At 60.9% G+C, this 57,671-nt stretch carries 49 protein-coding genes and 2 tRNA genes (2 of these 51 cut by a window edge); 42 read left to right on the forward strand and 9 right to left on the reverse strand.

Annotation, left to right across the window (positions count from 1 at the left end; genetic code table 11):
* Positions 1-1,836 carry the 5' portion of an asparagine synthase (glutamine-hydrolyzing) gene (gene asnB, locus DLM86_RS22210; protein WP_110842262.1) on the reverse strand. Its footprint begins 3 nt before the window's first position, so 1,836 of the gene's 1,839 nt are visible here — the first part of the coding sequence; its start codon is at positions 1,834-1,836; its stop codon lies off the left edge, out of view.
* A 236-nt stretch (positions 1,837-2,072) separates the two neighbouring features.
* Positions 2,073-2,246, reverse strand: a complete 174-nt coding sequence (locus DLM86_RS32390) for a hypothetical protein (protein WP_170143724.1) — start codon at positions 2,244-2,246, stop codon at positions 2,073-2,075.
* A gap of 186 nt (positions 2,247-2,432) precedes the next feature.
* On the opposite strand from DLM86_RS32390, the gene DLM86_RS22215 reads away from it, so the two are divergent.
* The 5 genes from DLM86_RS22215 to DLM86_RS22230 all read left to right on the forward strand — a co-directional run bounded on the left by DLM86_RS22215 (position 2,433) and on the right by DLM86_RS22230 (position 7,121).
* Positions 2,433-5,591: an efflux RND transporter permease subunit gene (locus tag DLM86_RS22215; RefSeq protein WP_110842263.1), complete on the forward strand. Its 3,159-nt coding sequence runs from the start codon at positions 2,433-2,435 to the stop codon at positions 5,589-5,591.
* A gap of 151 nt (positions 5,592-5,742) precedes the next feature.
* Entirely contained in the window at positions 5,743-5,904 is a 162-nt protein-coding gene (locus tag DLM86_RS32170; RefSeq protein ID WP_158289616.1) for a hypothetical protein, read from the forward strand.
* Between the two features lie 223 nt (positions 5,905-6,127).
* Positions 6,128-6,592, forward strand: coding sequence for a GreA/GreB family elongation factor (locus DLM86_RS22220; RefSeq protein ID WP_110842264.1), 465 nt, complete (start codon positions 6,128-6,130; stop codon positions 6,590-6,592).
* Between the two features lie 7 nt (positions 6,593-6,599).
* The gene (locus tag DLM86_RS22225) at positions 6,600-6,821 is read left to right on the forward strand and encodes a sporulation protein Cse60 (RefSeq protein WP_245954820.1); all 222 of its coding nucleotides are present in this window, start codon (positions 6,600-6,602) and stop codon (positions 6,819-6,821) included.
* A gap of 226 nt (positions 6,822-7,047) precedes the next feature.
* A tRNA-Arg gene (locus DLM86_RS22230) sits at positions 7,048-7,121 on the forward strand.
* Positions 7,122-7,317: 196 nt separating this feature from the next.
* Here DLM86_RS22230 and DLM86_RS22235 read toward each other — a convergent pair.
* Positions 7,318-7,388, reverse strand: a tRNA-Gly gene (locus DLM86_RS22235).
* Between the two features lie 257 nt (positions 7,389-7,645).
* On the opposite strand from DLM86_RS22235, the gene DLM86_RS22240 reads away from it, so the two are divergent.
* The 5 genes from DLM86_RS22240 to ispG all read left to right on the forward strand — a co-directional run bounded on the left by DLM86_RS22240 (position 7,646) and on the right by ispG (position 13,265).
* A complete protein-coding gene (locus DLM86_RS22240) occupies positions 7,646-8,545 on the forward strand; it encodes a hypothetical protein (protein WP_146250271.1) in 900 nt (299 codons plus the stop codon).
* 145 nt (positions 8,546-8,690) lie between these two features.
* Entirely contained in the window at positions 8,691-9,986 is a 1,296-nt protein-coding gene (tig, locus tag DLM86_RS22245) for a trigger factor (protein WP_110842267.1), read from the forward strand.
* A gap of 202 nt (positions 9,987-10,188) precedes the next feature.
* Complete coding sequence (gene clpP / locus DLM86_RS22250; protein ID WP_110842268.1) at positions 10,189-10,779, forward strand: ATP-dependent Clp endopeptidase proteolytic subunit ClpP; 591 nt, start codon at positions 10,189-10,191, stop codon at positions 10,777-10,779.
* Between the two features lie 11 nt (positions 10,780-10,790).
* The gene (clpX, locus tag DLM86_RS22255; RefSeq protein ID WP_110842269.1) at positions 10,791-12,062 is read left to right on the forward strand and encodes an ATP-dependent protease ATP-binding subunit ClpX; all 1,272 of its coding nucleotides are present in this window, start codon (positions 10,791-10,793) and stop codon (positions 12,060-12,062) included.
* A 105-nt stretch (positions 12,063-12,167) separates the two neighbouring features.
* A complete protein-coding gene (gene ispG / locus DLM86_RS22260; RefSeq protein WP_110842270.1) occupies positions 12,168-13,265 on the forward strand; it encodes a flavodoxin-dependent (E)-4-hydroxy-3-methylbut-2-enyl-diphosphate synthase in 1,098 nt (365 codons plus the stop codon).
* Positions 13,266-13,276: 11 nt separating this feature from the next.
* On the opposite strand, the gene DLM86_RS22265 is transcribed toward ispG, so the two are convergent.
* Entirely contained in the window at positions 13,277-13,999 is a 723-nt protein-coding gene (locus DLM86_RS22265) for an N-acetylmuramoyl-L-alanine amidase family protein (RefSeq protein ID WP_110842271.1), read from the reverse strand.
* A gap of 155 nt (positions 14,000-14,154) precedes the next feature.
* Between DLM86_RS22265 and lonB the strand changes: the two genes are divergently transcribed.
* From lonB to hemB, 13 genes are all read left to right on the forward strand, one after another.
* A complete protein-coding gene (gene lonB, locus DLM86_RS22270; protein WP_110842272.1) occupies positions 14,155-15,858 on the forward strand; it encodes an ATP-dependent protease LonB in 1,704 nt (567 codons plus the stop codon).
* 176 nt (positions 15,859-16,034) lie between these two features.
* Positions 16,035-18,371, forward strand: a complete 2,337-nt coding sequence (gene lon, locus DLM86_RS22275) for an endopeptidase La (protein ID WP_110842273.1) — start codon at positions 16,035-16,037, stop codon at positions 18,369-18,371.
* Between the two features lie 18 nt (positions 18,372-18,389).
* A complete protein-coding gene (yihA, locus tag DLM86_RS22280) occupies positions 18,390-19,025 on the forward strand; it encodes a ribosome biogenesis GTP-binding protein YihA/YsxC (protein ID WP_110842274.1) in 636 nt (211 codons plus the stop codon).
* A 264-nt stretch (positions 19,026-19,289) separates the two neighbouring features.
* On the forward strand, positions 19,290-19,877 hold the full coding sequence (locus DLM86_RS22285) for a non-ribosomal peptide synthetase module (RefSeq protein WP_110842275.1): 588 nt from the start codon (positions 19,290-19,292) through the stop codon (positions 19,875-19,877).
* A 113-nt stretch (positions 19,878-19,990) separates the two neighbouring features.
* On the forward strand, positions 19,991-20,527 hold the full coding sequence (locus DLM86_RS22290) for a zinc ribbon domain-containing protein (RefSeq protein WP_110842276.1): 537 nt from the start codon (positions 19,991-19,993) through the stop codon (positions 20,525-20,527).
* Between the two features lie 325 nt (positions 20,528-20,852).
* The gene (gene speD, locus DLM86_RS22295; RefSeq protein ID WP_110842277.1) at positions 20,853-21,254 is read left to right on the forward strand and encodes an adenosylmethionine decarboxylase; all 402 of its coding nucleotides are present in this window, start codon (positions 20,853-20,855) and stop codon (positions 21,252-21,254) included.
* Positions 21,255-21,358: 104 nt separating this feature from the next.
* Complete coding sequence (locus DLM86_RS22300) at positions 21,359-21,895, forward strand: hypothetical protein (protein WP_110842278.1); 537 nt, start codon at positions 21,359-21,361, stop codon at positions 21,893-21,895.
* A gap of 160 nt (positions 21,896-22,055) precedes the next feature.
* Entirely contained in the window at positions 22,056-23,456 is a 1,401-nt protein-coding gene (hemA, locus tag DLM86_RS22305) for a glutamyl-tRNA reductase (protein ID WP_110842279.1), read from the forward strand.
* Positions 23,457-23,471: 15 nt separating this feature from the next.
* Positions 23,472-24,302: a cytochrome C assembly family protein gene (locus DLM86_RS22310; RefSeq protein WP_110842280.1), complete on the forward strand. Its 831-nt coding sequence runs from the start codon at positions 23,472-23,474 to the stop codon at positions 24,300-24,302.
* 6 nt (positions 24,303-24,308) lie between these two features.
* Positions 24,309-25,028 (forward strand): precorrin-2 dehydrogenase/sirohydrochlorin ferrochelatase family protein, encoded by a 720-nt coding sequence (locus DLM86_RS22315; protein WP_110842281.1) that lies wholly within the window; start codon positions 24,309-24,311, stop codon positions 25,026-25,028.
* Between the two features lie 5 nt (positions 25,029-25,033).
* Positions 25,034-25,972 (forward strand): hydroxymethylbilane synthase, encoded by a 939-nt coding sequence (gene hemC, locus DLM86_RS22320; RefSeq protein WP_110842351.1) that lies wholly within the window; start codon positions 25,034-25,036, stop codon positions 25,970-25,972.
* A gap of 7 nt (positions 25,973-25,979) precedes the next feature.
* Positions 25,980-27,521 carry a uroporphyrinogen-III C-methyltransferase gene (gene cobA, locus DLM86_RS22325; protein WP_110842282.1) on the forward strand — a complete coding sequence of 514 codons (1,542 nt, stop codon included), beginning with the start codon at positions 25,980-25,982 and terminating at the stop codon, positions 27,519-27,521.
* 77 nt (positions 27,522-27,598) lie between these two features.
* Positions 27,599-28,594, forward strand: coding sequence for a porphobilinogen synthase (hemB, locus tag DLM86_RS22330; RefSeq protein WP_110842283.1), 996 nt, complete (start codon positions 27,599-27,601; stop codon positions 28,592-28,594).
* 107 nt (positions 28,595-28,701) lie between these two features.
* Here the strand turns inward: hemB and DLM86_RS32175 are convergent, their stop codons facing one another.
* Complete coding sequence (locus DLM86_RS32175) at positions 28,702-28,863, reverse strand: hypothetical protein (RefSeq protein ID WP_158289617.1); 162 nt, start codon at positions 28,861-28,863, stop codon at positions 28,702-28,704.
* Between the two features lie 239 nt (positions 28,864-29,102).
* On the opposite strand from DLM86_RS32175, the gene hemE reads away from it, so the two are divergent.
* Entirely contained in the window at positions 29,103-30,170 is a 1,068-nt protein-coding gene (gene hemE / locus DLM86_RS22335; protein WP_110842284.1) for a uroporphyrinogen decarboxylase, read from the forward strand.
* 1 nt (position 30,171) lies between these two features.
* Positions 30,172-31,110 carry a ferrochelatase gene (gene hemH, locus DLM86_RS22340; protein ID WP_110842285.1) on the forward strand — a complete coding sequence of 313 codons (939 nt, stop codon included), beginning with the start codon at positions 30,172-30,174 and terminating at the stop codon, positions 31,108-31,110.
* A 154-nt stretch (positions 31,111-31,264) separates the two neighbouring features.
* Here the strand turns inward: hemH and DLM86_RS22345 are convergent, their stop codons facing one another.
* On the reverse strand, positions 31,265-31,933 hold the full coding sequence (locus DLM86_RS22345) for a Crp/Fnr family transcriptional regulator (RefSeq protein WP_110842286.1): 669 nt from the start codon (positions 31,931-31,933) through the stop codon (positions 31,265-31,267).
* Between the two features lie 118 nt (positions 31,934-32,051).
* On the opposite strand from DLM86_RS22345, the gene hemL reads away from it, so the two are divergent.
* A complete protein-coding gene (hemL, locus tag DLM86_RS22350) occupies positions 32,052-33,362 on the forward strand; it encodes a glutamate-1-semialdehyde 2,1-aminomutase (protein ID WP_110842287.1) in 1,311 nt (436 codons plus the stop codon).
* A 103-nt stretch (positions 33,363-33,465) separates the two neighbouring features.
* On the opposite strand, the gene DLM86_RS22355 is transcribed toward hemL, so the two are convergent.
* Positions 33,466-35,238 (reverse strand): phosphodiester glycosidase family protein, encoded by a 1,773-nt coding sequence (locus DLM86_RS22355; protein WP_245954822.1) that lies wholly within the window; start codon positions 35,236-35,238, stop codon positions 33,466-33,468.
* A gap of 134 nt (positions 35,239-35,372) precedes the next feature.
* On the opposite strand from DLM86_RS22355, the gene DLM86_RS33035 reads away from it, so the two are divergent.
* Together DLM86_RS33035 and DLM86_RS22360 are read left to right on the forward strand one after the other, a co-directional pair.
* Positions 35,373-35,504, forward strand: coding sequence for a hypothetical protein (locus DLM86_RS33035; protein ID WP_281272180.1), 132 nt, complete (start codon positions 35,373-35,375; stop codon positions 35,502-35,504).
* Positions 35,505-35,846: 342 nt separating this feature from the next.
* Complete coding sequence (locus DLM86_RS22360) at positions 35,847-37,031, forward strand: LysM peptidoglycan-binding domain-containing protein (RefSeq protein WP_110842289.1); 1,185 nt, start codon at positions 35,847-35,849, stop codon at positions 37,029-37,031.
* 73 nt (positions 37,032-37,104) lie between these two features.
* Here DLM86_RS22360 and DLM86_RS32395 read toward each other — a convergent pair whose 3' ends face one another.
* Positions 37,105-37,269 (reverse strand): hypothetical protein, encoded by a 165-nt coding sequence (locus DLM86_RS32395; RefSeq protein ID WP_170143725.1) that lies wholly within the window; start codon positions 37,267-37,269, stop codon positions 37,105-37,107.
* Between the two features lie 594 nt (positions 37,270-37,863).
* Here DLM86_RS32395 and DLM86_RS22365 point away from each other — a divergent pair.
* The 5 genes from DLM86_RS22365 (at position 37,864) to DLM86_RS32180 (ending at position 45,362) form a co-directional block, all read left to right on the forward strand.
* Positions 37,864-40,539, forward strand: a complete 2,676-nt coding sequence (locus tag DLM86_RS22365; RefSeq protein WP_211326570.1) for a valine--tRNA ligase — start codon at positions 37,864-37,866, stop codon at positions 40,537-40,539.
* Positions 40,540-40,698: 159 nt separating this feature from the next.
* Positions 40,699-42,072, forward strand: a complete 1,374-nt coding sequence (locus DLM86_RS22370) for a bifunctional folylpolyglutamate synthase/dihydrofolate synthase (RefSeq protein WP_110842290.1) — start codon at positions 40,699-40,701, stop codon at positions 42,070-42,072.
* 8 nt (positions 42,073-42,080) lie between these two features.
* Complete coding sequence (gene murC, locus DLM86_RS22375; protein WP_110842291.1) at positions 42,081-43,478, forward strand: UDP-N-acetylmuramate--L-alanine ligase; 1,398 nt, start codon at positions 42,081-42,083, stop codon at positions 43,476-43,478.
* A 144-nt stretch (positions 43,479-43,622) separates the two neighbouring features.
* The gene (locus DLM86_RS22380) at positions 43,623-45,023 is read left to right on the forward strand and encodes an SPOR domain-containing protein (protein ID WP_110842292.1); all 1,401 of its coding nucleotides are present in this window, start codon (positions 43,623-43,625) and stop codon (positions 45,021-45,023) included.
* A gap of 174 nt (positions 45,024-45,197) precedes the next feature.
* Positions 45,198-45,362, forward strand: a complete 165-nt coding sequence (locus DLM86_RS32180; protein WP_158289618.1) for a hypothetical protein — start codon at positions 45,198-45,200, stop codon at positions 45,360-45,362.
* Between the two features lie 246 nt (positions 45,363-45,608).
* On the opposite strand, the gene DLM86_RS22390 is transcribed toward DLM86_RS32180, so the two are convergent.
* Positions 45,609-47,108 (reverse strand): N-acetylmuramoyl-L-alanine amidase, encoded by a 1,500-nt coding sequence (locus DLM86_RS22390; protein WP_211326571.1) that lies wholly within the window; start codon positions 47,106-47,108, stop codon positions 45,609-45,611.
* Positions 47,109-47,301: 193 nt separating this feature from the next.
* On the opposite strand from DLM86_RS22390, the gene DLM86_RS22395 reads away from it, so the two are divergent.
* The 9 genes from DLM86_RS22395 to DLM86_RS22435 all read left to right on the forward strand — a co-directional run.
* Entirely contained in the window at positions 47,302-47,544 is a 243-nt protein-coding gene (locus DLM86_RS22395) for a DUF4321 domain-containing protein (protein WP_110842293.1), read from the forward strand.
* Positions 47,545-47,589: 45 nt separating this feature from the next.
* Positions 47,590-48,180, forward strand: coding sequence for a Maf family protein (locus tag DLM86_RS22400; protein ID WP_110842294.1), 591 nt, complete (start codon positions 47,590-47,592; stop codon positions 48,178-48,180).
* A gap of 652 nt (positions 48,181-48,832) precedes the next feature.
* Entirely contained in the window at positions 48,833-49,609 is a 777-nt protein-coding gene (locus DLM86_RS22405) for an MgtC/SapB family protein (RefSeq protein ID WP_110842295.1), read from the forward strand.
* 321 nt (positions 49,610-49,930) lie between these two features.
* The gene (locus DLM86_RS22410; protein ID WP_110842296.1) at positions 49,931-50,794 is read left to right on the forward strand and encodes an ABC transporter permease; all 864 of its coding nucleotides are present in this window, start codon (positions 49,931-49,933) and stop codon (positions 50,792-50,794) included.
* 12 nt (positions 50,795-50,806) lie between these two features.
* Positions 50,807-51,700, forward strand: a complete 894-nt coding sequence (locus DLM86_RS22415) for a carbohydrate ABC transporter permease (RefSeq protein ID WP_110842297.1) — start codon at positions 50,807-50,809, stop codon at positions 51,698-51,700.
* 115 nt (positions 51,701-51,815) lie between these two features.
* Positions 51,816-53,492 (forward strand): extracellular solute-binding protein, encoded by a 1,677-nt coding sequence (locus DLM86_RS22420; protein WP_110842298.1) that lies wholly within the window; start codon positions 51,816-51,818, stop codon positions 53,490-53,492.
* 91 nt (positions 53,493-53,583) lie between these two features.
* The gene (locus DLM86_RS22425) at positions 53,584-54,393 is read left to right on the forward strand and encodes a response regulator transcription factor (protein WP_110842299.1); all 810 of its coding nucleotides are present in this window, start codon (positions 53,584-53,586) and stop codon (positions 54,391-54,393) included.
* Positions 54,390-56,207: a sensor histidine kinase gene (locus DLM86_RS22430; RefSeq protein ID WP_110842300.1), complete on the forward strand. Its 1,818-nt coding sequence runs from the start codon at positions 54,390-54,392 to the stop codon at positions 56,205-56,207. The genes DLM86_RS22425 and DLM86_RS22430 overlap by 4 nt, the downstream gene beginning before the upstream one ends.
* Before the next feature lie 117 nt (positions 56,208-56,324).
* Positions 56,325-57,671: the 5' portion of a sensor domain-containing diguanylate cyclase gene (locus DLM86_RS22435; protein ID WP_110842301.1), read on the forward strand. 243 nt of this gene lie beyond the right edge of the window; the window shows 1,347 of its 1,590 coding nt (coding positions 1-1,347); the start codon lies at positions 56,325-56,327; its stop codon lies beyond the right edge, outside the window.

A 57,671-nucleotide genomic window follows, 5' to 3' on the forward strand; every position in this document is an offset into this window, starting at 1 on the left:
CCGGATCGAGACGTTGTATTCCCGCAGCCACGCGTCGATTTGACCGATGTAGGCGAACAGCTGCGGACCGGACATAAGCTGCCCGAACCAGGGCAAATCCATCGTGGCCGATTCCGGCGCGGCCAGCTTGCGGAGATGGTCGACGTCGAGAAATGGCAGCACCGGCGAGGACGGGTCGTTCAAAATGTCCTGCACCCATGCGCGCGTCGCCGCCAAATAGTTCGGATTGTGCGTTTTCGGATACGGGCTTTTTTTGCGGGTGAGGACGTCGTCCGGCAAAATGCCCTTCAACGCTTTGCGCAAAATGCCTTTCTCGCGGTCGCCGGCCGTCTTGATTTCCCACGGCACGTTGAAGACGTAGTCGACGAGACGATGATCGCAATACGGCACGCGCACCTCCAGCCCGACGCCCATGCTCATCCGGTCTTTGCGGTCGAGCAGCGTCGGCATGAAGCGGGTGATGTTCAGGTACGACATTTCCCGCATGCGGCGGGCCGTACCCGTTTCTCCCGCCAAGTAGGGCACCTCGTCGAGCGCTTGCCGGTACCGTTCGTCCAGATAGTCGCGGGGACGAAGCCAATCGGCCGTTTCCTTCGACAGCAGGTCGACTCGGATGCCCGCCGACAGCGACCACGGGAACGTGTTCGCGTTCAGCGATTCGTCGCGGTGAAACCACGGGTAGCCGCCGAATATTTCGTCGGCCGCTTCCCCGGAGATGGCGACCGTCGCGCCTTTTTTGATTTCGCGGCAAAACAAATACAACGAGCCGTCCACGTCGGCCATGCCCGGCAAATCACGCGCGCGCATCGCGGCGATCAGCGAGTCGAACAGCTCCGGCGTATCGAACGTCACGTTGTGGTGCACCGTACCGAGATGACCGACCATCCGTTCGATCCACGGTGCGTCCGCATTCGGCTGGAACACGTTGGCTTTGAAATGCTTGTCGTTATCGACGTAGTCGACGGAGTAGGTGTTGACGACGCCTTGGCCGGTCCGGTTGTAATACTGGACGGCGATCGCCGTCAGCGCGCTCGAATCGAGGCCGCCCGACAGCAGCGTGCATACCGGCACGTCGGACAGAAGCTGGCGCTCCACCGTATCGATCAGCAGCTCGCGGATCCGCTCCGCCGTCGTCTCGACGTCGTCCTCGTGCGGGCGGCTCTCGAGCGCCCAATACGGCCGGGCGGATGCGCCGTTCCGGTCGACGACCATGTAATGGCCGGGCTTCAGCTCCGCCATATGCTTATAAATGCCGTGGCCGGGCGTCCGAGCCGGGCCGATGACGAATAGTTCCGCGAGCCCTTCGCGGTCGACTTCCGCCGGGAAGTCGGGGTGGGCCAATATCGCCTTCGGCTCCGACCCGAACAGAAACATGCCGTCCTTCTGCGCATAGAACAGCGGCTTGACCCCTACGCGGTCCCTCGCCAAGAACAGCTCCTCGCCGTTCCAGATCGCGAACGCGAAAATGCCGTTCAGCCGGTCCAGACACGACCGCCCCCATTCGATGAACGAAACGAGCAGCACTTCCGTATCGCAATTCGTCGTGAACGAGTAGCCCCGCTGCACGAGCTCCCGCTTCAGCTCGGGCGCGTTGTACAGCTCCCCGTTGTACACGATCGTATAATCGGTATCGCCCCGCGTCCGGGTCATCGGCTGAGCACCGTTCGCCGGATCCATGACGCTGAGTCTGCGGTGTCCGAGCGCGCAATGCCGGGAAAGCCAAGTGCCGGACGCATCTGGGCCGCGGGGAGCCATTGTTTCCGTCATGTCGACTAGCACGGACGGAAGTTGGGTCAAGTCCTTACGCCAGTCGATCCATCCCGTTATTCCGCACATCCCAAATCATCCTCTCACCAGTTAGGTCTCGTTGTCGAATTCGACACGGCAGGGAACTGTCCGTACATCCGAAGCTCCCGATTTCAAAAGAAAAACGTCTTGCGACGTCTGATCAAGGAGATAGGTTCGAAACGATACTAAAGGGTATGCGCGTGGGGAAGGAATCATGTCTGTCCGCCGGCAAACAAAAAGACCGCCCGAGGGGCGGTCCCGGTACCGGGGTACCAAGCTTCGGTTCAGACCGAGTCCGCGCTTTGAATGGCGTGCTCCCAGCTGGGGAAGTAGAACAGGGCGTTCTGCATCAGCTGCGGGTTCGTCTGCTTCACTTTTTTCTTGTTCAACGATTCGCCGCTCGTTTTCAGCCGCCGAATGTGCGACACGACGTCGGCGACGCTCATGCTGGCTTCCACGGGGTTCACCTCTTTTCAAAGGATTCCAATTCGATAGTCGTATCGTTCCCATAATTTGGTCAAAATATTCTTTCAATTCCGACTATTCGGCGGGAGGTTGCGGCTTGGCCGGTCGAGCCGTCATAAAACGGCGCATTTCATTGAATAATAGAATCGGCTTCCATAAATAAGTCGAGGAGGAATATCGTGAGAAACGCGATTCGCTTTTCGCTCAACAACAAATTCGCGATATGGATTTTGACGGCCATCGTGACCGCGGCCGGCCTGTATGCGGGCATGACGATGAAGAAGGAGACGATCCCGAACATCAACGTCCCGATTTTGACCGTCTCGGCCGTCTATCCCGGAGCGGCCCCGCAGGAGGTGGCCGACAAGCTGAGCCTGCCGCTCGAGCAGCGCATCCGCCGACTCGACGGCGTCGGCTCCGTCACCTCCACCTCGATGGAAAACGTCGCTTCCCTCGTCGTCGAATACGGCTACGGGCAATCGATGGACGACGCGGAAAACGAATTGCGTCAAGCGCTTTCTTCCTTTGTCAAGCCGGAGGGCGTGCAGGACATCGCCGTATCCCGGATTCGTCTGAACGATTTCCCCGTCGTCTCGCTTAGTCTCTCCGGCCGCGAGCAAACGTTGGAGGAGCTGACGAAGCTCGTCGAGGAGGAGCTGAAGCCGGAGCTCGAAGGCATTCCGGGGATCGGCACCGTCGGCGTCTCCGGTCAGTTCGTCCGGGAAGTGCAGCTCGATTTCGACCGGGACAAGCTGAAGGCGCTCGGCATTACCGAGGACACGGTGAAAGGATTCGTGCAAGCGTCGGCGATTCAAGTGCCTCTCGGTCTGTTCGAAATGGAAAACGCGGAGAAGACGATCGTCGTCGACGGCAACGTCGCGACGCTGGACGATTTGAAAAACGTCGCCATCCCGATCGCGCCGTCCCCCGGGGGCGCAGGCGGAACCGGTACCGGCGCCGCAGGGACGGCCGTTCCGGGCGCAGTCGCGTCTCCCGCCGGCGGAGCCGTCCCGCCGCCGGGCATCCCGACCGTCAAGCTGTCCGACCTTGCGGACGTCCGGCTCGTCGGGAAGGCGGAATCGATTTCGCGCACGAACGGCAGCGAGTCGATCGGAATCCAGGTGACCAAGTCGGCCGACGCGAACACGGTGGACGTCGTCCGGGCGGTAAAGGACGTCACCGCACGGTTCGCGAACGATCATCCGGGGCTGCAATCGCTCGTCATGCTGGACCAGGGTCAGCCGATCGAGGAATCGGTCTCCACGATGCTCGACAAAGCGCTGTTCGGCGCCCTATTCGCGGTTATCGTCATTCTGCTGTTCCTGCGCAATATCCGTACGACGCTCATCTCCGTCGTCTCGATTCCGCTGTCGCTGCTGATCGCGCTGCTTGTCCTGCGGCAGCTCGACATCACGCTCAACATCATGACGCTCGGCGCCATGACCGTCGCCATCGGCCGCGTCGTGGACGATTCGATCGTCGTCATCGAGAACAATTACCGGCGCATGGGATTGTCCGGCGAGAAGCTTTCCGGCAAGGCGCTCGTGCTGGAGGCGACCCGGGAAATGTTTCTGCCGATCTTGTCGTCCACGCTCGTCACGATCGCCGTCTTCCTGCCGCTCGGCGCCGTCAGCGGGCCGATCGGTCAGCTGTTCATGCCGTTCGCGCTGACGATCGTGTTCGCGCTGCTCGCCTCGCTGCTCGTCGCCGTGACGGTCGTCCCGGCGATGGCGCATTCCTTGTTCCGGAACGGGCTGAAGAGCAAGCGCGGTCATGGGCGCGAGGACAAGCCGGGGGCGATGGCGGGCTTGTACCGGCGCATGCTGCAGTGGTCGCTCAATCATAAAGGGCTCACATCGGTGACGGCGCTCGCGCTGCTCGCCGGCAGTCTGACGCTGGCCGGCGTCGTAGGCGTCAGCTTCCTGCCGGAGGAGGAGCAGAAGTACGCGATGATCACGTACAATCCGGGGCCGGGGCGGCGGCTGGCCGACGCGGAGGCGACGGCGCTCGAAGCGGAGAAGCTCATACTGAACCGTCCGGGCGTCACGAACTTGCAATATTCGGTCGGCGGGCCGAATCCGATGAGCGTCGGGCCGGGCAAATCGGCGTTGTTTTACGTCCAGTACGACAACGGGACGAAATCGTTCAAGGCGGAGAAGGAAGCGCTTGTCGCGGCGCTGCAAACGCTGGATCCCTCGGGCGGCTGGGGGGAGATGGATTTCGGCGGAGGCGGCTTCGGCGGCAACAAGCTTGGCCTGACCGTGTTCGGCGAATCGCCGGCGGACATCGGGCCGGCGGTCGAGCGGATCCGAAGCGAGCTGCAGGCGATGGGGCCCTTCGACAAAGTCGAGTCGAGCTTGTCCAAGACGTACGAGCAATACACGATCGTAGCCGACACGCAAAAGCTGGGCAAGCTCGGCCTGACCGCCGGCCAGCTCGCGATGAGGCTGGCACCGCCGCGCGATCGTCCGTCGTGGGCCGAGGTCAAGGTCGAAGATAAGACGTACAACGTTTACGCGAACCCGGCCCGCGACGAAATCGGCAGTCTGGCCGACATCGAGAACGCCAGGCTCGCTTCTCCGCTCGGCTTCGAAGTGCCGGTCAAGGATGTCGCGACGGTGCGCAAAGGCACGTCGCCGAATACGATTACGCACAAAAACGGCAGGCTCTACGTCGACGTAACGGCGAATATTGCCGTGAAGGACGTCGGCAAAGCGTCGGCGGACGCGCAAAAGGCCGTTGCGGCGCTCGATCTGCCGCCTGGCGTCAAGGTCGAATTCGGCGGCGTGACGGAGCAGATCGCGGATACGTTCCGCCAGCTGGGGTTGGCGATGGCCGCGGCGATCGCGATCGTGTACTTGCTGCTGGTCGTCACGTTCGGGGGCGCCTTGACGCCGTTCGCGATCTTGTTCTCGCTGCCGTTTACGGTGATCGGCGGACTGGTCGCCCTCTATCTCGCGAAGGAGACGATCAGCGCTTCGGCATTGATGGGCGCGCTCATGCTGATCGGCATCGTCGTGACGAACGCGATCGTGCTTCTCGATCGCGTCCTGCACAAGGAGCGCGAAGGGTGGAGCGTGCGCGAATCGCTGCTCGAGGCGGGGGCGACCCGGCTGCGCCCGATCTTGATGACCGCGCTCGCGACCGTCGGCGCGCTGCTGCCGCTGGCGCTCGGCTTCGAGAGCGGAAGCGGGGCTCTTATCTCGAAAGGACTCGGCGTCACCGTCATCGGCGGCCTGATCAGCTCGACGCTGCTGACGCTCGTCATCGTTCCGATCGTGTACGAGTCGTTGGCCAAGTTCCGCCGCAAGCCGCTGCACGACACGGATTCGGTATAACGCCCGCCTCCGGTAGGCGCCGCCGCTTCGCCCCGCCCCGCCCCGGTTTCCTCGTTGCGAGGGGCCGGGGTTTTTGCGCGACCCGTCCGGGAACATTTTTCGCAACGTTTCGTACCCTTCGTCGTACAACAGTGCAGGGAGGGATCGACGCATGTTTACGATGGAGGAAAAGGAATATATGCTGAGGCTGCTGGCGAAGGAAAAACGGCGAAGCTGGTTCGGACTGAGAAAAACGCCCGCCATCCACGGCAAGCTGAAGGAAAAGCTGGAGCAGATGGTTCGCAACGAGCAGGTGAACCGCAAGCATCTGTAGTCGCGCTTGCCGGCAAGCGTCCTCCGGAGCTCCGTCCGGGACGGGCGGGACGAAAAAGCGGCCGATTTCGCGATGCTTGCGATTGGATAAAGAGGAAACATCTGATACAATACGGGGAAGGCCTCCAATACGGGGGCCTCTATTTTCATGGGAGGGATTCGCATGGAGACGATTTGGATGCAGGCCGCCAGGGAGAAGCTCGGTTTGGGAGGGGAGAACTACAATGAGCCATAGTTTGCCGCTGCACGGGGCCAAGACGCAGCTGCTCCGCCAGCTCGTTTATTTCGACGAAGAGAAGACGGCCTTTTTGGATCATTATTTTCCCCTTTACGGCAAAGAACGGAGCGGCGTAGACCGGCTGTTGTCCGGCTACGTTTCCGCGTTGGAGACCATCGTGTCCGATTTCAACGAGGAGCGGCTCCATTCGGTCGTGCTGATCGGCAGCCGGGTGAGCATCCGGTACGCCGACGACGATACGGAGGAGAGCTATACGATCGTCTTCCCTGACCGGGCGGAGCCGGGCAACAACAGCATTTCGTTTTTGTCTCCGGTCGGCATGCAGCTGTTGACGAGAAAAACGGACGAAACGTGCCGGCTGGCCGTCCCGTTCGGGGAAATCGACGTGAAGATCGAATCGATCCGGTACGTGAACGGCGGATTTCGCGAAGACGGGCGCGCGTTCGGATAAATCCGGCATGCAAATCGTAACGGGGAGAGGAGGAACGGGCATGATCCAGGTGAAGGAATTCGTCGACACGGACAATTCGTATGCGGAGCATAAGGCGAACCAGTTTTTGGCGGGCTTGAAGGAAGAACAGGTCGTCAACATCTGCTACGGCTCGGTCGTCAAGTCGACGCCGTCGCGGACGGAGAGCCAGCGGAGCACGATTTTGATCGTGTACCGCACGAACGGATAAGAGGGCTGACTTGAAGGCCCGAGGAGAAGCGCACGCCGCCCTACGCTTCGACGGGCGGCGCGCTCCGCTCCGTAAGGCGCGCTGCAAGCGAGGCCACCGCCAGCCGGCATGAAATTGGCGGGAAAATTCGGACAAATCGCGCGGATATCGAATCCAAAAAAGGATGGAGCAAATCGTTGCATTTTCCGTTTCGCCGATGTTATAATGGTCAGCGTATCGCAAAAATGTCCCAGTAGCTCAGCAGGATAGAGCAACGGCCTTCTAAGCCGTCGGTCGGGGGTTCGAATCCCTCCTGGGACGTCAACCAAGCGCAAGCGGGAGCTTGCGCTTTCGTGCGTCTTGAGGGGGAGAACCCCGGGTAGGGGGAGTTCCTCGTGACGCTTGTACGCAACCAGCTTATGTGCAGCGCGTCCGGTTCATGACGCCGGCGGGCGGAAGGGCGAAAAAAAGAAGAAGCCTTGCTCGGCAAGGCTTCTTCGCGTACAGTAATGTAGGAAGCGGGTGATGGGAATCGAACCCACGCCACCAGCTTGGGAAGCTGGAGTTCTACCATTGAACTACACCCGCGTAACGGAAAAGGCAAATCTAAATATACCATACGTCCGGTTCGATGACAAGACATTTCCCGAACGAAGCGTCTCTGCCGGGCCGTTAATCGCGGAACGATTTGCGTATGCTATCGGCATGGGAATCTTTCCGCCCGATGCCGAAAACGGTCCGAAAAAGATCCACTCCGATGTAAAATTCTGTTACAATGAATGGACGTGTAACCTGTCGAAAAGGTGGTGGTCTCCATCGCATCGTCCAATCAGGATAACGTCATCTTGTTCCCGAAGACGATCGAGTATTACCAGAACGAGCTGACCCGGATGCTGGAGGGAGAGCGGTACGGCGAGGCCGTCCGGATGCTGCGGTTTTTGCTGCAATGCCGTCACGACGATCCGCAATATAAAGAAGAATGGCAGTCGCTGCTCGGCTGGCTGACCGTCACGTTTCCCGAGGAGGTGGAGGCGGCGCTCGGCGAAAATCGCCAGGACTCCGACGAAAACGGCGACGAGGAGACGGAGTCGGACATGCTCCGCCGGCACGTCCGCGCCAAGGCGGCCGGGGACTCGAAATTCACCGATAAGCTGCTCGACATGCTCGCGCCGCACGCCCCGATCGAGAAGCAGATGATGGCGCTCGAGCAGATCGCCCATTTGGACAAGCGGACGGTCGGCGAACGGCTCAAACGGTGGCTGACCGAAAGCCGGCTGCACCCGCTCGTCCAGTTTCGCGCGCTGCAGGTGCTCCGGTCGATTCAGGAGTCGGGCGAGATCGAAATCCGCAAGCTGGGCCAGACGATGAGGCTCGCCATCGCGGAAACGCCGCTTGCGTACGAGGATTACCCCGAGCGGATCCGAAGCGTGCTCGATCGGGTGCGCGAGGTCGCCGAATCGAACCAGCCGGGGATGATCGGCTTCGCCGACGAGACGTGGCGCGATTTTCTCGCTTTCGTCTACGGCACGTCCGTATACGAGGAGCTGCTGGCGGTCGACGAGACCGGCCGCGACGTCTGGGCCGCGGCGCTGCACCATACGGTGCAGGAGACGGCGTTCGGCAGCGCGGACGAAGAGGAGCTGGCCGAATGGTACGGGCTGACCGGCGCGCCGGGGAAGGCTTATCACAAGGCGCTGCAGGTGATCAAGCTGTTCGCGACCGTCTCCAATCCGGGCGACTCTTGACGGACTCGCAGCTTTAAACTTGAAATAGGGTCGCCTTATGTTATAATATAGTGGTTAAATGGCCATTTGAGAGCGTGCGATGCAAGACGACGAAAGCTTCGGGCGCGCGCGGGACCGGTAAATATTTTGGAGGGGAAAGCATAAAATGAAAGCAACTTGGGAAAAAATAGAGAAGAACAAAGTCGTTCTTAACGTGGAAGTCGAAGCGGAGCAAGTCGCTTCCGCCCTGGATCGGGCGTTCAAGAAAGTCGCCGCGAAGGCGAACATTCCGGGATTCCGCAAAGGCAAAGTGCCTCGGCAAATTTTCGAAGCGCGCTTCGGCGTCGAAAGCTTGTATCAAGACGCGTTGGATATTCTTCTCCCCGAGTCGTACGTGAAAGCGGTCGAGCAATCCGACATCGAGCCGGTCGACCGTCCGGACGTCGAAATCGAGCAATTCGGCAAAGGACAAGCCCTGATCTTCAAGGCGACCGTCATCGTCAAGCCGGAAGTGCAGCTCGGCGAGTATAAAGGTCTCGAAATTCCGAAGAAGGACGCGACCGTAACCGAGGAAGAAATCGCCGAGGAGCTGAAGCGTCTGCAGCAGCGCCACGCCGAGCTCGTCGTTCTGGAGGAAGGAACGGCCGAGCAGGGCGACGTAGCGGTTATCGACTTCGAAGGGTTCGTCGACGGCGTCGCTTTCGAAGGCGGTAAGTCGGAGAAATATTCGCTTGAGCTCGGCTCCGGCAGCTTCATCCCGGGCTTCGAGGATCAAATCGTCGGCATGTCCAAAGGCGAAGCGAAGGACATCGAAGTCACGTTCCCGGAAGAGTACCATTCCGAAGAGCTGAAAGGCAAGCCGGCCGTATTCAAGGTCGTCCTGCAGGACATCAAGCGCAAAAACTTGCCGGAGCTTGACGACGAGTTCGCGAAGGACGTCAGCGAGTTCGATACGCTCGAGGAGTTCAAGCAGGACATCGCGAAGCGCCTGCAAGAGCGCAAGGAAAAGTCGAACGAGCAGGAGCGCGAGAAAGCGGCGGTCGAGAAAGCGGCGGCCAACGCGGAAGTGGACATTCCGGACGCGATGGTGACCACGGAAGTGGATCAGATGTACCGCGAGTTCGCGAACCGTCTCCAAATGCAAGGCATGGACATCGAGATGTACTTGAAGTTCTCCGGTCAGGACGAAGCGACCGTTCGCCAGCAAATGCGCACGGACGCCGAAAGACGGGTTCGCAACAACCTCGTCGTCGAAGCGATCGCGAAAGCGGAGAACATCTCGGCCTCGGAAGAAGAAATCAACGCGGAGCTTGAGCGTCTTGCGGGCCAATACCAAAGAACGACCGACGAAATTCGGCAAATATTGGGCGCGAACGGCAATCTCGATACGCTGCAGCACGATTTGACCGTGAAAAAGACGATCGATTTCCTCGTCGAACACAGCAAAGAAGCTGCCGAGTAATCGGAAAACCGGTTCGTTCATACGAGAAGGCACGTTTGCACCTAAGCGTGCCTTTCGTTTACCCTTTGAGCCGGGCGCATCGTTCGGGAGGCGCCTACATAAATTGGGAAATGGCGGATCCATTCGTTCCCAAGTCCAAAAATGACATTGCTCCGCAAACGTGGTAAAATGAATTGAGCTTACAAAGAAATGAGGTAACGATATGGGCCTGATACCTATGGTGGTCGAGCAGGAAGCGCGCGGCGAGCGTTCGTACGACATCTATTCGCGTCTGCTGAAGGACCGCATTATTTTCTTGGGCAGCGCGATCGACGACGACGTCGCGAACCTGATTATCGCGCAGCTTCTGTTTCTGGCCGCCCAAGATTCCGAGAAAGACATCAGCCTGTATATCAATTCGCCCGGGGGCTCGGTTACGGCAGGCTTGGGCATTTACGATACGATCCAATACATCAAGCCTGACGTTTCCACGATTTGCGTCGGCATGGCCGCGAGCATGGGCTCGCTGCTGTTGACCGCCGGCGCGAAGGGCAAGCGTTTCGCCCTCCCGAACAGCGAAGTGATGATTCACCAGCCGCTGGGCGGCGTCCGGGGACAGGCGGCGGATATTAAAATCCATGCCGACTGGATCTTGAAGACGAAGCACAAGCTGAACGAGATTTACGTGCACCACACCGGCCAGCCGTACGACAAAATCGAACGCGATACCGACCGGGATAATTTCATGAGCGCCGAACAGGCCGTGGAATATGGGCTGATTGATAAAGTGATCACTCATATCAACCAACAATAGGAGGTGATCCTATGTTCAAGTTCAACGACGAAAAAGGACAGCTGAAATGCTCGTTCTGCGGCAAATCCCAAGACCAGGTGCGCAAGCTCGTAGCCGGTCCGGGCGTTTACATTTGCGACGAATGCATCGAGCTTTGCACCGAAATCGTTGAAGAAGAGCTGGGCAGCGAAGAAGAGCTGGAGCTGAAAGACGTTCCGAAGCCGAAGGACATCCGCACCATTCTCGATCAGTACGTCATCGGCCAGGAGCAAGCCAAAAAGTCGCTTTCCGTAGCGGTGTACAACCACTACAAACGGATCAACTCCCAAAGCAAGCTGGAAGACGTCGAGCTGCAAAAGAGCAACATCGTCCTGATCGGTCCGACCGGCAGCGGCAAAACGTTGCTTGCGCAAACGCTCGCCAAAATATTGAACGTGCCGTTCGCCATCGCGGACGCCACCTCGCTCACGGAAGCCGGCTACGTCGGCGAAGACGTGGAGAATATTTTGCTGAAGCTGATCCAGGCGGCCGACTACGACGTCGAGAAAGCCGAAAAAGGGATCATCTACATCGACGAAATCGACAAAGTGGCGCGCAAGTCCGAAAATCCTTCGATCACCCGCGACGTATCGGGCGAAGGGGTTCAGCAGGCGCTCCTCAAAATATTGGAAGGTACGGTTGCGTCCGTTCCTCCGCAAGGCGGCCGGAAGCACCCGCACCAAGAATTCATCCAGATCGATACGACGAACATCCTGTTCATTTGCGGCGGGGCGTTCGACGGCATCGAGCAAATCATCAAGCGCCGGATCGGCAAAAAGGTGATCGGCTTCAGCACCGAAGGCCACAAAACCGATCTGAAGCCGGGCGAATATTTGTCGCTCGTCCTGCCGGAAGATTTGCTCAAATTCGGTCTCATTCCGGAGTTCGTCGGCCGTCTGCCGGTCATCTCCACGCTCGAGCCGCTCGACGAGCCGGCGCTCGTGCGCATCTTGACCGAGCCGAAAAACGCGCTCGTGAAGCAGTACCAAAAGCTGCTGGAGATGGATAACGTCTCGCTCGAGTTTACGCCGGAAGCGCTCGACGCCATCGCGAAAGAAGCGATCAAGCGCAACACGGGAGCCCGCGGATTGCGCGCCATCATCGAAGGGATCATGCTCGACGTCATGTTCGAGGTCCCGTCCCGCGACGACGTCATCAACTGCGTCGTTACGAAGGAAGTCGTGATGGACAAAATTACGCCGGAGCTGAAAACGAAGGACGGCAAGTCCGTCCCGGCCAAGAGCAAAAAAGAAGAAAGCGCGTAACGCGCCCGAATCTATATATTGCCGATCCGTCCTCCAATCCGCCCGCAGCCCTTATCCGGCCCGGACCGGAGCGGAGGACGTTTGGCATCCATGGGAGAGTCGGTCATGTTCCATCGTACCCAAACGAGACCCGTCCGCGTCGGCAACTTGACGATCGGCGGCAGCAACGAAGTGATCATGCAGAGCATGTGTACGACGAAGACGGCGGATGTCAAGGCGACGGTAGCCGAAATTCTCCGGCTGGAGGAAGCCGGCTGCCAAATCGTGCGCGTCACCGTCAACAACAAGGAAGCGGCGGAAGCGATCAAGGAGATCAAAAAACAGATTCATATTCCGCTCGTGGCGGACATCCACTTCGACCATCGATTGGCGTTGGCGGCGATCGCCAACGGCATCGACAAGGTGCGGATCAATCCGGGCAACATCGGCCGGCGGGAAAAGGTGGAGGAAGTCGTCAAAGCGTGCAAGGAAAGGGGCATTCCGATCCGGATCGGGGTTAACGCCGGTTCGCTGGAGAAGCACCTGCTGGACAAGTACGGCTACCCGACGCCCGAGGCGATGGTGGAGAGCGCCTTGTTCCATATCGGCATTCTCGAGGAGCTCGATTTCCACGACATCATCGTATCGCTGAAGGCGTCCGACGTGCCGATGGCGATCGCCGCTTATACGCAGGCGGCCGCGAAGTTCAATTACCCGCTCCATCTCGGCATCACCGAGGCGGGGACGCTGTTCTCGGGAACGGTGAAGAGCGCGGCCGGCCTCGGCACGCTGCTTCATCTCGGCATCGGCTCGACGATCCGCATCAGCCTGAGCGCGGATCCGGTCGAGGAAATCAAGGTCGCCCGCGAGCTGCTGAAGACGTTCGGGCTCATTACGAACGCGGCGACGCTCGTCTCGTGTCCGACGTGCGGCCGTCTCGACATCGACCTGTTCTCGGTGGCGAACGAAGTGGAGCAGTACATCGAGAAGCTGAAGGTGCCGATCAAAGTATCGGTGCTCGGCTGTGCCGTCAACGGCCCCGGGGAAGCGCGGGAGGCCGATATCGGCATCGCCGGCGCCCGCGGCGAAGGGATGCTGTTCCGCTATGGGGAAATGATCCGTAAGGTGCCGGAAGCCGAGCTTGTCAGCGAGCTGAAAAAAGAAATCGACCACATCGTGGCCGAGTTCGAACGGACCGGATCGATTCCGGGCCGGCGCCATTAAGAGCCGGCCAATCAAGGATAGACGTGAAAGACGTGCAAATAGTCGAAAATGGCGGAGGCGAGAGCCTCCGTTATTTGCGTTTGCCCGTCGCGTCCGGTCAGCATCGCCCGGTCGGCCGGATTGCTGATATACCCCATCTCCACGATCACCGCCGGCGTCGGCGACCGCTTCAGCAAATAAAACGTTTTGCCTGCATAAGGCAAGCTGGAGGTGCCGTACAGCGCATTGAGCCGATCGGCGAACAGATGCGCCGCGATATAGCTGGGCTGGTTGAATTGGTACAGCACGCCGGGACCGCGCTGGGACGGCTTGGCCGCCCAATTGATATGGAGACTGACCGTCAGCTTCGGCTTAAGCGCCTCGATCAGCAGCTTCCGCTGCGCCAGGTCGCGAAGATGACGCGAGCGCGTACCGAGCCATTCGTTGTCGTCGCTCGGAGCGTAGTCCTTCGCCCGGTTAAGGGCGGTACGAATTCCCGCCTCCCGCAGACGGTCGTACAGTCGGAGGCCCATCGCCAAATTGATGTCTTTTTCCAACAGGTCGCCGTAAGACGTGCCGCCGTCGACGCCGCCGTGACCGACATCGATCAGCACGTCCACGCCGGAGATCGCCGAAGGCGGCTGCGGCGGCAGGCGAGGCTCCGCCGCTCCGACCGTTCCGACTCCCATCATCAACACACTCAACACGCACAAAACCGACACGATCCCGCGAATGCCCCATATCGAATTTCGCATCTTGACGATCCCTCGTTCCGTTTGTATTGCCGATAATCCATAGCGTGGCTCAAACATTTTCTTCCCATTCGCCGATTAACGGGTTACGAGCAGGGGAATACTACCAGTAGAAAGGCGGAAAACGTAAAAGGGTTTCGCGAAGGAGGAACGTTTCGATGAGCTTAAGCATCATCCTCATGATCATTCAGGTGTTTTTCGCCATCGTGATCGGGTTATATTTCTGGAATTTGCTGCGCAACCAGCAGACGAACCGGACCGCGGTGGACCGCGAATCGCGCAAGGAAATGGACAAGCTGCGCAAGCTGCGCTCCGTGTCGCTGACGAAGCCGCTCGCGGAGAAGACGCGGCCGACGACGATGGGCGACATTATCGGGCAGAAGGAAGGGCTGCGCGCGCTGAAGGCGGCCTTGTGCGGCCAAAACCCGCAGCACGTCATCATCTACGGTCCGCCCGGCGTCGGAAAGACGGCGGCCGCCCGCGTCGTGCTCGAGGAGGCGAAGAAAAATTCGGCTTCCCCGTTCCGGTTCGACGCCAAATTCGTCGAGATGGACGCCACGACGGCGCGGTTCGACGAGCGGGGCATCGCCGATCCGCTGATCGGCTCCGTGCACGATCCGATCTACCAGGGCGCCGGCGCGATGGGCGTGGCGGGCATTCCGCAGCCGAAGGCGGGAGCCGTGACGAAGGCCCACGGCGGCATGCTGTTTATCGACGAGATCGGTGAATTGCATCCGATCCAAATGAATAAATTATTAAAAGTGCTCGAGGACCGGAAGGTGTTTCTGGAGAGCGCGTATTACAACTCCGAGGATACGAACATTCCGGGGTACATTCACGATATTTTCCAAAACGGGCTGCCTGCCGACTTTCGCCTGGTCGGGGCGACGACGCGGACGCCGCAGGAAATTCCTCCCGCGATCCGTTCGCGTTGCATGGAAATTTTTTTCCGTCCGCTCCTTCCCGACGAAATCGGCCAGATCGCACGCAACGCGGCCTATAAAATCGGGCTGAAGGATACGCCCGCCGCGATCGAGGTCGTGCAAAAATACGCGACGAACGGACGCGAGGCGGTCAACATCATCCAGCTTGCCGCAGGCATCGCCATGACCGAGCAGCGGAGCGAGCTGACGGCCGCCGACGTCGAATGGGTCGTCAACAGCAGCCAGCTGACGCCGCGCCCGGAGAAGAAAGTGCCGGCCGAGCCGCAGATCGGCTTCGTGAACGGACTGGCCGTATACGGACCGAACATGGGCACGCTGCTCGAAATCGAAGTGACGGCGATTCCGGCCTCCGTCCCGCAAGGCGGATCGTTCACGATTACCGGCGTCGTCGACGAGGAGGAGATGGGCGGCGGTTCGAAGACGCTTCGCCGCAAAAGCATGGCGCGCGGCTCGATCGAAAACGTGCTGACCGTTCTCCGCCGGCTCGGGATGAGCCCGTACGATTACGATCTGCATATCAACTTCCCGGGCGGCATTCCGATCGACGGGCCTTCGGCGGGCGTCTCGATGGCGACCGCGATCGCTTCCGCCATTCGCCGCATTCCGATCGACAATAAGATCGCGATGACCGGCGAGGTGAGCATTCACGGCAAGGTGAAGCCGGTCGGCGGCGTCGTGGCGAAGGTCGAGGCGGCGTTCCAGGCCGGAGCGACCCGCGTCGTCATTCCGAAAGAAAACTGGCAGGAAATATTCGCCGGGCTGAACGGCGTCCAAGTCATTCCCGTCGACACGGTCGAGGAAGTGCTGCAGCACGCGCTCGGATTGCGCGTCGAAGAAGCGTCGTTCGGGGTGGCGAACGGCGCCGACGTGCTCGTCGCCTCGCCGCTGCCTTACCTGCAGGCGCGCTCCGAAGGCTGAAATAACGGATACGGACGCCGCGTCCTTCCGCTTTATACGTTTGCCGTTCCCCGGTTTCCGCCAGAACGTCGGCCGGGGAGCGGCAAATTGGTGTTTTAACCGCAGTTTTGATAAAATGATGCTTACACTGGTTTGATGACAACTTTGTGAACGCAAAGTTCAGGAGGTGCAGGAGCATGGGACCGAACAAACCGAAAGTGCGCCGCTTGCCTCTACTTCCGCTGCGGGGGCTGCTTGTATACCCGAGCATGGTGCTTCATCTGGACGTAGGCCGTGAAAAATCGGTCAAAGCGCTGGAGCAGGCGATGGTTGACGATAGCATGATTCTCCTCTGTTCGCAATCGGAGGTTAATATCGAAGAGCCGCAGAAGGACGATATTTATTTGATCGGCACGATTTCCAAAGTGCGGCAAATGCTCAAGCTGCCGAACGGAACGATCCGCGTTCTCGTCGAAGGGATCGTCCGGGCCGAAATCGTCGAATACGTGGCGAACACCGATTATTACGAAGTGACGGTGAAGGAGCTGCCGGAGCAGGAGACGACCGATTCGGAAATCGACGCGCTCATGCGCACCGTGCTCAGCCAGTTCGAGCATTACATCAACTTGTCGAAAAAGGTGACGCCCGAAACGCTCGCCGCCGTATCCGACATCGACGAGCCGGGCCGTCTGGCCGACGTCATTACGAGCCACCTGTCGCTCAAAATCAAAGACAAGCAAGAAATTCTCGAAACGGTCGAGGTGCGCGAGCGGCTCGAGAAGCTGCTCGGGTTTTTGAACAACGAACGGGAAGTGCTCGAGCTCGAACGCAAAATCAACCAGCGCGTCAAGAAGCAGATGGAAAAGACGCAGAAGGAATATTACTTGCGCGAGCAAATGAAGGCGATCCAGAAGGAGCTCGGCGAGAAGGAAGGCCGCGCGGGTGAGGCGGAGGAGCTTCGCTCCCAGCTGGAGGAAGCCGGGGTGCCGGACAAAGTGCGGGAGAAAATCGAGAAGGAGATCGACCGTCTCGAGAAAATGCCCGCGACGTCCGCCGAAGGCGCCGTCATCCGCAACTACGTCGACTGGCTGCTCGGCCTGCCGTGGTCGAAACGGACCGAGGACGATTTGGACATCAAGAAGGCCGAGCATATTTTGAACGAGGACCATTACGGCTTGGATAAGCCGAAGGAGCGGGTGCTCGAATATTTGGCCGTCCAGCAGCTCGTGCAGAAGATGAAAGGGCCCATTCTGTGCCTGGTCGGGCCGCCCGGAGTCGGCAAAACGTCGATCGCGCGATCGATCGCCCGTTCGCTCAACCGCAAATTTATCCGCATCTCGCTCGGCGGCGTCCGGGACGAAGCGGAAATTCGCGGCCATCGGCGCACGTACGTCGGAGCGATGCCGGGGCGCATTATCCAAGGGTTGAAAAACGCGGGAAGCAACAATCCGGTCATGCTGCTCGACGAGATCGACAAGATGGCGATGGATTTTCGCGGGGACCCCGCTTCGGCGCTGCTGGAAGTGCTGGATCCCGAGCAGAACAGCACTTTTAGCGATCATTATATCGAGTTGCCCTTCGATCTGTCGAACGTCATGTTCGTGACGACGGCGAATGCGGTCCATAACATTCCGCGTCCGCTGCTAGATCGGATGGAGATGCTGTACATTCCGGGGTATACGGAAATCGAGAAGCTGCAAATCGCGAAGCGTTATTTGCTGCCGAAGCAGATCAAGGACCACGGCTTGACCGAGGAACAGCTGAAGACGGACGATGCGACGCTCATGAAGGTGATCCGGGAATATACCCGCGAAGCCGGCGTCCGCAACCTCGAGCAGCAGGTGGCGAGCTTGTGCCGCAAAACGGCGAAGGAGATCGTGTCGGGCGAGAAAGAAGCGATTGCGATCACCCCGGACAACTTGAAGGACTATCTCGGTCCGGCCAAGTTCCGCGTCAATTTGGCCGATCAGGAAGACCAGGTCGGCGCCGTCAACGGGCTCGCCTGGACCGAGGTGGGCGGCGATACGCTCGTCATCGAGGTGACCGTCATGCCGGGCAGCGGCAAGCTGACGCTGACGGGGAAGCTCGGGGACGTCATGAAGGAGTCGGCGCAGGCCGCGTTCAGCTATACGCGGTCTCGGGCGGAGCAGCTTCATATTCCGCCGGATTTTCACGAGAAAAACGACATCCACGTCCATATCCCGGAAGGCGCCATTCCGAAGGACGGACCGTCCGCCGGCATTACGATGGCGACGGCGCTCATCTCCGCGCTGACGAACATTCCCGTCTCCAAGTCGGTCGCCATGACGGGAGAGATCACGCTGCGCGGGCGCGTGCTGCCGATCGGCGGGCTGAAGGAGAAGTCGCTCGCCGCGCACCGCGCGGGCGTCAAGACGATCCTCATGCCGAAAGACAACGAGAAGGATTTGCAGGACATTCCGGAAATCGTCCGCAGCGAGCTGACGTTCATTCCGGTGCACCATATGGATCAAGTGCTGGAGCATGCTCTCGTGCGGCCGGTCTCGATCGGGTAACGGGAGAGGGGAAACCAGATGCGCGTGACGCAAGCGGAATTCATAATCAGCGCGGTCGGGCCGGACCAATATCCGGCCGACGGTTTGCCGGAAATCGCGCTGGCCGGCCGTTCCAACGTCGGCAAATCGTCGCTGATCAACAAGATGATCCAGCGCAAAAATTTGGCCAGAACGAGCTCGCAGCCCGGCAAAACGCAAACGTTGAACTATTATCGGATCAACGGCGAGCTTTATTTCGTCGATTTGCCCGGATACGGCTATGCGAAAGTGTCGAAGTCGCAGCGGGAGCAATGGGGGAAGTTTATCGAGAGTTATTTGCTGAAGCGGGAGCTGCTGCGCGCGCTTCTGCTGCTCATCGATATCCGCCACCCCCCGACCCGCGACGACGTCGCCATGTACGACTGGCTCAGCCACTACGGCATCCCGGTATGCATCGTGGCGACGAAGGCGGATAAAGTGCCCCGCGGCAAATGGCAGAAGCACGTCAAAGTGATCCGGGAAACGCTGTTCGTGCGGGGCGGCGACCCGATCGTCGTCTTCTCGTCGGAGACGGGCCAGGGCAAGGACGAATTGTGGAGCCTGATCCTGGAGCGGGCCGGCAAGAGCGCTCTTGCCGGAGAAGCGGCGCCGGAGGCGGCTTCCGAAGCGGACTGAATCAGTCCGCTTTTTGCCGTCTCGCGGATGCCGTTCCGAAACCGCTAAGTTGGGGAGGATAACGGAGAGATCGATGGAACGGTTTCATTTCTCCGCGGATCGCAGCCGATTTTTCAGAATTTTGCTTGTTTTCAGCGAAAAAAAAGCAGGAATAATGACCGCCGATATAGTATAATTAATTAAGGTAAGTGGAAACGAATCCGGTCCGTTTCGGACGAAGCGGCGCGGGTTCACGGGTTTAAAAAATAGAATCGAGGGATTTTTATGGCTCAGCGGTTAGCGACGGAATATGTCAAAACCTGCTTGACTTTAACGGAAGCCGAAATGATCCAGTTCATGAAGTTGTTCGAAGAGCAAGGCGTGCATACGGAAGGCAAGGCGACCGGAGACGGAAGCCGCGAAATCGTGCTCCGGGACGATTCCGGAGAAGAAGTGGTGCTTACGTTCCTGAAGCAAGGAGATCGATACGCGTGCGAAGGCTCGTGCCGCGTCAGCGATCCGAAGCTGGCCAACTTGATCCGCAAGGCGGTGTCGCAGTTCAAGGGCGACGCGATCGTAAACCGGATTTATCCGGCTTTCACGATGAAGTATGTATACAAAAGAGGCTCCGTCGTACAAATTTCCGAGATCGTATCCGGTAAGCATAAGTTGGTTTACGAATACAAAGACACGGTCGGACAGCTCGAAAGACTGTACCGGCAGCAGCATGTGGAACAGCAAATCTCGCAGGTATACGTCCGAATCGACGAGCTGCTGGACGAACGGAACCGTTCGGAAAGCGCCGCCGGCCAACGGACCGTGGACGAACAGCTGGCGCGGCTCGCGCACAAACTGTTCGAACTGGAAGCTTGACCATCCGACCCGACACCGAAAGCAAAGAGCCGCAAGGCTCTTTTTTTGTATGGACTGAAAATCGGCCGGCTCCGCGTATCTTGTATCATCATGCGATCGGGGGGAACGTGTACATGAAATGGTTGGACATGATCCGGGAAGGGGCGTCCCGCGCCGCGGACAAAGCCCAGCGAACGGTGGAGATGACGAAAACGGCGGCGCTGATCGCCGGCAAGCGCAAGCAAATCCGCAACCTCCATACGCGGATCGGCGTCGCCGTGTACGGCGCTTACCGCGGCGGCGACTTTACGTCTTCCGGTCCGGACGTCGTCCGCTTGTCGGCGCAAATCGAAGCGCTGGAGCGCGAAATCGGGTCGCTGGAACTCGAGCTGGCTCGGCTGAACCGGGAAAAGGCTTGCGCCTGCGGCAAGCTGGTGCCGTACGGCGCCCGCTTCTGCCCCGAATGCGGCAAACGGTTCGAGACGGCGCCGGAAACGATCGACGCCGCCGTCGAGGTCGAGGCGACGCTCCGTTGCGTCCGCTGCGACGCGGAGCTCGATGCGGGGGACCGGTTTTGCCTGCGCTGCGGCTCGGATCAAAGCGAAGCGCCGCAAGGACGCCCGGAGGAGACCGCGTACCGCCACCCGAGACATGGCGAGGACGAGCGATAACGGGCGGCTCGGAAGCGACGCCGTACAAGGCCGCCCCAAAAAGTTTCGCCCGTACTCCCGTCCTAAGGCACATTTCCCCAGAGGCTCACATACGTTGAGTACGGGAATGGGAGCTGCCGCGGAAGGCAATTCGTCCCTTAACAAAAAAAACTATTGCTTTTCTGGGCGATAGATGTTATTTTTATTTTCGTTGAAAACAATATAGGAACCAGGATTCACTCAGGACATGTAATGTTGCGAGAGATTATTCCCTCGAGAAGTGAATGACGTAGGTCCTAGCGGATGAAATCCAACAATTTTATTCCTAGGAAGGGGGAACCGAAAGATGGAATACTCTACTTTCGGGAGACACGTTGCCGTCGATACTTGGGGAGCCGACTTCGAGCTGCTGAACAATGCCGAATGGCTGCAAGCGCAAATGGTCGAAGCTGCGGAGGTTTGCGGCGCAACGGTATTGTCCGTGCAGGCGAAGCAATTCGAGCCACAAGGGGCAACCGTGTTGGTTATGCTTTCGGAGAGCCACATCTCGATTCACACGTATCCTGAGAAAGGATTCGCGGCCCTGGATTGTTACACGTGCGGGGAAACCGTCGACCCGCAGGCGGCGATCGACTACCTGGTTTCGGTTCTGAAGCCGGAGCGCACTTACGCGAAGAAGCTGATTCGCGGCGTCGGCGAGATGACGGTCGAGACGCCAGTCATGAGTCAAGCGGTCTTGGCGAAATAAGAAACGTTAGTCAACAGCATTTTCATAGAGAAGACGATAACCATGGGAAACCATGGTTATTTGTTTTCGGTTCGTCCCATACAATGGAACGGGAGGCGGGTTCCATGGGACGAAAAGCGGGTTTTCGCAAAGCCGGCGTCTGGATCGTGCTGGTCGTGCTGATCGGCTGGCCGGCGTATCGCATTTACGGGTATATGACGCAGCATCCGGCCTCGTACGACGCGGCGATGCTGCTGTATCAGGTGTCGCAATTCCAGATCGAGCTGCTCAACAGCTCGCTCGCCGAAGCGGCCAAGGCGGGCGCCACCGACGAGCTCGATTCGCTTCGGGTGGCCGCCTATTCGGCTCATTACACCCACGAGCGGCTGGCGATGGCCGTCGGCGACGGGAAACTGACGCGGCTCGATTCGATCGAGCGGCTCGTGCAGGTCGTCATCCGGCTGCAAATCGGCGGCGAGCGCGCGATCAAGCCGGAGGAGAAGGAGACGCTGGCCAAGGCGTCGGCGATGTTCAAGGACATGTACGAAGGGTACGGAAAGCTTCTGTCGTCGTCCGGCAAGGTCGTCTCGTCGCAAAGCGACAAGCTCGCCAAGCTGGACGCGGAGCTCGACGAATGGCTTCAAAAGAGGCTGCTTCGGTAAGAGGAGCGGTTGAATACGGGATGGGCTTTCCGACCAGACTAGGGAAAGGATCATGCCGGACGGTTCAACATTTAGTCAAACTTTCGGCCTTCCCGGTTTGTCGAACTGTGGTATAATGGGAAAAGATTTTTGTAGGGGCTCTCGAAGGCAGGTGATTGCGATGCACATTATTGCGGTAGGTCTCAACTATCGGACGGCTCCCGTCGAAATCCGGGAACAGTTCGCTTTTGACGAATCATTGCTTCCTCTGGCGCTGCGGCGGTTGAAGGAGACGAAGAGCATACTGGAATGCGTCATCGTCAGCACGTGCAACCGGACGGAGCTGTACGCCGTCGTCGACAGGCTGTACATGTGCGGCCATTACGTCCGCAATTTCCTGGAGACGTGGTTCGGCATTCCGCGCGAGAAGATGAAGGATTACTTGTATATATACGAAGACCGGCAGGCGATCGAGCATCTGTTCCGCGTCACGGCGGGGCTCGATTCGATGGTGATCGGGGAGACGCAAATTCTCGGCCAAGTGCGCGACGCCTTCCTGAAAGCCCAGTCGGAGAAAGCGACGGGCACGCTGTTCAACATGCTGTTCAAGCAAGCGGTCACGATGGCGAAGCGGGCCCATTCGGAAACGTCGATCGGCGAAAATCCGGTGTCCGTCAGCTACGCGGCGGTCGAGCTCGGCAAGCGGATATTCGGCGATTTTCGCGGCAAGACGGTGCTGATCGTGGGTGCCGGCAAAATGAGCGAGCTGACGCTCAAGCATTTGACCGGCGGTGGCGCCGAGAAGGTCGTCGTCGTCAACCGGACGTTCGAGAAGGCGGTCGAGCTGGCCGCCAAGACGAACGGGACGGCGCGGCCGATCGAGCGTCTGGCGGACGAGCTGGCGCAAGCCGACATCGTCATCAGCTCTACGGGCGCCGCCGGCTACGTGCTGACGCGGGATATGGTGCAGCAGGCGGTACGGTCGCGCAAGCTGCGTCCGCTGTTCATGATCGACATCGCGGTGCCGAGAGACATCGATCCGGCGATCGCCGGGCTGTCGAACGTTTATTTGTACGACATCGACGATCTGGAGCTCATCGTCGAGACGAATTTGAACGAACGGCGCAAGGAAGCGGCCAAAATCGAGCTCATGATCGCGAAGGAAATCGAATCGTTCGAGCAGTGGTACAAGCTGCTCGGCGTCAGCCCCGTCATCCGGGCGCTGCAGGAAAAGTCGGCGGCGATCCACGAGGAGACGATGGCCAGCATGCTGAACAAGCTTCCCGATTTGGACGAGCGGGAAATTACGGTCATCCGCAAGCTGACGAAAAGCATGCTCAACCAGATGATGCGCGACCCGATCATGCGCGTCAAGGAGCTGGCCGGCGAACGGCGCGGCGACGAGGCGCTCGGCATGTTCACGCATCTGTTCGCCCTCGAAGAGCGGCTCCGGCTGGCGGAGGAAGAGGAGGCGGCGCAATCGGCGGCCGACAAGAAAAAGGACGCTTCATCCGAACCGGAAGAGCGCGACCGGAAGCATCGCGTCGTCGTTGCCGGCAGCGAGCTGCTGGCCGGCTCCTAAGAAGGAGCGGTTCCGATGCTGAGCAATACGTGGATTTACGATGCGATTTTGTATATATATGCCCTGAGCCTGCTGTTTTCTTTCTCCGACGTGGCGACCAAAAACCGGAGTGCAAAGCGGATGGGAACAGGGCTCCTTGCATTTGTATGGCTTCTTCAATCCGCATTTATCGTATACCGGATTCAGGAGCACCAGTACATGCCGGTGCTGACGATGTTCGAGGCGTTATTTTTTTATTCGTGGGTGCTCGTCGCCGTTTCGCTGATGATGAATTGGTTTTTGCGGCTCGATCTGCTCGTCTTTCTGGTCAACGTGGCGGGGTTCGCCATATTGGCGCTCAACTTTTTCAGCGACCCGTCGGTGACGCCGATCAGCGAGCAGTGGGAGGCGCGCGACGAGCTCGTGTTCATCCACATTACGCTGGCGATCGCCAGCTACGCGGCGTTTCTCATCGCGGCGCTGCTGTCGGGCATGTACCTGTTCATGCACCGGAAGCTGAAGGGGAAGCGGTGGTCGGCCGTCATGACGCGGTTTCCGAGCCTGGACAAAATCGAAGGCTATACATACCGCGCCGTGCTGATCGGGATTCCGCTGCTGCTGTCCTCGGTGGCGCTCGGCATCGCCAAAATCGCGCTGGACGGGGACGCCAGACTGCTGGCCGACCCGAAAGTGCTGAGCTCGTTGTTCAGCGTCGCGGTGTATGCGTTTTATTTGCAGCAGCGAATGACGGCCAAGCAGCCGGGCTTTATGCTCGCGTTTTGGAATTTGGCGGCGTTCACCGTCGTCGTCATCAATTTCTCGCTGTTCAACGTATACTCCGGGTTTCATCAATGGATATGGATGTGAGTCGGGATGCGGACGTTATATCCGATGATGGCGGATATCGCCGGCCGACCGTGCTTGATCGTAGGCGGCGGAACGGTGGCGGAGCGGAAGGCGGCCGGGCTGCTGGATGCCGGAGCGGCGGTGACGGTTGTCAGCCCGGACGTAACGCCGCGCATCGCCGCCTGGGCGGCGGAGGGCCGGCTGTCGCACATCTCGCGGGCGTATGAGTCCGCCGACGGCGAAGGAATGGCGCTCGTCTTCGCCGCGACCGACCGGCCGGACGTGAACGAGCGGGTGCATGCGGACGCGACGTCGCGCGGCCAGCCCGTCAACGTCGCGGATCGCCCGGAGCTGTGCAGCTTCGTCGTCCCGGCCGTCTGGCGGCGGGGGCATCTGCTCGTCGCCGTCTCGACGTCGGGGACGAGCCCGATGGCGTCGGCCCGGATCCGCGACCGCATCGAAGCGGCGATCGGAGACGGGATCGACGCTTTTCTCGAATTTGCCGACGAATACAGGCGGCTTGTCCAAGCGCGCGTGCCGGACCCGGCACGGCGCAAGGAGCTGCTCGGACGGCTGTTCGCGGACGAGGCGCTCGAGCTCGTCCGGGCGGGACGCTGGGATTCGATGCGGGCCCGGCTGCTGGCCGGGCTGGAGGGCGGGACGCGGATGCCTTCGGCCGCTCGCTCCGGCGAAGAACGCGAGGGCGGCGAGGCGCTCGCGCAACCAGACACGGAAGGAAGCGAATGAACATGATGCGGACGGTAAAGGTAGGAACGCGCCAAAGCGCGCTCGCCTTGACGCAAACGAATCAAGTGATCGATCGGCTGCGGCGGATCGCGGACGACGCCGGTATCGAATGCCGGTTCGAAATCCATAAAATCGTCACCCGCGGCGATCAAATATTGGACGTTACGCTGTCCAAGGTAGGCGGTAAAGGATTGTTCGTCAAGGAGATCGAGCAGGCGCTGCTTGACGGCGAAATCGACATGGCCGTTCACAGCATGAAGGATATGCCGTGGGAGCGCCAGCCCGGCCTGATCGTCGGCGCGACGCCGGAGCGGGTCGATCCGCGCGATTGCGTCGTCACCCGCGGCGGCGTTCCGCTCGCCGAGCTGCCGCGCGGCGCGCGCGTCGGCACGAGCAGCCTCCGGCGCTCGGCGCAGCTGCTCGCGTACCGACCCGACCTGAAGGTCGAGTCGATCCGCGGCAATATCGATTCGCGGCTGCGCAAGCTCGAATCGGAAGGGTTCGACGCGGTCGTGCTGGCCGCCGCCGGCTTGCACCGGATGGGCTGGAGCGACCGCATCAGCGACTACGTGTCGCCGGACGTCTGCGTGCCGGCGGTGGCGCAAGGCGCGCTCGGCATCGAATGCCGGGCCGACGACACGTTCATGCTCGACCTGCTCGGCCGGCTCGACCATGCGCCGACGGCGTTCGCCGTCCGGGCCGAGCGGCAATTTCTCGGCCGTCTGAACGGCGGCTGCCAAATTCCGATCGGCGCGTACGCGATCGTGCGCGACGAAGCCGATGGCGGACGGCTCGAGATGACGGCGATCGTCGGATCGCCGGACGGAAGCCGGCTGCTCAAGGAATGGGGACGTGGAGACGATCCCGAGGCGCTGGGCGATTTGCTCGCGGAGCGGCTGCTCGCGCAAGGGGCGGACTCGATATTGGGCGAGCTGAGAGGATGATGGCGCGGTGAAGCATGGGCGGGGGCTGGGGAAAGTCTATCTCGTTGGCGCGGGTCCGGGCGACCCGAAGCTGATTACGGTGCGCGGGCTGGAAGCGATCGAGCGGGCGGACGCCGTCGTGTACGACCGGCTGGCGAACCCGAAGCTGCTCCGGCATGCGAAGCCGGGCGCGGACAAAATTTTCGTGGGCAAGCTGCCCGATAAGCATATGATCAAGCAGGAGGAAATCAGCCGGCTGCTCGTCGACCTGGCGCTGCAGGGCAAAACGGTCACGCGGCTCAAGGGCGGCGATCCGAGCGTATTCGGCCGCGTCGGCGAGGAGGCGGAGCTGCTAGCGGAGCACGGCATCGAATTCGAGATCGTGCCCGGCATCACGTCGGCGATCGCCGTGCCGGCCTATGCCGGCATTCCGGTGACGCACCGCGATTTCACCTCCTCGTTCTCGGTCGTAACCGGCCACGAGTACCCGAACAAGACGTATTCGAACGTCAACTGGGAAAATCTCGCGAACGCGTCCGGGACGATCGTCTTCCTGATGGGCGTGGCCAATATCGGCACGATCTGCGGCGAGCTGATGGCGCACGGGCGCGATCCGGATACGCCCGGCGCCGTCATCCGGATGGGCACGTGGATGGAGCAGCGGACGGTCGTCGGCACGCTTGCCACGCTGCCGACGCTCGTGAAGGAAGCCGGCTTGCAGTCGCCGGCGATCATTATCGTCGGCGACGTCGTGAAGCTGCGCGAGAAGCTCGCCTGGTTCGAGAAGCGGCCGCTGTTCGGCAAGCGGGTGCTCGTCACCCGGGCGCGGGAGCAGGCGAGCGAGCTCGTCCGGCTCATCGAGGAGCGGGGCGGCGAGGCGGTCGAGTTCCCCGTCATCCGCATCCGGCGGCCGGAACGGGCCGAGACGGTGCGGGCCGTTGACGAGGCGCTTCGCCGGCTGGAGGAGTACGATTGGATTTTGTTCACGAGCGCAAACGGCGTCGAGTATACGTTCGAGCGAATGCGCGAGCTGCGCGTCGACGTTCGGCAAATGTACCGCGCCAAAATCGCCGCCGTCGGCCCGAAAACGCAGGAGGCGCTGGCGGCGCGCGGCTTGATCGCGGACTTGGTGCCGAACGCCGGCTTCCAAGCCGAGTCGCTGCTCGAGCTGCTGCAAAGCTTCGTGACGCCCGGGGAGCGCGTGCTGCTGCCGAAGGGCGACCTGGCCCGTCCGGTGCTGGCCGACGGGCTGCGGCGGTTCGGCGCGCACGTGACCGAGGCGGACGTGTACGAGAACGTGCCGTCTCTCGACGGCGGCGAGGAGGCGCTCGCGATGCTGCGAGCCGGCGCGGTACAGGCGGTCGCGTTCACGAGCTCGTCGACGGTGACGAACCTGCTCGAGGCGCTCCGCCGTCTCGGAGAGCCGGACCCGGTCGGCCTGCTGAACGGCGTCGGCTTATACGTCATCGGACCGGTCACGGCCAAGACGGCGGCGGAGGCGGGCCTGCGCGTGACGGCCTCGGCCGACGAAGCGACGATCGAGTCGCTCGTCGAGGCGATGGCGCGCTGACGAGGGGAACGCGGTCGGCGATTGAACCTTTTATACAACCAAGGCATCGATCTACAAACGAAAGGACGGGAACCGTCATGACTTTTCCTACTGTACGCAACCGCCGGCTTCGCGCTTCGGCCGCTCTTCGCAGCATGGTGCGGGAGACGAGCTTGTCGGCGAACGACTTCATCTATCCGTTGTTCGTAACCGAAGGAACCGGGGTGCGCGAGGAAATCGCCTCGATGCCCGGCGTCTACCATTTGTCGCTCGACCTGCTGGAGGAGGAAATCCGCGAGGTCGCTTCGCTCGGCATCCAGGCGGTGCTTCTGTTCGGCGTGCCGGATCATAAGGACGAGCTCGGCTCGGAGGCGTACGGCAACAATTCGATCGTACAGCGCGCCACGCGCAAGGTGAAGGAATGGTGCCCGGACCTGCTCGTCGTGGCCGACACGTGTCTGTGCCAGTATACGAGCCACGGCCATTGCGGCGTCATCCGGCGCGACGAGCGGACCGGCCGCGTCGACGTCGACAACGACGCGTCGCTCGAGCTGCTCGTCAAGACGGCGGTATCGCAGGCGGAGGCGGGGGCGGACATCATCGCGCCGTCGAACATGATGGACGGCTTCGTTCACGCCATTCGCGCCGGATTGGACGAGGCGGGCTTCGAGCACGTGCCGGTCATGTCCTACTCGGTCAAATACGCGTCCGCGTTCTACGGTCCGTTCCGCGACGCGGCCCATTCGACGCCGCAGTTCGGCGACCGGAAGACGTATCAGATGGACCCGGCGAACGTACGCGAAGCGGTCCGCGAGGCGGAGAGCGATGTCGCCGAAGGCGCCGACATGCTTATGGTGAAGCCGGCGCTCGCTTACATGGACGTCATCCGGCTGCTGAAGGAGCAGTTCGACCTGCCGGTCGTCGCGTACAACGTCAGCGCCGAATATTCGATGGTCAAGGCGGCCGCCATGCAAGGCTGGCTGGACGAACGAGCGATCGTGCTCGAGACGCTGCTCGGCATGAAGCGGGCGGGTGCGGACATTATCATTACGTATTTCGCCAAAGACGCGGCGCGCTGGCTGCAGCAGCGCTGACGCGACGGCGCTAGAAAACGCAAAAAGGGCTCCGCCGGTGCTTCCGGTCGAGCCCTTCGTTATGACGTCTCCGCGTTCAAGAACGGTCCCCCCAACTGTTTCTAACGTTACGGATTGCCCGAGAACATCCAGCCGCAGACGCCGATCAGCACGACGGCGCCGAAAAACCAATAGCTGAACGTGCGTACGGGCTTCGGCAGCATGCCGTACCGGCTCGCGCGGGCCTCCTCTCCGACCGTCCGGTCGCGTTCTGTATTCCTTCTTTTCACATCGTCCCTCCTCCTTTCGAAAACGTTTTCATCTCCCCTTTATTCATTAAACGCACCGGTGAGCAAAAAGTTTCAGCCATACCGGTCCGATCGCGAAATTTTCATACGGTTTTGTCAAAGTTTTGTCGGATTATGCCGGACGTATCGGTTGTTACGCCGTCCGAAATCGGGCATAATGGAAGGGGTAATGGGAGAACTTGCATCTCCGACAGCGCGGATACGAAAGAGGAGAACCGACTATGGCTTACAACGACACATTCATCCGGGCATGCCGCAAGCAGCCCGTCGACCGGCTGCCGGTCTGGTACATGCGGCAGGCGGGACGGTACGATCCGGACTACCGGAAAATCAAAGAAAAGCATTCGCTGCTCGACATATGCCGGCAGCCGGACTTGGCGGCCGAGGTAACGCTCATGCCGATCCGCAAGCTGGGCGTCGACGCGGCGATTTTGTATTCGGACATCATGAATCCGGTCGCCTCTCTCGGCATCGACTTCGATATCGTCAAAAACGTCGGCCCGGTCATAGACAATCCGATCCGGACGGCGGAAGACGTACGCAAGCTTCTGCCGATCGACGTCGAGGGCGACCTGTCGCATATTATCGAGACGATTCGCATTCTCGACCGGGAGCTGACCGTCCCGTTGATCACGTTCGCGGGGGCGCCGTTCACGATCGCCAGCTACCTGATCGAAGGCCGTCCGTCCAAAAGCTATATCCGAACGAAGGAAATGATGTACGGCGCGCCGGACGTCTGGTTCTCGCTCATGGACAAGCTCGGCGACATGGTCATTACGTATTTGAAGGCGCATATCGCGGCCGGCGCGAAGGCGGTTCAAGTGTTCGACAGCTGGGTCGGGTCGCTGGCGCCGCGCGATTTCCGGACGTTCGTGCTGCCGACGATCGCCCGCATCTTCCGCGAGCTTAGCGATTTGCCTCAGCCGAAAATTTATTTCCCCGGCGTCAGCTCGGGCGAGCTGCTCGCCGATTTGCAAGGCATCGAAGCCGACGTCATCGGCCTCGACTGGCGGGTGCCGATTCCGGAAGGCCGTCGCCGGCTGGGTGACCGGTACGCCGTGCAGGGCAATCTCGACCCGTACGTGCTGACCGCGCCGATGGACGTCATCGAGCGCCATGCGAAGGATGTCATCGACGAAGGGATCCAAAGTCCCGGCTACATTTTCAACCTCGGTCACGGCTTGTTCCCGGAAGCTTCGCTCGACAAGCTGAAATCGTTGACCGAGTTCATTCACCGGTATTCCGAAGACGCTCTCGGGCGGCTTGGGGTCGCGAAGGGAGCGAACTGAATTGGCCAAACGGAAAATCGGCGTCCTCGTCATGTCGTACGGCACGCCGGCCAGCATGGACCAGATCGAAGCCTACTATACGCACATCCGTCGCGGCTCGCCGCCTTCGCCCGAGCAGCTGAAGGCGCTCACCGACCGGTACGAGGCGATCGTCGGCGGATTTTTCCCGCTTCGCGAAAACACGAACCGCCAAGTGGAGCAGCTGGAGCTTACGTTGAATCGCGATCATTCGGACGTCGAATACAAGTGCTACCAAGGGCTGAAGCACGCATCGCCGTTCATCGAGGACGGCGTGAAGCAGATGGCCGAGGACGGCATCCGCGAGGCGGTCGGCGTCGTGCTGGCGCCTCATTACTCGGTCATGAGCGTCGGCGGCTATATCAAGCGGGCGCAGGAGGCGGCGGAGCCGCTCGGCTTGTCCATGCGGTTCGTCAAAAGCTACCATCTGCACCCGCAGCTCATCCGGGCGCTCGCCGAACGGGTCGATTCGTCGCTGGCGTCGTTCGGGGACGTTCCGAAGGAGAACGTCCGGGTCATATTCACGGCACACAGCTTGCCCGAAAAAATTGTCGAAATGGGCGACCCGTACCCGGACCAGCTGCTCGAATCGTCGAAGGCGGTGGCGGAGCGAGTCGGTATCGCGAATTGGCAGTTCGCCTGGCAAAGCGCCGGTCAGACGGCGACGCCGTGGCTCGGCCCGGATATTCTCGACGTGCTGGAGACGATTCATCGGGAAGAGGGCGTCGAAAACGTGCTGCTCTGTCCGATCGGCTTCGTCTCGGATCACCTGGAGGTGCTCTACGACATCGACATCGAGTGCAAGAAGCTGGCGGAGCACCTCGGCATGCGGCTCGAGCGGACCGCATCGCTGAACACGGACCCGCTGTACATGGAAACGCTGAGCGACGTCGTGTCCGAACGGCTGCGGCAGCCGGAATAACCGGGTAGCGGCCGCCGAGGAGGCGGCGAGAGGACGAGGAGCGAGCAAGCGGCATTCATCGGGGGACATGCGAAAGACGCGGCCATAGCGGCCGCGTCTCGTATTGGCGGAGCGAAGCGAAAGCATGCCGGCGTACGTCCGGCTGCGTCCGCGCTTAGCTTCCGGATCTTAATTTATCGAGATGGAGCGTAAATTCGTTCATCGCCACCGAAATGACGCCGCGGTCTTCGAGATCGCGCATTACCTGCATGAGCACGTTTTTTTGCACGCCGGCCATTCGCGATATTTCGTCGAAGTTGAGCGCGAGCTTCACCTGGATCGTGTGGCCTTGCCGCGAACCGTGCTTGTTGGCGAGCAGGATCAAGTTTTTGACGACGCGGGATCGCGCATCGAGGAACGTCAAGTCGTGCACGTGCTGGTTCGTGTCCCGAAGACGCTGGGCCAGCTCCTGCATGATGCAGAGCGTAATTTCGAAGTTCCACTTGAGCAGCTCGAGAAAGTTGTTCGCGCTCAGTGCGATCATGACGGAATCTTCGAGCGCCTGGGCGCTGGCCGACCGCGGCTTGCCGTCGATCAGCGAAAGCTCGCCGAAGCTGTCGCCGGACTTGAAGATGGCCAATATTTTCTCGTCGCCCGACTGGTTGGACATGTACAGCTTGACCGAGCCGGAATGGACGATATAGAAGACAGAGCCCGGCTCTTTCTCCCGGAACAGGATCGTCCCCGCCTTGAACTGCTTCTTGGTGCAGATGTCGGCAATGTAGCCGAGCTGCTTGTCGTTCAGCTTGTAAAATAGCGGTACTTGCTGAAGAAAGTCGATCATGTTCGATAAAACCTCGCTTTGCCTTATGCCATCACCTGCCTATTTTACCACACCGAAGGAGGGGATGGGAATGGCATTTCGCGAAGGGAATCTCAAGCGAAGTCAGGAGCGTGAACGTATGGCGGAACATAGTCAAGGCCGCGTCGACCGGAAATCCGCAGCGGCATTCGAGGAAGCGAAGCGGTACATTCCGGGCGGTGTCAACAGTCCGGTCCGGGCGTTCAAGTCGGTCGGCTTGACGCCCGCTTTCATAGAGCGGGGAAGCGGCTCGCGCGTCTACGACATCGACGGCAACGCGTTCATCGATTATGTCGGCTCGTGGGGGCCGCTCATCGTGGGGCACGCGCATCCGGAGGTCGTCGAGGCGATCAAGCGGACGGCGGAGAAAGGGACGAGCTTCGGCGCTCCCACGGAGCTGGAGACGGCGATGGCGAAGCTCGTCTGCGAGCGGGTGCCCTCGATCGAGGTCGTCCGAATGGTCAACTCCGGCACGGAGGCGACGATGAGCGCGCTCCGGCTGGCGAGAGGATATACGGGACGGCACAAAATTTTGAAGTTCGAAGGCTGCTATCACGGCCATGCCGATTCGCTGCTGATCAAAGCCGGCTCCGGTGTCGCCACGCTCGGCTTGCCGGATAGCCCTGGCGTCCCCGAGGGCGTCGCGGTCAACACGATAACGGTACCTTACAACGATCTGGAGTCGGTGAAGCTCGCGTTCGAGAAGTTCGGCGAAGAGATCGCCGCCGTCATCGTCGAGCCGATCGCCGGCAATATGGGCGTCGTGCCGCCGCTGCCCGGCTTTCTGCAAGGGCTGCGCGACGTGACGAGCCGGTATGGCAGCCTGCTCATCTTCGACGAGGTGATGACCGGCTTCCGCGTCGGCTTTCACTGCGCGCAAGGGCTGTTCGGCATTACGCCCGACTTGACGTGCCTCGGCAAAGTAATCGGAGGCGGCCTGCCGGTAGGCGCGTACGGCGGACGCCGCGATATTATGGAACGGATGGCGCCGAGCGGTCCGATTTACCAGGCGGGGACGCTGTCCGGCAATCCGCTGGCGATGGCGGCCGGCTATACGACGCTGAAGCTGCTGGAGCGGCCGGGGCTGTACGAGGAGCTGGAGCGCAAGTCGGCCCGGCTCGAGGAAGGGTTTTTGCGCAACGCGAAGGAGCTCGGCGTCGAATCGACGATCAACCGGGTCGGCTCGATGGTATGTCCGTTTTTCACGGCGACGAAGGTCGTCAATTACGAGACGGCCAAAACGTCCGACTTGGCGCGCTTCGGCCGCTATTTCGGCGCCCTGCTCGATTTGGGCGTCAGCGTTGCCCCGTCGCAGTTCGAAGGCATGTTCGTCTCGGCCGCGCATACCGACGAGGATATCGAGACGACGATCGGCGCGCATTACGAAGCGTTGAAACGGTCGGCGGTTTAACTTATCGAAAGACGGCATCCGTCGCTTGGCGGGCCGTCTTTTCTTATGGATTCGAACGCAAAAATGGCGGCCGCGAGGGCCGCCATTGGCGTACGTATGTATCTTATTTTGCGGTTCCGCTCGTCCCCGTAGTCGTTCCCGCGGTCGTTCCCGACGTTGTCCCGGATCCGCTTCCCGTTCCGGGCGTTGTGGTGCCCGTCCCCGTTCCCGCCGGAGGCTTCGTCGTGGTCGTTCCGCCTGTCGTCCCGCCGGTAGTGCCGCCTGTCGGAGGGAGGGTCGTCTGGCCGGTGCCGCTTCCGCCCGCTGCAGGGGGCGGCGTCGCGGTCCCCGTACCCGTTCCTGTTTCTGTTCCGGAGCTGCCGGTGCCGGTCCCGGCGGGAGGCTTCGCCGTCCCGCCGTCCGTGGCGCTACCGCCCGTACCGGTTCCGGTACCCGACGTGCCGCCGGGAGCGGTCGTGCCCGCGCCGCCTTGCCCCGTGCCGGTCGACCCCCCGCCGGTAGCGCCGCCGCCGTTCGAGGCGCCGCCCGCCGGCGTGCCGGAGCCGGACGTGCTGCCGCCGGCGTCCGGCTTCGTCGTACCGGTCGAACCGCCGCCCGTCGGCGTGCCCGAGCCTGCGCCGGTCGAGCCGGTGCCGCCGGACGTTTCCGGCGGTTTCGTGGCCGGCGGCTTCGCCGTGCCTCCGGAGGTGCCCGTTTTCGCGGGATCCTCCGTTTTGGCCGGCTCCGTCTTTTTCGGCTGGTTCGCCTGCTGTTTTTTGATCTGCTCCTGCTCTTTCAAGAAGTCCGGATGGTCGTAAGCGCCGCCCGGATCGATCGTCTGCAAACCGTCCCAGATGCGATCGACCTTGTAGCTGGCCGGATCGTCGAAGACGAGAATGCCGGAAGGCAGTCTCCGCTCGCCGTACCGGCTCGAAGGCTTCGTCACGACCTCGCCCTTGACGACGAGCTCGGACGACGCTCCGCCGTCCATCATGCCGGCGTTTACCGCGCCTTCCTTCAGCAGCAAATCCTGCACTTCCTTCAGCGTAGCGCCTACGCTGTGCGTCTGCCGGCCGTCGATGACGACGAAGATGAGCGTGCCGTCTTCCCGCTGCCCGATCGCCGTGCGCGGGGCGCGTCCCCAACCGCCGTCGCCGTTCGTAATTTGCGGATTGCCGTTGGCGATGAGCCGCGGGGCGAGAAACGAGACGGCGTCCGTCACGCCGAGCTCCCGAAGCTCGGTCAGGCTGTATTTGCCGACGACGAGCGTGCCTTCCTTCGTAAAGCCGACGATATGCTGCGCCGTATAAGCGTCGACGTCGGAATAAACCGGCTCCGAGCCGGACATAATGAGTCCGATCGGGGCGAATCCGTTGCCGAGCCCGTCCGGGTCGATGAAGCCGCCGCCGTTGATGCCGGCGACCGCGCCCGTCCGCTCCACCATCGAGCTGATGCGCTCGCCTTCGCCCGCCTTGTGCGGCACGACGACGCGAATGGACGTCGGGTCGTAGACGTAAATCATTTTGCCCTTCCAAAACTGTCCCGAAATGTCCTTCACTTCGCTGATCAATTCGTCGACGGACCGGGCTTTGCGGTTGTGCTTGATCAAGCCCATGTTCTGCTTCTCGAGCGCGGACGTTTCGGTGAACTGATGCGACATTTTGACCATATAGTCGCGCTTGTCCGCGCCGACGAATATCCAAGCCCAATCCCGGTGCTGCGTGGAAATGACGGTTTGCGCCAAAAATTCCCGGATCGACAGCCCCGGCGGCGTCAAATATAAAAAGCTGGACGTTGCGAACGTAAGAAGCGCGATCGCCAGCAGCGATTTTTTCAACCAGCTCCATCCTCCGAGCTGCCTTCTGGTTTGCGCAAGTAGCTGGATGGTCGTATTCACGCTAGTCCTCCCCCTTGATTGGTGAAACTCCCCTTTTGCCCATCAACCTCCATCATATCATAATCCCGTTTGGATTTGGATGAAGTGTTTGATAAAATAATAGGAAATACCGGTGAAAACAGGTGAAATTCAGCATGAAGCGATATTACGTGTTCGACTTCCCGTTGGAGATGTACGGGATCGGCTTGTTGTTCGGAGTCGCGCTGCTCGCGATCGTTTTCGCGGCTTATCGCAGGACGAGAAAAGCGAGAGGAAGCGGCGATTGACGGAGGTTGGACGAGGCGTCCCGATGGGGGCGCCGATACGAGTTTATGCCGGGATGATAGGGCGTAGAAGGCAAGGCGGCGGAGTATGGACCTCGTTCATGCTCCGTTTTTGTTTGCAGGAACAAGCTCGGGACGCCCGCACCGGCGTAGGAAGGAAGCCGGCTTCCCGGCGATGCGTCTCGGGACGCTGCGGCAGCGCCGGCACGAGCCCGAGCCTTAGCGGGCGCCGAGCGAACTATTTTCAAAAACCAGTCATGCTCCCCTTTCTTCGTCCATATGAATGTATAGAACGCTTCTTGTGCATGCCAACATCGGCAGGACGTTATGGAAGGAGGAGTTACGGTGAGCGAACAGCAGTCCGGTCTGCGTTTCGACATTTACGAGCGCGTTCATTTGCCGGAAGAGGTGTCCGCGATTGTGGAGCTGGACGAGGTCGAGCTTTCCCCGCAAATCCGCGTTGCCGTCGAAGGGGATCAAGCGGTGGTAAAAGGTTGTCTGCTTCTCACGGGCACGTATACGGGACAAGCGGAGGGAGACGCGCGCGAAACGAAGGCGCTCGAGCATACGATTCCGGTCGAAATTACGCTACCGATGAGCCGCATCCGCAGCGTGGAGGACATCTCCGTCGAAATCGACAATTTCGACGTCGACTTGTTGTCGGAGCGCAGTCTGAACGTGACCGGCGTTCTTTCCTTGAACGGCATCGAGATGGTATCCGGGGGCGCATCCGAGGCGTGGCGGGACGAGGAGGAAGTCGTCTTCGTCCATGAGGCGGCGCAGGCGGACGAGTCGCCGCAGTACGGCGACATTTCGCTGCCGCCGCGGCAGATGAACGTTCCCCGAGCCGGCTTCTGGGCGGAAGCGGCCGAAGAGCCGGAAGTGCCGGCGTCGGCGCATGAGGCGGAGCCGGAAACCGAGCCGGCCGTTCCCGTCGTCGCCGAAGCCGAGGCCGAGGCTGCAAGCGAGCCGGTCGTCCCCGTCTTCGCCGAGACGAGCGCGGGCCCGATCCGCGACCAGCTTCCCGAGGATACGTATGAAGACTACGAGGTGCTGGCCAATTACGACAGCTTGAAGACGGAGGGCGCCCCGGAGGAAGACGCCGTCTCCGCGGCGGAAGCGGTAGAGGCGTCGGTTCAGGAGGAGCCGGATAAAGGCGAGATGAAAATCGCCTTCGGCAGCAAAAAGGCGGAGGCCGGCCAGCCGTTCGATTTGAAGTCGTACGTCAGCAAAACCGACGAGTACCGCTTCTCGGGGCCGACCCGGGGATACCGCAACGAGCCGGCTCCTGTGCCCGCCGCCGCGCCTGTCGCCGAGACGGGCGGGGCGGACGCGCTGGAATGGAAAAACTTGTTCCTCTCCGCAAGCGAGGAGCAGCAGTTCCGCAAAGTACGGCTCTGCATCGTCCACAAAGACGATACGATCGAATCGATCGCGAAGAAGTACGACCGCAAGCCGCAAGAAATTCGGCTGTACAACGGACTGAGCGATCAGGACGTGTCGGAAGGTCAAGTGATCTACATCCCGTAACGAAAAGCTTCAAAAACGTCCCCGGCCCGCTGAAGCGGCGCCGGGGACGTTTTTGGCTTCATGGAAAGTCGGTTCAGTAGACGTTCAGCAAAAAACCGAGGTAGATGAGGAAAAGCGCGAACAAAATAAAGACGTCGAGCCCGGTGGGCAGCAGCAGCGTCCGTACGAACTGCACGCAAATGAGCGGAAAAATGACCCCTTTGACGGAATAGCGAATTTTCCACCACCATTTGTCCATGGTCGTTCACCCCGTTTCGCGAATCGGTTCCACCTGCAAAGTATGATTCGCCTCTGCTTTATGTGTATGAAGCCCCGTCCGTTGGATATGCTGATGCTATACGGAAAAACGTCAAGAAACGGAGGCGGGCCTTCGTGCCTTCGGCGGTTCATTCGATTTACCAGGCGGTTTGGATTACGCTGCTCATCGCGCTGGCCATCTACGTCGTGAAGGAAATGACGAAGCGCGATTGAGCGGCGGCCGCATTGACGCGGAACTCCAAAATGTTTAATATAGTGTATAAATGCAGCAATCGCACAACGACATTGAAAGGGAGTAGTAGGCAGCGAACCCTTCAGAGAGCGGACCGTTACACGCTGAGAGGAGCCGCAGGACGTACCTGTCGAAGTCGCCCCGGAGTCGCCGGACTTGTTCCGGCCGGCCGCAGCCGTTATCTGCTTAAAGTGTCGCGCTTTGCGCCCGGGATGCGGGCCGACGGCGCGGAATAAAGGTGGTACCACGGAAGCAAGCCTTTCGTCCTTTGCGGCGAAGGCTTTTTTTGTTTTTTTCGCTCCGCTTTTTCTCTGCGGTGGAACCAAACGGGAGGTAGTAATCATGACGGATATTCAAGAGACGAAAGCCCAGCCGTCGGTATCGATGCCGACGACGTACGATCCGAAATCGGCGGAAGCCAAATGGTACGAGTACTGGTTGAAGAACGGCGTCTTCGAGGCGGGCAAGCGCCCGGACGCGAAGCCGTATACGATCGTCATCCCGCCGCCGAACGTGACGGGGATGCTCCATATCGGCCACGCGCTGGACTGCACGCTGCAGGACATCATGATCCGGCTGAAGCGGATGCAGGGCTACGACGCCCTGTGGCTGCCGGGTATGGACCATGCGGGCATCGCCACGCAGACGAAGGTGGAGCAGAAGCTGCGCGAGGAAGGATTGTCGCGCTACGATCTGGGACGCGAGCCGTTTTTGGAGAAAGTGTGGGAGTGGAAAGACCATTACGCGAAGACGATTCGCGAGCAGTGGGCGAAAGTCGGCTTTTCCGTCGATTATTCGCGCGAGCGGTTCACGTTGGACGAGGGTTTGTCCCGCGCCGTTCGCGAGGTGTTCGTCAAGCTGTACGAGAAAGGGCTCATTTACCGGGGCAACCGGATTATCAACTGGGATCCGGCGGCGCGCACGGCGCTCTCCGACATCGAGGTCGAATATAAAGAGGTGCAGGGCGGCCTCTATCATTTGCAATATCCGCTCAAGGACGGCAGCGGCCATATCGTCGTGGCGACGACCCGTCCGGAAACGATGCTCGGCGATACGGCCGTGGCGGTTCATCCCGACGACGAGCGATACAAGCACATGATCGGCAAAACGCTCGTGCTGCCGGTCGTCGGCCGCGAAATTCCGGTTATCGCGGACGAGTACGTGGAGAAGGAGTTCGGCAGCGGCGCGGTCAAAATAACGCCGGCTCACGATCCGAACGACTTCGAGGTCGGCCAGCGCCACCAGCTGCCGCAAATTCTCGTCATGAACGAATCGGGCGTCATGAACGAGAATGCCGGCCCGTATCAGGGGCTGGACCGGTTCGAATGCCGGAAGAAGCTCGTCTCCGACTTGAAGGAGCAGGGCGTGCTGCTCAAGATCGAAGAGCACGTCCACCAGGTCGGACACAGCGAGCGAAGCGGGGCCGTCGTGGAGCCGTACTTGTCCACGCAATGGTTCGTCAGCATGAAGCCGCTCGCGGATCGGGCGATCGAAGCGCAAAAGTCGGGCCGAGGCGCCAACTTCGTTCCCGACCGGTTCGAGAGAACGTATCTGCAATGGATGGAGAACGTCCGCGATTGGTGCATCTCCCGGCAGCTGTGGTGGGGACACCGCATTCCGGCTTGGTATTGCGACGATTGCGGCGGCGTGACGGTGTCGCGCGAAGACGCGACGGCATGCTCGCATTGCGGAAGCTCCGCGCTGAAGCGGGACGAGGACGTGCTCGACACGTGGTTCAGCTCCGCCCTGTGGCCGTTCTCCACGCTCGGCTGGCCGGACCGGACGCCGGATCTGGAGCGTTATTTCCCGACGAGCCTGCTCGTCACCGGCTACGACATCATTCCGTTCTGGGTGTCGCGGATGATCTTCAGCTCGCTCGAATTTACCGGCCAAATGCCGTTCGAGGACGTGCTCATCCACGGCCTCGTCCGTGACGCGGAAGGGCGGAAGATGTCCAAGTCGCTCGGCAACGGCGTCGACCCGCTCGACGTCATCGAGAAGTACGGCGCGGATGCGATGCGCTACATGCTCTCCACGAGCAGCACGCCGGGGCAGGACCTGCGCTTCCGTTGGGAGCGGGTCGAGCAGGCGCGCAACTTCGCGAACAAAATTTGGAACGCGTCCCGCTTCGCGCTCATGAACCTGGAAGGGTTCACGGCGGCGGACATCGACCTGAGCGGCGAGCTGCGCACGGCGGACCGGTGGATTTTGCACCGGCTGAACGAAACGGCGCGCGAAGCGACCCGCCTGATGGACCAGTACGAGTTCGGCGAAACGGGACGTCAATTGTACAATTTCATCTGGGACGATCTGTGCGACTGGTATATCGAATTCGCCAAGCTGTCGCTGTACGGCGACGACGAGGCGGCGAAGAGGACGACGCAATCCGTGCTCGCTTACGTTCTCGACCGGACGCAGCGGCTCATCCACCCGTTCATGCCGTTTATCAGCGAAGAAATTTGGCAGCATCTGCCGCACGAGGGAGAGACGATCGTGCTGGCGGAATGGCCGGTGTACGACGCGAAATGGGAGGCGCCGGACGCCGTCGCCGAGATGACGCTGCTCATGGACGTCATCCGCGCGGTCCGCAACATTCGGGCCGAAGTGAACGTGCCGATGAGCAAAAAAGTCGAGCTGCTCGTCCGCGCGTCGGGCGACGATACGCTCGCCATTTTGCGCAAAAACGAAGAGTACGTCCGCCGCTTCTGCAACACGTCGAGCCTGGAAATCGCGACCGACGTGCCGAACCCGGACAAGGCGATGACGGCGGTCGTCACCGGAGCCGAGCTGTTCCTACCGTTGGCCGGGCTGATCGACATTTCCCAGGAGGTGGCCCGTCTCGAGAAAGAAGTGCAGTCGCTGAATGCGGAAGTCGAGCGCGTCGAGAAGAAGCTGGCGAACGAAGGCTTCGTCGCCAAAGCGCCGGCGAAAGTGATCGAGGAAGAAAAGGCGAAAATGCGCGATTACGCCGAGAAACGGGAAAAAGTGCTGGCCCGGCTGGCCGAGCTGAAAGGATAACCGGCTTCGCTTGAGCGGGATCGATGCCCGCAACGGGCTCGGAGGGTCGCATCGAGCCGTAAACGGTCTGCGGAGAAAGCTCCGCAGGCCGTTTTCCGGAAATGGACCGATGACCATCAATTTCACGGACCAATTTCATATATTAAAGGGATGAGACGTATGCATGGAGAAACCGATACCGCGATGCCCGCTTTCCGTACGGCGGACGAGGCGGTGGAATGGATCACGGGACGAATGAAGTTCGGCATCCGCCCGGGGATGAAGCGGATGGAAATGTTCATGGAGAAGCTGAACCATCCGGAACGGCGGCTGAAATTCATTCACGTGGCGGGGACGAACGGCAAAGGGTCGACCTGCGCCTTCCTGACGAGCACGCTCGTCTCCTGCGGCTACGACGTAGGCACGTTCACCTCGCCGTACATCGAGCGGTACCAGAACCGGATCCAGTACAACGGGCGCGACATCGACGACGAGTCGCTGCTGGCGCTGACGAACGAGCTGAAGCCGGCGTTCGACGAGATCGCCGAGTCCGAATGGGGCCCCCCGACGATGTTCGAGGTGTCGACGGCGCTCGCCCTTTTGTATTTCGCCCGGGTGACGTATCCGGATTTCGTCGTCTGGGAGACGGGACTCGGCGGACGGCTCGATTCGACGAACGTGGTGACGCCGATCGTGTCGGTCATTACGAACGTAGGGCACGATCATATGGACATTCTTGGCGACACCCTGTCGGCGGTCGCGTCGGAGAAGGCGGGCATCATCAAGCCCGGCGTGCCGGTCGTGACCGCCGTCGAGCAGCCGGAAGCGCTTGACGTCATCCGCCGGACGGCCGCCGAGCGGAAGAGCACGCTGTACGCCCTGAACGACCGGTTCCGCTTCGAGCCGGTTCGGTCCGAGCTCGACCGGCAAACGTTTCATTTCGACGGTCCGTTTCGCCGGATCGACGATGTGGACATTACGTTGAACGGGGCGCACCAGATGAAAAACGCCGCCGTCGTGCTTATGACGCTCGAGGTGCTGCGGCAATATTACGCCGTCGTGCTGGACGAGGAGCCGTTCTTCGAGGGGATGCGGTCGGCCCAATGGCCGGGCCGCCTCGAGCTGGTGAGCCGTTCGCCGCGCATGCTGCTCGACGGCGCGCACAACCCGGAAGGGGCCGAGACGCTGGCGGATGCGCTCCGTTCGATTTACCGGTACGGCAAGCTGCACATGATGATCGCCATGATGCCGACGAAGCAGCACGAAGGCGTACTGCGGCACCTGCTGCCGCTTGCCGATACGCTGATCGTGACCGAGCCCGACTTTTTCAAGAAGGCGGAGGCGGAGACGCTCGCGGAGCTGGCGCGAACGACGCTCGCGGAGCTGAACAAGACGATGGACGTCACCGTGGAACCCGACTGGAAGAAGGCGCTGCAGATGCTGATGGACCGGACCGGCTCCGACGATCTCGCCCTTGTGACGGGGACGCTCTACTTGATCTCCGACGTGCGATCCTGGATGCTGTACCGCAAAGATTCTGACAAAGGCTGGTGAGCAGGGGCGTGAATACGACGGAGCACGTGCATTTTATCGGCATCGGCGGCTACGGCATGAGCGCGATCGCCAAAGTGATGCTCGAGATGGGCTACCGGGTGTCGGGATCGGATTTGGCCGGCCAGGAGCTGACGGAGAAGCTGGCGGCCAAAGGAGCGCAAGTGTTCATCGGCCATGAAGCGAGCCACGTCCGGGGGGCGGACGTCGTCGTTTATTCGACGGCGCTGCCCAAGGACAACGTGGAAATCGCCGAGGCGCAGCGGATGAACATCCCGATTTTGCACCGGTCGCAAATGCTGGCCAGGCTGATGGAGTCCCGCAAAGGGGTAGCCGTCGCGGGAGCTCACGGCAAAACGACGACCACGTCGATGATCTCGCTCGTCATGGAGGAGTGCGGGCTCGATCCGACCTACATTATCGGCGGCGAAATCCTGAACGTGGGCAGCAACGCGAAGGCAGGCGGCGGCGACTACGTCGTCGCGGAAGCCGACGAAAGCGACGGCTCGTTTCTTCAGTACCGACCGTTGTACGCCGTCGTGACGAATATCGAAGCCGACCATCTGGAAAATTACGACGGCGACTTCGGCAAGCTGAAAAAGGCGTACGCGCAGTTTCTCGGCCAGGTGGCGCCCGGCGGCAAGGCGGTCGTCTGCACCGACGATCCGGACGTGCGGGAGGTGCTCGCCTCCGTACCGGTCGGCACGATTTCGTACGGGCTGGAGCCCGAAGCGGACTATCGGGCCGTCGACATCCGGCTCGGCGATCGCCGCGTCGCTTTCGACGTCGTGCACGAGGGCCGGATGCTCGGGACGGTCGAGCTGTCGGTGCCGGGCCGGCATAACGTGTACAACGCGCTGGCCGCGTTCATCGTCTGCCGCGAGGCGGGCGTGCCGTTCGCGGACTTCGCCCGGGCGATCAAGCTGTTCCGCGGCGCGAAGCGGCGGTTCCAGGTGCTGGCCGACGTCGGCGGCATCCTCGTCATCGACGATTACGCGCACCATCCGACGGAAATTCAGGCGACGATCAGCGCCGCGAAGGCGACGGGGAAGCGGATTATCGCGGTGTTCCAGCCGCAGCGGTACACGCGGACGTATTTTCTATTCGAGCCGTTCAGCCGGGCGTTCGGGGAGGCGGACGAGGTGATCATCGCCGACATCTACTCGCCGGCCGGGGAGCGGCAAATCGAAGGCGTCAGCTCGGAGAAGCTCGTCGAGCTGATCAGGAGCAACAGCAATGCGCGCGTCCGGCACATCTCGTCGGTGGACGAGGTGACCGAGTTTTTGCGCGGCTTCGCGGTCAGCGGCGATCTCGTGCTGACGATGGGAGCGGGCGACATTTGGAAGGCGTCGCATGCGCTCGCCAAGACGTTGAACGAACGGGAAGCGCAGCCGCCTTTGAAAGGCTGAAAGCCGGCCGCATTCGCGGATCGCCCAGGGAAAAGAGCCTGCGAGGGCTCTTTTTTGCGTTAATCGTACGGTTTCCGTCATATTGTCCCGCTTGTCCGCATACAGATGAGAACAAGCATGTTCAGGACAAGGAGTGGGCGGGGCATGAACAAGGCGAGAATTACGTACCGATTCGACGAAACGGGGAGAGAAGCGGCGCGCAAGGAGCCGAACCCGGTTATCCCTTTAACGCAAGAAGAATTTACCGTGATCGAGGACGTGCAGCCGATCCGGACGGAGGAACGGCCGCATCGGGCGGAGGAGCCCGAGGAGCATGAGGCGTGGAGCGAACGCGATTTCAGCCGCGGCCGCAGCCGCGATATCATCGACGTGCAGCCGCTCAACCAGTTCACGACCGATTTCGGGGCGTGGAGCAGCCCGTTCGACGCGGAGACGGAGCGGGTGGAGCGGGCGATCCGCGAGTCCGGCGGCGCCCGCGCGCCGGAGCGGGACGAGCGCCCCGCGCAGCCGCCGATCCGGCCGGTGCCGCACCAGCCGTATCCGATCGAGCCGCAGGAGCGGTACGACGGCGAAAGCGGCTACTACGGGACGGACGAGCGGGACGTCCCGTACCGTCGCCGCGGCGACGTCCAGCCGTTCGTCGGCCGCAGCCGGTACGAGCGGCATAACCGGACGCCGTGGCTGAAAATCGTCACGTCGGTGGCGGGTGCGGTCGGGACCGGCGTCCTGATCGGGTATTTCGTCCTGTCGATGTTCGGCGGGGACGAGACGCTGCCCGGAACGGGCGCAACCGCCGGCGCGGGCAAGCCGCCGGCGGCGGCGAACGGGTCGCCGGCAGCGGGACAGACGAAGCCGCCCGCGGCCGAGGCGGCGCCGGCGTCGTCAACGTCGGCCGCGACGGTGGCGGTCAATGTCGCGGCGCAGTCGTATACGCTGCTGCAAAACGGCGTCTTCTCGAACCAGCAGGGCGCCGACGCCGCGGCGGCGGAGCTGAAGAAGCAGGGGCTGGCCGCCTTCGTCCAGCCGTCCGACAAGTTTTACGTCTACGTCGGCATGGCGCCGAGCCGCGACGACGCGCTGGCGCTCAGCCAGCTGCTGCAGGCGAAGGAGCCGAAGACGGAGCTGTTTCTGAAGGCGGTGTCGATGCCGGCCGTCGCCAAAATCAAATGGTCCGGGACGGCCGAGCAGGCCGGTCAGGCGGAGACGTTCCTCGTCCAGAGCCGGAAGCTCGTGCAGACGATCGGAAGCTTCGCCGCCGCCCGGCTGAAGGAAGCGACGCCCGGGGCGATGGACGACGCTACGCTCGCGACGATCAAGACGGCGCATCAGGCGATGAGCGGCGCAGCCGCACCGTTCGCCGCGGGGCTCGCGCAGGAGCAGAAGGCGACGCTCGAGCGGCTCGGCACGGCGATGAGCACCGCCGTCGCGTCGATGGACGAATACAAGAAGAACGCGTCGGCCTCGTACTTGTGGCAAGCGCAAACGGCGCTCATGCAGGCCGCGTTCGCGGAGAGCGAGCTGCTGGCGGCGATCAAGGCGCCGTAATGGGGCGGCGACGCGAATGGAAGCATAGGAAAAAGCCCGCGGCTTCGCGGGCTTTTTCCTATGGGCTGCGCTCGATGCGAGCGAGGCGCGCAGCGGTTTTCCGCCGCCACGCCCGCGCGAGGGCGTCCGGCGCGCGGGGCTTGGCGTTGCGTGACGGTGAAGGTGATGCTGCTGATGCTGCTGCTGCTGCTGCTGATGCTGCTGATGCTGCTGATGCTGCTGATGCTGCTGCTGCTGATGATGATGATGATGATCCTGATGCTGATGGATGGTACTGCTGCTGATGATCCAGACACGGGCGTGCCGCATAACGGGGTTTCATACCCGCCCTGTAATTGACGGGAGTCAGCATCATATTAGCCGGAAAACCTCATGTTAATTTCGGCGGTGCTGATGCACATTCGGGCGTTAGAGGGAAAACGTCCCCCTAATTTTCGTGAATGGGCATCGATCGGAACCAATCGGCCGAAATAGAGGGAGCATTTCCGGTTAAGTTGGTAGGAGGCGGAACGTTCCGTGAATTACCGGGACGATTTCCAGCTAAATGCCGGAGAATGACGTCCCCGTGCCGGTTCCCGTTCCCGCTTACGGCGCCGCCGGGGTTGCCGCCGTACTCGGCGTGCCGCGTGCAGCCGGCGACTCGGTTTGCGAGGCGGTCTCTCCCGAAGGCGAAGGTGCCGGCGTCGCGGATGGCGACGGCGTTGCCGCCGACGGAGACGCCGCCGAGGACGTCGTCGACGGCGCCGAAGCCGCCGATGGCCCCGTCGCCGGAGCGGACTCGGCACTCGCCTCCGACGAGGACGCCGCCGAGGACGTCGGCGCCTTGTCCGCCGCGGCGTCGGGAGCCGCGGTCCTGGCGGACGCCGGCAGCGCGACGTACCGGTCGATCAGGGCGGCCATTTCGGCGCGCGTCATGCTTTTGGCCGGCGCGAACGTCTTGTCGGTCACGCCGTCGAGAATTCCTTTTTGCTTCATCCGGTAAATCGGTCCGGACGCCCAGTACGAAGCAGGGACGTCGGCGAAGTCGGTTTTGCCGGTCCAAGCCGTTTTGTTCGCGCCTTCCGACATCCGCTCCAGCAGGGCGGCCGCTTCGGCGCGGGTTACCGGCTGATCCGGGCGGACCGTGCCGTCCTCGTAGCCGTTGATGAAGCCGAGCTTGAGCGCCTGTCGGAACGTGGCGTACGCCCAGTGCGATTTCGGCAAATCCGGGAACGACGCCGCGTTCGGGACGTCCTTGCTCGGGCTTGTTCCGACCTTTTCCAGCAGCTTCGAGAAGCCGAACAGCCTGTCGCCGACGGTCAGCCATTCCGCACGCGTCATGGGCCGGTCCGGTATGTACCGGTTATCGATGCCTTCCACTATACCTTTGTCCTTCAATCGCAGGACCGCGTCGCGCGCCCAATGGTCCGCCAAGTCGGGGAAAACGGCGGGCAGCGGCAAGTAAGCGGCGATCCCGGCGGCGATCCCGTTCGCCAGCTTTTGCCGCACCGATTCGTCGGCGAGACGGGAGGCGTCGCCGGCGTTGCTCAGGAAGGCGGTTTCCACCAAAATGCTCGGCACTTGTCCCATCCGGATTACGTACGCCGCGCTCGGGACGATGCCTTTGTCGGCGAAGCCCGCTTCGGCCAAGACGTGCTCCAGCACGAGCGAGGCGAGCTTCTTGCTTTCCGGCGTCAGCGCGGCCATCGCGTCGCTGGGCGGGTAGTCTTCCTGCGGATATTGACGGTCGTAGTAAAGGACAAGCGAGCCGCCCACGCCGGAATTCGGATGCGAATTGGCGTGGACCGAGACGAACAGCGAAGGAGCCGCCGCATTCGTCCGCTCGACGCGTTCCGCGAGGCTGATGAAATCGTCGGTCGTACGCGTCAGCACGACGTCGTATCCTTGTCCGAGGAGCAATTGTTTCAGTTTCATGGCAATGTCGAAATTTACATGTTTTTCGTAAAGGCCGTTGACGCCTACCGCGCCGGGGTCCGATCCGCCGTGTCCGGCGTCGACCACGACCGTTTTGGCGGCAAACGCATGCACCGGGGCGGCCATCAGGATGGAGGCCGCCAGAAGCAGCGAGCGAAATCCGTTTCTCATCGTTGTCCAAGTCCCCTCCACCTTACATTGTACATGGAACGTCCGCGCGAAGTATGCAGGAAATATAAACCAAGCGGCGAATCGCGGAGGTCGGTCCGACCCGCTTCGACATCGTTGTCAAGCTTTGTCATTCCGTCGTATAATTAGGTCCGGATGCAGGACAAGTCGCGTACGGAGGAGAGGTCGGTGCTGAATGAAAAAAAACGCGTTCACGCTGGTTCTGTTTTTGCTGCTCGGCTTGCTGGCCGGGGCGATCGTGGCGCAGCTGCTGGAGCCGGTTTCGTGGCTCGGCTTTTTGACGAAATCGGCCGAGATCAAATGGCAGCCGAAAGCCGACCTGAGCGTCGTGAAGTACGATTTGGACATTTTGGTAAAGCTAAACGTTATCAGCCTGCTCGGCATCGCGGCGGCGATCTGGATGTATAGGCGGCTGTAGCCGCGCGAACGCATGTAGTTGAAACGGATGAAAGGGGATACCGGAATGGACCAACCCACTTTGATACTCGCCTCCGGCTCGCCGAGAAGGCAGGAGCTTATTCGCACGCTCGGCTTGCCGTACCGGATCGACGCGGCCGACGTCGACGAATCGATGCCGGAAGGGACGCCGCCGGGCACGTACGTCGAGCAGCTGTCGCTGCGCAAGGCGCGCGCCGTAATAGGACGTGCGAACGCCGGAGAGCCGGGCATCGTCATCGGCTCCGATACGGTGGTCGTCTTGGACGGCCGCATATTGGGCAAGCCCAAAGACGAGGACGACGCCTTCGCGATGCTGAGCGCGATCGAGGGGCGTGCGCATCACGTATATACGGGCATCGCCTGCATCGACGTGCGGACCGGACGGGAGCTCGTCCGCCACGAGACGACGCGCGTCACGATGAAGCCGATGGACGCGGAGCGCATCCGCCGCTATATCGCCACCCGCGAGCCGATGGACAAGGCGGGGGCGTACGCGGTGCAGGGCATCGGGGCGCTGCTCGTGGCCGGGATCGAGGGCGATTTTTTCACCGTCGTCGGCATGTCGGTTCGGCTGCTGGGCGAAATGCTGGAGGAGATGGGCGTACGGGTGCTGTGACCCGTGCGTCTTTTTTGTTGGTTGCGGCGGATTGGGTCGCTTCCTTCGTCGCCGATTGGAATTTTTCCAATGGATGGACCGGCAGGAGACGCCGGAACGGTCGGTCGTTGGATTCTATCCAATTGATTATTCCCCGATAGACCGAGGAAGCGTCATTTCACGGCGATCCATTGGATGATTTCCAATAGAGCTCCAGTTTCGGGCACCTATGAGCTTTTCGATTGGATGAAATCCAATGGAGCTTGCGCCACGTAACCGGGCAGGGGATCTGCCCGGTACGGTGCTGATTATCGAACGACGTCCGCCCCGCGCTTTCATGAGAAATACGACCGCCATTCCGCTAAGCATGGTCCATGTTCGGCGAATGAGCGGGTTTGGAATCAAACACCAACCGCCTATTGACATAACCCCCTCCAGCGACCATAATGTTAAATAATTATTAACGTTTGTGAAAACGGTTCAAATCGTTTTACAACCGAATAGGATAAACGGGTGGAGACGTCGAGAAAATCCCGGAAACCTATCCTTGCATTCGTGCGTTGCGCGGCTGGTAGGCTCCGGCATTGATCGATTTTCTTTATTTATTCGGCCATTTTACCCGGAGCCCGAAAGCCGCAGCGCCCCCAAAAACCAGCGTAAGGAAGTGCGGACCATGATTGAACAAAGCGTGTGGCAAATTTCCCATCTCGACTTGACGCTGCGGATGGTGTTGGCCGCGGTGCTCGGCGGGCTGATCGGGCTGGAGCGGGAATGGAGCAACCATGCCGCCGGGTTTCGGACGCATATTCTCGTCTGCATCGGCTCGGCCTCCATCATGCTGCTGTCGATTTACGGCTTCTCCGAATTCGCCGCCGAGCCGAACGTCCGGATGGACCCGGCGCGTCTGGCGGCGCAAGTCATCAGCGGCATCGGCTTCCTCGGGGCCGGCGCGATCATCCGCAACGGCTCGAGCATCTCCGGCTTGACGACGGCCGCGTCGGTATGGGTCGTCGCCGCGATCGGACTGTCCGTCGGGGCCGGCTTTTATTACGCCTCGGTGCTGGCGACGTTTCTCGTCCTGGTCAGCCTGTTCCTGCTGAACAAGTGGGAGAAGCATCTGCTCCGCCACCGGCGCAACCAGGAAATCGCGATCAAAATTTTCGACAAGCCCGGCAGCTTGGGGCGGATCGCGACGAAGTTCGGCGAGCAGGGCATCCAGATCAAAAACGTCGTCATGCAATCGGTCAACGATTTGTCGGACGGCGACACGGGAGCCGGCGGAACGATGGAGCTCCGCTTCACGCTCCGGACGGCGAACGCCGACAAGCTGCTGCGGGCGATCGACGACATCCTCGCGCTGCCCGACGTCATCGGGCTCGAGTCCGGCTCGCTGCCGACCGTCCGCATGTCCGCGCTGTCCGGCGGGAAGTCGGCGGCAGGCAAAGGCTAGCCGCGCCCGCGGCGTACGAACGAGACCTCCTTCTTGGACGAAGGAGGTCTTCGTTCTCCGCTACGACTCTTAGCCAGACCTCCTTCTTGGACGAAGGAGGTCTTTTTCGTGCGCTTTCATTGATTTGTATCACATTTCATTGATCCGGCAAGTAGGCGCCGCCGCCCCGCTCCCGCTACTATAAAAGCATGCGAACGACGAAACGCGAAAGGGTGGTCGACACTGAAACCAACCGCAACACCGAACGCCGGGCTCGGGCCGGCGGGGCGCGCCGGGCGATCGCGGATTTCGGCCTGGCTCCGTCAATGGGATTTGCAGCTGATGGTGCTGCCGGCGCTCGTCCTCATTCTCGTCTTCAGCTATGTTCCGATGTACGGCGTGCTGATCGCCTTCCAGGACTATTCGGTGTTCAAAGGAATGGGCGACAGCCCGTGGGTCGGTCTGAAGCATTTCAGGGCGTTCCTCGCCTCGCCGGAGCTGCCGCTCGTCATGCGCAACACGATCGTGATCAGCGGCCTGAAGCTGGCCATCGGCTTCCCGGCACCGATCGTCCTCGCGCTCATGCTGAACGAGGTGCGCAGCATGGCGTTCAAGCGCGTCGTGCAGACGGTCAGCTACTTGCCTCATTTCCTGTCGTGGGTGATCGTCGCGAACTTCGCCTTCGCGATGCTGTCGGTCGATAATGGAAGCGTTAACATGCTGCTGGAAAAGCTTCATCTGATCGACAAGCCGATCCCGTTCCTGTCGATGCCCGAACATTTCTGGGCGATTATCGTCGCGACGAACGTGTGGAAGGAAATCGGCTTCGCCTCCATCGTCTACTTGGCGGCGATCGCCGGCATCGATCCGAGCTTGTACGAAGCGGCCGCGATCGACGGCGCCAGCCGATTCCGCATGGCGTTCCAAATTACGCTGCCGTGCATCACGCCGGTCGTCACTGTCTTCTTCATCCTCGCGATCGGCAACCTGCTGAACGCGGGCTTCGAGGACCTGCTCCTGTTCAGCGCGAATCCGGCGCTGCGCGACGTGGCGGACGTTCTCGACACGTACGTGTACCGGATGGGGATCAGCTTGAACCGGTATTCGTTCGCGACGGCGGTCGGCCTGCTCAAGGCGGTCGTCAGCGTCGGTCTGCTCGTCTTGGCCAACTATTGGGCGAGACGTTCCGGCAGCAGCTTATGGTAAGGAGGGACTCGATTGAAGCCGGCCTTTGAAGACCGCATCTACTCGTTCGTCGTACACGTCCTGCTGCTGCTGCTCGCGTTCGCGACGTTTTATCCGTTCTGGAACTCGGCCGTCGTCTCGTTCAACGAAGGATTGGATACGAGCCTCGGCGGCGTCACCTTTTGGCCGCGCCAGTTTTCGCTGGAAAATTACCGGATCGTCCTGAACGACGCGCGGCTGCTGCAAGGCTTTGTCGTCTCAGCCGCCCGAACGGTCGTCGGCACGGTCTGCACGATCGGGATGACCGCGCTGTTCGCGTACGGGATGTCCCGGCGGGAGCTCATCGGGCGCGGCTATTACATGACGTTTTGCGTCGTCACGATGTATTTCAGCGGCGGTTTGATCCCGACCTACCTGCTCATCCGCAGCCTCGGCTTGTTCGATTCGTTCTGGGTGTTCATCGTCCCGTCTTTGGTCAGCGTGTGGAGCATGATCATTTTCCGGACGTTTTTCCGCGAAATTCCGGCGGGGCTGGAGGATGCGGCGCGAATCGACGGCTGCGGCTATTGGGCAACGTTTCTGCGGGTCGTGCTGCCGCTGTCCGGTCCGGTCATCGCGACGCTCTCGCTGTTCACCGCCATCGCGCATTGGAACGACTGGTTCGTCGCCTCGATCTACATCAACAACCAGGATTTGCTGCCCGTCCAAACGCTGCTCAAGCAGTCGCTCGATTCCAACATCGCATCCGAGCAGCTCGGGCAATTGGACTCGGCGGCCCAAAGCCAAGTCGCGAAACGCCAGACGTATACGACCAAGTCGCTGACGATGGCGACGATGATGGTCATCACGGTCCCGATCATTCTCGTCTATCCGTTCGTGCAGCGGTATTTCGTCAAAGGCGTCCTCGTCGGTTCGCTTAAAGAATAAGGGGGCGGACCGCATGAGGGACCGCATCCTGGCGTTTCGGACCGGGAGCCCGAAGACAGGCTTTAAAGCGATTCGCTTTAGGCATATACTCGAAATCAAGGAAGGGGTTAACCTTATGAACGTGTGGCGCAAAAAAAGCGTAACCGTGCTGGCCGCCGTCATGGCGCTCGGCACCGTCATCGCCGGCTGCTCCGGCGGCGGGGATAAAGGCGGCGCGACCGAGGAAGCGAAATCGGGCACGACCGGCTCGTCGACCGCGACGGCCGGCTCCGACAACAAGGGAGGGCCGTTCAAGCTCGGCAGCGAACCGTTCACCTTCAGCGTCTACGGCCATTATAACTGGTACACGATGCCGCCGTGGGGCAAAGATCCGTTCACGAAGGCGATCCAGGACAAGTACAAGGTCAACATTACCGCCGTCAACTCCGGGGGCAACATGGAGGCCAAGCTGAACACGATGATCGTGTCGAACGACTTGCCCGACGTCATCTGGGGCGACCGCGACCAGTTCAACCGGCTCATCGAGAACGGCCAGCTGCTGCCGCTCGATCCGTACTTGGACAAATACCCGAATTTGAAAAAATGGGCGGGCGAAGGCTTGTTGAACATGCTGCGGGCGAAGGACGGCAAGCTGTATCTGTTCCCGAACTGGTATACGAACAAGCCGATCGGCAACGCCGGCTACGTCGTCAACAAAAAAATATACGAGGCGCTCGGCAAGCCGAAGCTGGAGACGACGGACGATTTGTACGAATACTTGAAGCAGGTGAAGGCGAAGTTCCCGGACATCATCCCGTTCGAGCCGGGCCAAGCGTCGGAAGGCAAGGGCGTCGACATGCTGTTCTCGGCGTTCCGCGAAAACAATCCCGCGTCGTTCATGGGAACGCTGCGCGCCGTACCGAAGGACGGCAAGTTCACGTCGCTGTTCGCCGATCCGGTATTCAAGGAAGCGATGACGTTCGTCAACAAGCTGCACCGCGAGCAGCTGATGACCCATGACGCGCTGACGCAAAAGCTCGACCAAGTCCGGGAAAAGCTGAACACCGGCCGCGTCGCCGTCTACGCGGACATTACGGCGACCGATTACGCGGCACCCGCTCACGAGCTGCTCAAGAAAAACGACCCGAACGCCGGCTATTTCATGATATGGCCGATCCACAAGCCGGGGCTCGACAAAAACAAAATTACGGTCGCCCACTACGACCGTCTCGGCTGGAACGCGGCGGCCATTACGAAAAACGCCAAGGAGCCGGAAAAAATATTCGCCTTCTTCGACTGGATGACGAGTCCGGAAGGGATGCGCGAAATCGTCTGGGGACCGGAAGGCATGTACTGGCAGGGCGTCGACGCCGACGGACTGCCGAACTTGACCGAGAAGTTCAACAGCGATCCGGACCGTCAAAAAAATATGACCGCCACCGACAACTTCCAATTCGTCGGCAATGCGACCTATAACGATAAAATCAAGGTGAAGGCGGAGCTGTCGCTGCCGCCGGAGAAGCGGTCGTGGGCGACGCTGTATCAGGACACGATCACGTGGAAGACGCACTTGGACATTACGGCGATGCGCGGCATCGAGCCGTCTCCGGACAGCGAGGAGGGCGTCATCCGCACCCGCTGGATCGAGCTGTACAAAAAGGTGCGCGCCCAGGCGATTCTCGCCAAGAGCGAGGAGGAAGTGGCGAAAATTATCGATCAGGGCGAGAAGGACGCCCAGGCGCTCGGCTTGCCGAAGCTGCTCGATTACATGACGAAGCGCTGGAAGGAAAACGAGGAGAAGCTGAAGAAATAATGCGGCAAGCGGAAAAGGCAGGGTGTGCGCGACGACCGTCGACGCACGCCCGATTTCCGTTTCATGACGCCGCTGGAGTAGGGGGAACGGTATGTACAAGGTGCTGATCGCGGATGACGAGACGTTGGATTTGGACGGCATGAAAACGTTCATTCCGTGGAAGGAGCTCGGCATGGAAGTCGTCGGCGCGGTGACGAACGGCTTCGCCGCGCGCGAGCTGCTCGACCGGGAGCCGATCGACGTGCTCGTCACCGACGTGCACATGCCGAACATGTCCGGACTGGAGCTGGCCCGGCATGCGAGGGAGCGGCAGTCGGACGTAAAGGTCGTGTTCGTCAGCGGCTACCAAAACTTTCATTACGTCAAGGAAGCGCTCTCCTTGAAGGCGTACAGCTACGTGCTCAAGCCGATGGACGACCGGGAGCTGACCGACGCGCTCCGGCGCATCCGGGGCGATCTGGACGAGGCGAGGAAGCGCGCCGATACGGAGCGCGATATGCGGCGAAAGCTGCTGACGGCGGAGGAGCCGGCTGCGGAACGTTCGGCCGAGAGCGCGGGCGGCAAAAACGCGAACTTGATCCGCGGCATCGTCGCGTACATGAAGGACCGTCTCGACCGGCCGCTGACGCTGCGCGAGGTGGCGGACGAATTCGGTTTTTCGCCGAACTATCTCGGCCAGCTGTTCAAGGAGGCGACCGGCTCGACGTTCCACGAGCAGCTGGCGTCCATGCGGATGAAAAAAGCGGGAGAGCTGCTGCGCGACCCGAAGCTGCGCATTTACGAGGTGGCGTACCGGGTCGGCTACCGGTACATGCCGTATTTCAGCAAGCAGTTCAAGGAAACGTACCGGATGACGCCGGCCGAATTCCGCGCGCGTCCCGCCACGGGCGGGGAGCCATGATCCGCCGCGGGAAGCGTGAAGGCGAGACGGCCGCTTCGGCCGCGAAGACGCGGTATATGCCGTTCGGCTACAAGCTGATGTTCTCGTACATGGCGCTGACGCTCGTTCCCGTGCTGCTGTTCGGCTATTTCGCCAATTCGATACTCGTCGAGTCGGTGCGCAAGCAGACGAGCGGCAGCGTGCAGACGGCGCTGCGCCAGATGAAGGACAACATCGAGTACCGGATGAAGGATACGGTCCGCCTGTCCGACATGATCTACTACGACAACGCGATCGCCGCCCGGCTGCGCCATTACGAGAGCGGCTGGTACAGCTACGAGTCGACGACGCAATATGTGCAGCCGAAATTTGAAAGCGTGCTCAAGGCGACGAACCGGCGCATCTGGCTCTCCGTCTACTTGCGCAACGAGACGCTGAGCGAAGTGTACAGCATGTACGGCAATACGGACCCGCTGACGTACGCGGGGCAAAGCTTCGACGTCTACCATCTGCGCCGGATCGCGGACCGTCCGTGGTACCGGGCGTTTCCTCCCGAGCGGTACGGGGAGACGATGCAGTGGCGGCAGGTCGAACGGGACGAGGAGTTCGGCAACATCTCGCTGCTGCGGCGTCTCGTCGATACGTCGATGATCGGGAGGCAGCAGTCCGATTTCGGCTTCATCCGGCTGACCGTCAAGCTGTCCGACTTGTTCGAAACGGTCGTCCCCGATTTCGGGGAAGGGACGTCCGTCCGCATCGACGATGCCGACGGCCGAACGCTGTTCGCGACGGGCGGTTCGGAGGCGGGGATGGCGTCCGCCGATGGGGAGGAGCGGTATTTGACCGTCGAGGAGCCGCTGCACGGAGACGACTGGCGGCTCGTCGCCCGCATCCCGAAGGCGTGGATCGAGAAGGATGCGCTCAAGGTGAAGCTGCTGACCGTGGCGATCGGCTCGGTCTGCTTCCTCCTCTTCCTCGTCGTAGGCGCCGTGCTGTCCCGTTATTTCGCCAGACGGGTGACGCGCATCGTAACGGTGCTCGAATCGTTCCGCCACGGCGATTTCCGCAGACGAATCCGGTTCAAGGGCCGGGACGAATTCCAGACGATCTCGCAATCGATCAACTCGATGGCCGAGCATATCGACGAGCTGATCCGGCAAGTGTACGTGACGAGCCTGAAGAAGAAGGAGGCGGAGCTGGAGGCGCTGCAGGCGCAAATCAACCCGCACTTCCTGTACAATACGCTGTCCTCGATCAGCCGTCTGGCGAAATTCGGCCGGGTCGAGCAGCTGCACCGGATGGTGAGCGATTTGGCTTCGTTTTACCGGCTGTCGTTGAACGAAGGCCGGACGATCATCCCGATCGCGAACGAGCTGGAGCAGGCGAAGGCGTACTTGGACATCCAGAAGGCGAAGTACGTCGACCGTCTCGGCGTCCTGTTCGAGGTCGAGCCGGAGCTGCTCCGCTACGAGACCGTGAAGCTGATTTTGCAGCCGTTTCTCGAAAACGTGCTGAAGCACGCGTGGTGCGGAGACCGGGTCCACATTCGCGTCACCGGCCGCCGCGTCGGCACCGATATCGAGTTCCGCATTATCGACGACGGCGTCGGCATGACGCGGGACACGCTGCAGCGGATTACGGCGCACGACCGGCGGGAGGGCGAGACCGGCTACGGCGTTTACAACGTCCATCAGCGCATTTTACTCCATTACGGCAAGCCTTACGGCATCGCGATCCACAGCCGTCTCGGCGTAGGCACCACCGTCGTCATCCGCATTCCGTGCGTGCTCCGGTCCGCGCCGGAAAAGACGGACGCTTCCGCCGAGGCCGGATAAACGAATGACTGCACGTCTGGTCGAAAAGAACTAAGAATCTGCCCGAGTGAAAAAGGAATAGCCAGAATAATGTCGAAAAGAAGGGGGACATCCGTTGAGATAAAGGAAGGGAAAACCATGTTCGGACTATACGGGAACGGCTTCGCCAAAAAGAAAAAAATCAGTCTTGCCACCCTTTTAACCGGTTTGGTCTCCCTTTCCGTGGCGTTTACCTTGACGATTCTGCTTTTCGCGTCTTATCAATCCAACAAGAAGTCGCTATTCGAAACGACCTTTGCGTTGAATTATTCGGCCGCCATCAAAATGAGCCATTCGATCGATTCCTTGTTCAAATCGATGCGGTCCGGTCTGGCCCACGCCAGCGCCCGTATGGCGACCGGCGACTTGTCGGACGTGAAAGAAATGCGGAAGCAGCTTGAGACGCTGCGTCTCGGCAGCCACTATTTCAACTCCATCGCCGTCGTGGACGAAACGGGCCTGATCCGAAGCGTGGATCCCCCCTCCGTCGGCACGGCCGGAACGTACATCGCAACGGAAGCGAGCAAAGAAGCGCTGGCACTAAGAAAGCCTTACCTATCCAAGCCCTACACCTCGGCTACCGGGCGTCTGATCGTGTTTATGAGCGAACCGATTTTCGACAAGGACGGACGTTATCGCGGTTTTATCGGCGGCAGCCTCTATCTGCAGGAAGATAATATAGTGAATATGATGTTCGGCATGCATAACCGCAATAGCGACGGCTCGTACTTTTACATCGTAAGCTCGAACGGTCACGTCCTGTTTCATCCGGACAAATCCCGAATCGGCACCGATAGCACCGCCAACCAGGCCGTCCAAAACGTTCTTCGGGGTCAAAACGGGTATGATCAGGTTGTCAACGCGCAGGGGGCCGTTTTTCTTGCCGGCTATTCCCTCGTCCCGGAAAACGGCTGGGGAGTCGTCGTCCAGTCGCCGGTCGGCGTGGTGTACGGGCAATTGAACCGCAATATTCGTACCATTCTTGTATACGCTCTTGCCCCGTTTGTCCTGTTACTGATCGCGGCCATATGGGTGGCCCGGCGCTTGGCCGGTCCGTTCGTAGCTTTAGCCCGTATGGCCGGCAAATTCGGCGGGAGCGGTAAAATCGTTCTTCCGGATATCAAGCGTCACTGGAATTGGGAAGCGGACTTGTTGACCAGGACGATTACAATGGCTCTGAGCGATTTGCAAAAGCAAACCGAGCAACTGACTCATGCCGCCATGACCGATTCTTTAACGGGATTGATGAACCGCAGAACGTTCGAATCCGTCATGAAGCAATGGACGGAAATGCGGCAGCCCTTCGCCCTGATCGTGATGGACATCGACCGGTTCAAGTCCATCAACGACACCTACGGTCATCAGGCAGGCGACGAGGTATTAAGCCACCTGGCCCGGATCCTCGCCTCGTCCGTACGCTCCAACGACGTATGCTGCCGTTATGGC

The sequence above is a fragment of the Paenibacillus flagellatus genome, from assembly GCF_003217775.1.
Taxonomy (GTDB): Bacteria; Bacillota; Bacilli; order Paenibacillales; family NBRC-103111; genus Paenibacillus_AB; species Paenibacillus_AB flagellatus.

What these genes read in the sequence shown, in the direction of transcription:
- DLM86_RS22395 (WP_110842293.1), top strand. Translation starts at nt 47,302, where the DNA reads ATGAAAAAAAACGCGTTCACGCTGGTTCTGTTTTTGCTGCTCGGCTTG.
- ispG (WP_110842270.1), top strand. Translation starts at nt 12,168, where the DNA reads ATGTTCCATCGTACCCAAACGAGACCCGTCCGCGTCGGCAACTTGACG.
- DLM86_RS22300 (WP_110842278.1), top strand. Translation starts at nt 21,359, where the DNA reads ATGGGACGAAAAGCGGGTTTTCGCAAAGCCGGCGTCTGGATCGTGCTG.
- yihA (WP_110842274.1), top strand. Translation starts at nt 18,390, where the DNA reads ATGCGCGTGACGCAAGCGGAATTCATAATCAGCGCGGTCGGGCCGGAC.
- DLM86_RS22365 (WP_211326570.1), top strand. Translation starts at nt 37,864, where the DNA reads ATGACGGATATTCAAGAGACGAAAGCCCAGCCGTCGGTATCGATGCCG.
- DLM86_RS22400 (WP_110842294.1), top strand. Translation starts at nt 47,590, where the DNA reads ATGGACCAACCCACTTTGATACTCGCCTCCGGCTCGCCGAGAAGGCAG.
- DLM86_RS22225 (WP_245954820.1), top strand. Translation starts at nt 6,600, where the DNA reads ATGCAAATCGTAACGGGGAGAGGAGGAACGGGCATGATCCAGGTGAAG.
- DLM86_RS32395 (WP_170143725.1), bottom strand. Translation starts at nt 37,269, where the DNA reads ATGGACAAATGGTGGTGGAAAATTCGCTATTCCGTCAAAGGGGTCATT.
- hemA (WP_110842279.1), top strand. Translation starts at nt 22,056, where the DNA reads ATGCACATTATTGCGGTAGGTCTCAACTATCGGACGGCTCCCGTCGAA.
- DLM86_RS22315 (WP_110842281.1), top strand. Translation starts at nt 24,309, where the DNA reads ATGCGGACGTTATATCCGATGATGGCGGATATCGCCGGCCGACCGTGC.
- DLM86_RS22430 (WP_110842300.1), top strand. Translation starts at nt 54,390, where the DNA reads ATGATCCGCCGCGGGAAGCGTGAAGGCGAGACGGCCGCTTCGGCCGCG.
- DLM86_RS32180 (WP_158289618.1), top strand. Translation starts at nt 45,198, where the DNA reads ATGCTGCTGCTGCTGCTGCTGATGCTGCTGATGCTGCTGATGCTGCTG.
- DLM86_RS22405 (WP_110842295.1), top strand. Translation starts at nt 48,833, where the DNA reads ATGATTGAACAAAGCGTGTGGCAAATTTCCCATCTCGACTTGACGCTG.
- clpX (WP_110842269.1), top strand. Translation starts at nt 10,791, where the DNA reads ATGTTCAAGTTCAACGACGAAAAAGGACAGCTGAAATGCTCGTTCTGC.
- tig (WP_110842267.1), top strand. Translation starts at nt 8,691, where the DNA reads ATGAAAGCAACTTGGGAAAAAATAGAGAAGAACAAAGTCGTTCTTAAC.
- DLM86_RS32170 (WP_158289616.1), top strand. Translation starts at nt 5,743, where the DNA reads ATGTTTACGATGGAGGAAAAGGAATATATGCTGAGGCTGCTGGCGAAG.
- lon (WP_110842273.1), top strand. Translation starts at nt 16,035, where the DNA reads ATGGGACCGAACAAACCGAAAGTGCGCCGCTTGCCTCTACTTCCGCTG.
- DLM86_RS22345 (WP_110842286.1), bottom strand. Translation starts at nt 31,933, where the DNA reads ATGATCGACTTTCTTCAGCAAGTACCGCTATTTTACAAGCTGAACGAC.
- lonB (WP_110842272.1), top strand. Translation starts at nt 14,155, where the DNA reads ATGAGCTTAAGCATCATCCTCATGATCATTCAGGTGTTTTTCGCCATC.
- DLM86_RS22265 (WP_110842271.1), bottom strand. Translation starts at nt 13,999, where the DNA reads ATGCGAAATTCGATATGGGGCATTCGCGGGATCGTGTCGGTTTTGTGC.
- DLM86_RS22370 (WP_110842290.1), top strand. Translation starts at nt 40,699, where the DNA reads ATGCATGGAGAAACCGATACCGCGATGCCCGCTTTCCGTACGGCGGAC.
- speD (WP_110842277.1), top strand. Translation starts at nt 20,853, where the DNA reads ATGGAATACTCTACTTTCGGGAGACACGTTGCCGTCGATACTTGGGGA.
- DLM86_RS22285 (WP_110842275.1), top strand. Translation starts at nt 19,290, where the DNA reads ATGGCTCAGCGGTTAGCGACGGAATATGTCAAAACCTGCTTGACTTTA.
- DLM86_RS22390 (WP_211326571.1), bottom strand. Translation starts at nt 47,108, where the DNA reads ATGAGAAACGGATTTCGCTCGCTGCTTCTGGCGGCCTCCATCCTGATG.
- DLM86_RS22380 (WP_110842292.1), top strand. Translation starts at nt 43,623, where the DNA reads ATGAACAAGGCGAGAATTACGTACCGATTCGACGAAACGGGGAGAGAA.
- DLM86_RS22220 (WP_110842264.1), top strand. Translation starts at nt 6,128, where the DNA reads ATGAGCCATAGTTTGCCGCTGCACGGGGCCAAGACGCAGCTGCTCCGC.
- hemE (WP_110842284.1), top strand. Translation starts at nt 29,103, where the DNA reads ATGGCTTACAACGACACATTCATCCGGGCATGCCGCAAGCAGCCCGTC.
- DLM86_RS22410 (WP_110842296.1), top strand. Translation starts at nt 49,931, where the DNA reads ATGGTGCTGCCGGCGCTCGTCCTCATTCTCGTCTTCAGCTATGTTCCG.
- DLM86_RS22425 (WP_110842299.1), top strand. Translation starts at nt 53,584, where the DNA reads ATGTACAAGGTGCTGATCGCGGATGACGAGACGTTGGATTTGGACGGC.
- DLM86_RS22420 (WP_110842298.1), top strand. Translation starts at nt 51,816, where the DNA reads ATGAACGTGTGGCGCAAAAAAAGCGTAACCGTGCTGGCCGCCGTCATG.
- clpP (WP_110842268.1), top strand. Translation starts at nt 10,189, where the DNA reads ATGGGCCTGATACCTATGGTGGTCGAGCAGGAAGCGCGCGGCGAGCGT.
- hemL (WP_110842287.1), top strand. Translation starts at nt 32,052, where the DNA reads ATGGCGGAACATAGTCAAGGCCGCGTCGACCGGAAATCCGCAGCGGCA.
- hemC (WP_110842351.1), top strand. Translation starts at nt 25,034, where the DNA reads ATGCGGACGGTAAAGGTAGGAACGCGCCAAAGCGCGCTCGCCTTGACG.
- DLM86_RS33035 (WP_281272180.1), top strand. Translation starts at nt 35,373, where the DNA reads ATGAAGCGATATTACGTGTTCGACTTCCCGTTGGAGATGTACGGGATC.
- DLM86_RS22290 (WP_110842276.1), top strand. Translation starts at nt 19,991, where the DNA reads ATGAAATGGTTGGACATGATCCGGGAAGGGGCGTCCCGCGCCGCGGAC.
- hemB (WP_110842283.1), top strand. Translation starts at nt 27,599, where the DNA reads ATGACTTTTCCTACTGTACGCAACCGCCGGCTTCGCGCTTCGGCCGCT.
- DLM86_RS22310 (WP_110842280.1), top strand. Translation starts at nt 23,472, where the DNA reads ATGCTGAGCAATACGTGGATTTACGATGCGATTTTGTATATATATGCC.